Origin of the sequence: Candidatus Pelagibacter sp. HIMB1517, assembly GCF_052047895.1 — a bacterium.
Classification (GTDB): Bacteria; Pseudomonadota; Alphaproteobacteria; order Pelagibacterales; family Pelagibacteraceae; genus HIMB114.
The window spans coordinates 57672-109563 of sequence record NZ_JBNAIW010000002.1; the positions used below are offsets into that span (position 1 = coordinate 57672).

Consider the following 51892-nt stretch of genomic DNA (forward strand, 5'->3'; position numbering starts at 1 on the left):
AAACCCAGGCAAGATGTGTCCATTGTTTTCTAACAACATTTAAATTATTTGCTGGATCTGTTGATGTTAATTCGTATGCACCAATTCTAGGAGAGTATTTATGATCATAAGAATCGTTATTGATAACTTTTAAAACAACATCCCAGTATCTTCCATACTCCCAGGCATGCATATTATAATTCACATCATCCTTGTCATTGTAAACCCACATTTCAACAGTAAATTGATCTTCCGGAAAATCTTTGAACTTTCTGACATATGCTCCAGATCGAGATTCTCCTAAGCCATCTGATGCTCCGCCTGGACCAAATCCTCCAAAATATAATGACCGAATATTATCCGCATATCGTTGGATAAAGACTTCATATTGAATTCCTGCAAATTTAGAGTCGGTTCCTAAATTTCCTTTAATCCATTTTGTAAAATGAATATCTTTTGTGTTATCAGTATAACCATGACGATTTAAACATTGGTTGTTAGAATTATCAATGTGAGAGGTGTTTTGAATATCAAGCAAAGAAAATTGATCCTTATTCATTTCAGTCAGTAACCAATTTTTAGCCGCTTGAACTCCAGATTCTGATGCAAGTTTAACTTGCTGATAAACGCTATTTCTTGTCGTCGATTTTAACGCATTGTCATAATAAAAATTCATTGAAGCTGTCATTAAAGACAGCGCAGCGACAACAGCAATGACAAATACTAAAACAAAACCTTTTTCATTATTATTCATCAATAACTCACATTCCTCATAAACGCGGCAGCGTTATATTTTTCAATGATTTTGTCACCTGGATCTTCAAGTTCAATATCAAAATTTAAAATATTATTTTTCTTTTGTATTTTAAATTTTTTAAAGTGTTTAGCTACAGGTTCCCAAGATAATGGCATGGTATCATCATTATTTAATGTACAATTATCCGAGTCATAAATTCTTTTTTTTAATACTGTCTTTTCTGTATCACCTGATTGTTCAGTTCCAATTTCATATTCAACAATTTTTCTCTGAATGGTTCCATCATTATTTTCATGATCAAAACAAGCAGATACCCTATCTGCATCATTTCCATCCGTGACCGCATTGTTGGATGTATCGAATAATCTAATAGCATTTGCATCTGTTATTTCAGTTGAGGCATCAATATGTTTATATCCTGCAGTTTTTAAATCGAGTTGCAGTGAATGAATTGCAAACCTTACTTCTTGTTTGATGACACTGTGATTGAGTTGTCTGACAAACGTTTGTTGGAAGTTGTTGTAAATAAAATAAGCGGTTCCCATAACAATCGTAGAAATCACAACTGCCATCAATGCCTCGGCTAAGGACATACCACTTTGATATTTTTTACTTTTATTAAGAACCATTGGTAAAATGTCTCCTAAAAATTTCTGTAACCGTATCTTGTTTAATCGTGATGGTAACTTGGGTTTTAGTAACAGATGTAAATTGATCGACCCCACTAATCTGATCTGTGACCCCATCATTATTATCATCAACCGGAATATTAACGGTAACGTCATCAACTTCTAATAATCTTTTATCTCCACTCAGTGCACGACCAAGATGGTTGTTAAGTAAGTCACCCCACTTTTCTAAATTGGTCACAATATCAGATGATAAAGTCGCCTTGTAGGTGTTGTCTTGATATTTTAATAAATCCAAATCATCATAAGGTTCTAAAGATCCATTGGCATTTAAAGTAAAAGTTAGCTTTGCATTAGCTACCGCATTGGTAGCCAAGCTTAAATTTGGTAAAGTATTTGGAACATCTGATCGTTTTACTGTCAAAGTTGATCTTGTATTTGTAAGTGCAGTATTAGCTGTAATTTCATATGTTCCTGGAACTCCTGCAATTACAAAGCGATCACCCACCTCAGGCAATGATGTCAGTGCACTAATGACGATTGATTGAGTTGAACCTCCTGAAGGGTTGGTGTTTTGAAAAACAACGGGATCTCCATATTGATTTGGTTTTGGAGCATAAACTGCATTGAGTTCCTCAAATATTAAATCAACTGCATAAGCAGCTTTGTCAAATTTTCTAAGAAGAGTGAATCTTTTCTCTTGTTCTGACTGGAGCGTCATAAAAACTACAACTGAAATTGCAAGTATCGTTGAGGCGGTAATAGCCTCTACAATCGATAATCCTTTTTGTTTTTTAAATTTATTTTTAATCAATTCGACTCCCAATGTTAAAAAAGCCTGATGAGTAGACATTTAAAAAATCTGATTTTCCTCCAGCTCGATTTGAAGCTGTAATGGACCCTCTTGCATTCTCAGGCATAGTTGCGTTTGGTAAAATACAAAAATAATTATTTGCATCAGAAACAGCCGTACAATTTCCAGTAAGTGATGTGCATTTTTTAATTACAAAATGTTCTAATTCCTTTGTGAGATCATCAACTTTTGCACCGTTGTTACCAACACCTGAAAAACTAGAACAAGGTGGTGATGAGCTTTTGTGAAACTCAGTATTAAAACGGTTTAAACTCTCATCTTTATAAACTTCTAATTCTGCCGTGTTATCACTGTCATTATTTACAATTTTAATACGGTACGCATTTCCATCTTCCATAGCCATCTGACGTACTAAATTAAATTGTGATCTAACAATTGAAATATCACCTTGATAATTTTCACTCACACCAAAATTATTTATTGCTGGTAGACCTATTCCAACCACGATGGATGCCACTGCAATTACAACTAATAACTCGAGTATACTAAAACCATTGCGATTCATCTTCTTTATAGTAATGTATTTACAATGAATTGGCCGATTTTAAAAACTAAGTTTTTCTTGCGTGTTTATCTCATGGTCACCTTTTCTTGTATGGTCAATATGGTTTCTGGTAAGATCTTACTAATATCCATGAAGCATTTTATTATTGCTTCAAAAGTAGGTTTGGTATGCGCTGGAGGTTTTGCGTTAGTGACGCTTCTCACGTCAAAACTGATTCAAAATAAATATTTTTTAGCAGGATATGTTTTTTTAGCCACTGGAGTGATTGATTATTTTACTCATCCAACACATTTTGGAGCTCACTATACTGAAGCAGTTACAACTGGACTTGGAGCAGCTTTAATTTCAATTGTTGTATCTTTTATATTAGATAAAAATAAGTAAACATATACGATATGAGATTAAAATTATTATTGCTTATCATTTGTTTATCACTTTCAAAACTAAGCTATGCGGATAATCGTTACTTTGGAGAGTTAAGATACATAAACCCTATTTTTAGTACGGGTGATAATCAAGATAATCAGCCGTTAGCAGATGCTAGGTTTCCATCGGGATCAAAAATCTTTACTGAAGAAGAAGAAAATTATGGAATTGCCCTGGGTTTAGAATTTAATAAAAATCACTCATTAGCAATATCCTTTGAAGATAAAGATACGCAGTGGAGACAAAATAATTTTGCATCACCAGGTACACCACCCACAAATTATAATTATATTTTTAGGGATCTTGAGATTCAAAATCTTTTACTTGAATATAACTACATTATACCAGTAAAAAATTGGTTTAAAGTTAAAGGTATTTTAGGAGCAGGTTTATCTCATTTGGAAACCAATGATATTACCTATTATGATGCACCAGCTCCTGGACCTGGTGTAGGCACATCAACTGATACTCCTGGAGCGGGCGTTTATGATTTTTCACACAAATTCGGTTTTGGATTAGAAGCTAGGTTAACAGGCGAAAATTATATTAATCTTTCATGGGTCAGAACAAATTACGGAAAAGCTGAAGCTAACAAAGGTAATTTTAGACCAGCCACTGAAACTGAAATTATTGAAGAACAAGTTATTTTAGGGATAAAAAAATATTTTTAACCTACCGCTTGACCTACACTGAATATCGGTAAATATAAAGCGACCATCAACAATCCAATAATTGCACCAATAACAACAATCATTAAAGGCTCAATGATTGATGATAAGGCTGCAACAACACCGTCAAATTCTTCTTCATAATATACAGCAATAGATTTAAACATTTCTTCCATATTACCTGTTTTTTCACCAACTGCTGTTAATTGAGATAGTGCGAGTGGAAATACATGTGTTTCATTTTTTAAAAGCTCAGACAAGGTTTGTCCGGTTACAATTTTTTTTGAAATTCTCTCTATAGCATAAGCAAAAACTAAATTGGTTGTAACTGTTTGAGCAATTCTTAAAGTTTCTATAATGCTTACCCCAGCTCGTGTAAGGTTTTCCATAATCATACACATTCTTGAAACAGTAGACTTAATAATCAAGTCTCCAAACAAGGGAAATTTTAAAAAACGTTTATGCATCATATGCCTAAAACCTTCGATGTTATTGTATAAAAATTTGTAAATAAATCTGAAAACAAAAATAGTGATTGCTATTCTCATGATATTTCCACCATCTGCAATAAACCGACTTGCGTCTACAATAATCAGTGTTGGACCCGGTAATTTTACACCCATATTGGCATACATCTTCTCGAAGACAGGGACCACTTTCCATAGCATGAATATGGTAATGGTTGTTGCCACAGTTAAAAGCATAATAGGGTAAAACAGAGCGCTTTTAATTCCAGATTTTATTTTTTGATTTTTTTCTAACAATTCAACTAACTTGATTAAAAATTCATCTAATTTACCACTGGCTTCACCGGCAGAAATCATATTGATATAAATGTTATCAAATATTTTTGGATGTTTTTTAAATGCATCAGTTAAATTCATTCCTGAATTTAAGTCTTTCACAATATTATGTGCTGTCATCTTCATTTTCATATGAGCCGTTTGGTCTCTAATCATCATAATAGACTCTAAAATAGGAAGACCTGCTTTAATCATCGTTGACACTTTTTTTGTAAATTGAAGCAGTTCTTTTGCAGGAACTGTTGCCCAGGGTCCAAAGTTTAAATAAATCTGACCGCCTTTAAAAATAATGGGAGCGTTACTAACTGGAATGTCTTCAATTTGATTAACTTCTTTTTTTTGAGCTGAAGCTTTTTTAATTCCTGTAACGATAATTTTTTTTTGTCTAAGAGCTAAAGATGCTGCTTTTGGATCTGAGGCGTTAATTTCTCCATTAATCCTTTTTCCTGCTTGAACGCCTGAATATGCAAATGTAGCCATAAATTACGTAACCAATATTCTAGAATATTCATGGATATCTATAACACCGCTTTTAATAAAACCTCGACCAATATCTTGCATCGTTTTAAATCCACCTTTTTTTGCAACTTCTAGCAACTCGTCTCCTCTTGCATCTCTTAATATAGCCGACTCCAATTCAGGAGTTTTTTTTAAAACTTCATAAATACCTTGTCGTCCTTTATAACCTGTGTTGCCACACTCACCGCAGCCTCCGCCTTTTTTAGCTTTAAACGTAGATAGCTCTTCTTGTTTAAAACCAAGTTTTAGCAAACTAGGTTCCGTTGCTTGATCATCTTCGATAAGACAGCTCTGGCATGATTTACGTGCAAGACGTTGCGCAACAATTAAAGTTAAAGCTGAAGCCACCATAAAGTTTGGCACGCCCATATTTGTTAATCTAACAACTGTGGAAACAGCATCATTCGTGTGTAGCGTACTTAAAAGTAAGTGCCCTGTAAGTGCAGCCTTAATTGCAATGTTTACAGTATTTTTATCCCTGATCTCTCCAACGAGTATCACCTCGGGATCTTGTCTTAAAAAAGATTTTAATATGTTTTCAAAAGTTAAACCTATTTCTTCATTTGCTTGAACTTGACCCACACCTTTTAAATAAAATTCAACAGGATCTTCTGCGGTCATAATGTTTTTTCCTGGACTGTTAATTTTTTTTATACAGCCATAAAGAGTTGTACTTTTACCACTTCCTGTTGGGCCGGTTACCAAAACCATTCCTTGGGGCGCTGTTATTGCTGTGACTAAATTTTTGTAATCTTCAGGATCTAATCCAATTTGTTCTAATCCAAGGTCTGGGCCAGCTGCAAGCAAACGCATAACCACACGTTCACCCTCTTTAGCAGGTAAACATGAAAACCTGACATCAATATCTTCATCATCTGCACTTTTTGGTTTTGGATTTTTAAATTGCAATTTACCGTCTTGGGGTAAACGTCTTTCGGAAATATCACACCCCGCCATAATTTTTAAACGAGTAATAATAGCGTTATAATTTTCCATTAAAAAACTAGTAAATTGAGTTTGCTCTTGTAAAACACCATCTTTTCTAAAACGAAGTCTAGCTTCACCCCTTCGGTAAGGTTCAATATGAATATCAGATGTGCCAGAGTGAAATGCTTCTAATAGTATTGCATCAACAAATGAAACCACGTCACCTTCACCAGGTTTAGCCCCTTTAGCGCCTGGAATTTTAATTCCTTGAGCCATGGGCTTTGGCTTAGCTGCAGTTTGTTCCCCACCCCCTGATGATTTTAAAGCTTCAACAACTACTTTAAATTTTTTTGCGTTTTCAATGTTCGAGGGTTTAGCAACATAAATCTCAATATTACACCCTGTCATACTTTTCATTTTGCTTGCTAATGTTGATTTTGTTGGATCAAAAATTGCAACTTTTAATATTTTACCAACTAGATCAAAGGGAATGATTTCATTTTGTTGGATAAACTCCTTTGGAAGCTTTGCTAGAGCTTCTTTTTTTACCGTTTGCTCAGTTAAATGAATTTTTCTAAGGGCATAGTTTCTAGAAATGGCGGCAACAATATCATCCTCGGTAACTTTTTTGCCTTCGATTAAGTAATGCAAAATACCAAGTGGCGCTTTTCCATTACCATCATATTTTTTTTTTGCTTCAGCAATCATGGGTTCAGATAATTTTCCCATGGTTTTTAAAAGATTTGTTACTTTTAAACTAATCTCTGGTGAAATCGATGGCATAAACAGAATATAAAGGTTTGGCCAATTTATACAATATTTGCGGTCACAAATATTAACAGCTGAGACTTGGTATCGTTTTTAGTTTTAGTTTTAAAAAACTCACCTAAAATTGGTATTCTATGTAACAAAGGAACAAAAATAATATCGTCTTGCTTCGTATTTTTATATACCCCACCAAGAACCGCAACATCTCCAGAATTTAATACCACTGTAGAGGTTACGTTTTCAGTATTTTTTGGAGTATTTGAGTCTGTTCCACCTGATCCAAGCGAGTCATTAGCTAAAGTAATTTGCAATCTAACCTTGTCACCAATGATTGTAGGTGTAACCGCAAAGTTTAAAGTAAAATCTAATGTCTCAAATCCACCCGCATCTCCTCCGGATGCCGGAACAGATCTTACTTGTTGAGTACCTTGGCTAATTGTTGCTTGCTCTCCATCAATTGCAAAAATTTTAGGATTGGATATGGTTTCAGAGTTCGTATCAGAAACTGATGCAGCAATCGTTGCACCCAATCTTGCTCTACCAAGTCTTGCTAAAATAAAAACACCCCCTTGTAATGTTGGTGCTGTAATATCCGTATCAGCACCAGCGCTCGGTGTACCCACTTGAAGATTATTTCCCTGTGGATTTGCAGCTCCAACCATAGTTCCAATACCATCTTGACCACCAGCTCTCCAGTTACCACCAGCATCACTCACAGCCTCTAAATTAGCATCAAATTTTTGTGTAAAACCATCTTCTGCATTTACAATAAACGCTTCAATCATGACTGATTTTTTTTCAATATCAATTTTATCCAGTAGTTTTTCAGTTCGGTCTAATTGTTGTTTTGTTCCAGTAATAATGAGCTGGTTATTAATTTGATCATTAGTAACTGTCATTCCGTCAATAACAGCATTAATACTGGCCACTAAGTCATTAGATGTTTGGTTGAAAACTTTAAAAATTTCAGTTTTTGTTTCTTCTGCAACTTCACTCTGAGCATTGCCAGCATCTGTTGCTGTGTTTGCGGGAGCGGTTGATGCACTGTCATTTCCAAGTGACTGAAGGTTTTGATTAATTGTATTGGTATTATCAATTTTTTGTTTTTCTAATTCTATAAATTTCTTTTTAGTATGAACTCTAAGCATCCCAGATGATTGATCATGTAACATCACAAGGTTATTCATTTCTAAAATTGCATAAACCGCTGATCCCCATTTAATATCTTGAAAATCAACTGTAATGGTTCCAGTAACTTCATCACCTATAATTAAATTTCTTTTAACAATACTAGAAAACAATTTAAGCGCTGACCTTATATTTATAGAGTCAAATTTAAGTGTTATTGGTACAGTTTCTAAGGTTTGAATTGGCAAATTTAAATCAATGATATCTTTTGGGCCTAGCGATGCTTCAGTTGCAATAGGCTGATCCAAAGAAACTCTTCTTGAACTTTTTTTTGTTACCGATTTAAAGGATTTTGCATCTTTGGCAAATTGATCAGAATTTTTCTTTAATTCTGTAATTGATTTTTTAACATCAAAATTTTCTATATCTTGCTTAGTGACTTTGTCTTTACTTTTATAAGCCATGTCCGGTCTTTTCTTGCCACATGATGCTGTGAAAATTAAAAATAACGATAATGTTAAAACTAAAATTTTTTTCATTACTTAAATAAATCCTCTACATTTGTAATTGAATTTTCTTCACTTGATGCTTGCTCTTGAGCTACAGGTGTTTGGGCTGCAGGTGATCCTTCGCTTCCAGGTTCAGCAGGTATCCCACCGGCTGAGGGAGTTGCTGTACCTGCGGGTGATGGCGTGGTTGGTGCCTGAGGTATTGAAGCAACCTGTCTTACGATCGGCGCATTAATTTGAAAAGAAAACTCTTCATAATTTTCTAAAACTTTCATTTCACGGTTTGTAATTTTAACAATCTTGCCATCATTCTTTCCAAGCTTATCACCTTCTCTAACCATAAATTGTTTTCCTCGAATTTCGATAATAGCTAAATTTTTTGGGTTAATAGTGTAATTTAATAATCCCCTTTTTGTTTTCATCACCTCAACATTTAAAACAGGATTTACGAAAATTGGTATTTTCACATACTGATCTTTGTTTAATTTATCATTTCTAGAAAGATTATTTATTTTTAAAACTTCTTCTTTTGTTCTTCTAAATTTTTGTGCAATTTGTTCGATCGTTTCTTCTGTCGCTGTTCTATAAACATAGAAAGGAAGTAGCAATTTTTCACCAAGTTTAAGTTCATCACCTGGCATTAAATTATTAAAGCCGATTAAATCTTTTAAATCTAAGTTGTAAATTTCAGAAATCATTTCTAAAGATTGACCCTTCTGAACTTTATGCACTCTTGCTGGAAGGGTAATTCTTGTTCCCATAATTAATTTAGAACCAGGGATAATTGAATTTGCAATTTTCAACTCTTCAGGGGCATATCCGTACTGCCTTGCAATACTCTCGATTGTATCGTTTTGATTAACGATATGAGTTGTTTTAATATTACCGTAGTCAACTTTTTGAGCTGAGCCTTCACGGTTAAATGCAACCATATCTAAGTTGCCTGTTGTATTAAGCGCTGTTCCTTTGAGCGTATAATCAATAAGCTCATAAGCAATTAATGGGTCAGGTGCTAAAATATTTCCAATCGGATCAATTTTATCTGAGGACGTTTGCATTACAGGTTGTTGCATCTGCGGTTGAGGAGCTTGAACTTGAGTAACCGGATCATCTGTTTGGGGGTTTGTGTTTTCAGTTGTTCCAACGGTTTCTTTTGTTTCTTTTTCAACTTCTTTTACTAGTTCACTGCCATCACCAAGACTTCTGGTAAAAGGATCCTCAGTATTCGCAATTAAAGGTTTATTTGAAATCATGATAAACAAAGCAAATGTAAATAAAATTCTAGTCATTTTTTATCTTTTCTTTTTCATAATTTTGTCGAGCACTTTAAAATTATCAAATTTTTCACCTTCAATAGGCGCCATTGCGATAGTGGCATTGAACTTTTTTGTAATGTCCTCGTTTGGAAAAGTTTTTGGTGTAGGTTTTCCTTTTTCACTATAAAGTTGTTTTTTGTCTTGTTCAGTAAAATTTACTACATTGTTTAATTTTGCTTCCTTTACAATTTCAGCTTCGGAAAATTTATCAATCATTTGAATAATTGACTGATCATCTTTAGCTACTCCGTCTATCTCAACTTGTCTTTTGTCACTAATTTCAAACTTAGTTAATCTGACATTTTTTGGAACACTTGTTGCTAAAGAAGCAATAAGCTCGGCGGTTGTTTTTTTATTTTCCCCAAAGTAATTTGATGTTGTAACTTGTCCGCTAATTTTTCCAACTTTACCTTGATACGCTTGAATGAGCTGCTCTTTAGACTGAACATCTTTTGTAATACCTGCAAGTTTAGAAATTTCTGAAGAATTATCTAAAATTTTAAAAAGACTTCCAGCAACTAAATGGATGCCACCAAAAAAGAATATTAAAAAACTCATGAAAAAACAATATTTAGAAAATGAATTGGCTTTCCTATTAACTTTTAATTGTTCAGCGCGTGGCAACAAATTAAAATCATACATCTGATTTTCATTTGTTACATTGTATGCATTTAACTTTCTTAAACCTGCTCCAATGCAATTTATCGTTTTTGACTTATTTGGAAGTGCATCAAGATATTTTTTTTCATCATCTCCAAATGTAATACTCTCTTCTGGATCATAAGTTTTAATCACAACTTCACCAAGTTGTTTTTCTAGTCCTGTAAATAAATTTTTTGTTTTAGATTTATCAGTTACAACATTGATTAAAGATATTGGTTCACACTCATGCTGAGTTTCAAACTCAACTAAACCTTGTTTGATTTGTGATGCAAGGCGATCAAAAATCTCATCCCAAAATTCTGTTGTCACATCATCAACTTCTTCAATGGTATCTAAAAGAACTTGATCTGCTTCAACGATATTAATATCTGAAATGTTTAAACCTTTATTAGATGCAACCGTTAAATAACTATTATCTTTACTGTAATTAAATATAGCAACCGGGCTATCAAACCCTTCTTTTCCAAGTGAAGCATATAATGCATTTATTTGTGAAGCTGGATTAATATCAATGATAATTGGATTTAATCCTGCTAATCTAAAAATGTTAACATAAGCTTCGACTAGTTTTTTTTCAATTGTAACCAAAGTTACATTCATCACGCCTAACTCTTCATTAGATGAAATGATTTGATAACTAGTTTCAAGTTCTTCTAAACTTTCAGGTGTTTCATCAAACTGTTCCCAAAACCCACCAAGACTAACAGTTTCTGCTAAATCTTTTGGATCCATAAGTGGAATTTGAAGATTATAAATTGTTGAACTTAACCTGCCTAAAGTAATCGCAACATCTTTGGTCTTTGTATCAATAGAATCTAAACAGTTTTTAACTTGATCGCTTAAATAAGTTGATGCTGAATAAATATCTTGATCTTTTCCAATCCCAGCAATTTGTTGGTAAGTGTAGTCTTTAACTTGCCAAGTTTTTTTCTTATAAACAAGTTCGATTAATTGAATTTCGTTATCTTTAAACGCAACGCCTAAAATTTTTTCTCCATTTAAAGAGATTTTTCCTAATTTTTGAAAAATAGGTTCTAAATTCTTATTTAATAGTTCTGTTATGTTAGCCATCTCTATTTAAAAACAAATCAACTATGCGTTGTAAATGTAACATTAGTTAATTAGTGTTTATTTTCAATGCTTTTGTTGGTAATGCTAGATTCTTGAGACTCAAATTAATGTTGTTAATCAAAGGTTTTAGACTGTCATGTTAGAAGACTTACTTCGGGACTTACCTAAGCAATACGACTTATCGGATATTCACATCAGATCGAATCAACCCATTGCGATTAGAGAAAACGGTGAAATAAAAGTTTTTAATGAAAATGTAATTAGAAGAGAAGATTTAGAAAGTTATTGGAAAAAAGCGTTAGATAAATCTCAATTTGATTACTTGATCAACAATGGGGATTTGGATTTTGCAATTGTTGTTGATGGACAAAGATTTCGTGCCAACGGTTATTATTGTTCTTATGGACCAAGTATGGTGCTTAGAAAAATTGTAACTGAAATTCCTGATATCAATAAACTTGGATTACCAGAAGCGGCACACGTTGCCATTACTCATAAAACAGGTTTGGTTTTAGTTACCGGTCAAACTGGATCTGGTAAATCAACATCGCTTGCTGCAATGATTGATCAAATCAATTCAAACCGAGCAGAAAATATTATTACCATTGAAGATCCGATAGAATTTGTTCACCCTGCAAAAAAAAGTATTATTTCACAAAGGGAAGTTGGAAAAGATACTGGAAGCTTTGCACGAGCACTAAAGTCTGCACTAAGACAAGATCCTGATGTTATTCTTGTGGGTGAGATGAGGGATTTGGAAACTATTTCTCTAGCACTGACTGCTGCTGAAACAGGTCACTTAGTTTTTGGAACGCTTCACGCTAGTAATGCAGGATCAACCATTACAAGGATATTAGATGTATTTCCCGCTGCACAAAAAACACAAGCGCAAACAATGCTTGCAGGGTCTATTAGACTAGTAATGTCTCAACAGTTATTAAAAAGAAAAGGTGGTGGAAGAATTGGTTGTCATGAAATTATGACTGGGACACCTGCAATAAGAAATTTAATCCGTGAAGGAAAAGTTGAACAAATTCCATCAACACTTCAAACATCCGCTAAAGATGGAATGTTTACGATGGAAAAATGTTTAGAGGGCCTTAAACAAAAAGGCTTGGTTGAATAATTATTTTGGCAAATCAGGTTTTTCAACAAAACGTTGTTGAGGAAATTCAGCTGTAAAGGTTCCAGTTCCTTTGCATTGATTTTTTGTATTTTCTCCCCTGCCCCGATTATCTTTAGTTCCCTTTGGCAAAACTGTTCCGTTACAATCTAAGTCTAACTGAACATTGCCAATAATTTTTACTTTAATTTCTTTAAATGTTATTCCTTTGGCAACTGTTTCTGTGCTAAAGTTATTATAAATAAAACTTGCAAATAAAAATGCAAAAAAAGCTAATGCAAAAATTTTTAAATCTCTTTTGTTCATTAATTCTTATCTTAATAACAATACTTTTATTTAGCAATCAATCTTTTGCTAATATTTATGGAATAGATTGTTCAAATAAAAAAGGAACAACAAAATGGGTTTATTCCTTTAAGAGAAAAGCTATCGTTTTATATGAACAGGATAGCAAAAAAACTAAAGTTAAATTTGAAATTAAAAAAGAAACTCCAAGCTTTTTAGAAGCTAAAGGAACGTTAAATGACTTTAAAACAACAGTGACCTTTGATATTGGAAAAAAAGAAGTCACTGTTTTGCAATCAGCAATTCAAGGTAAAAACTATTTCATGCAGTGTTCTGAACCTAGGGTTTTAAAGCAAGAATAATTAAAACGTTAAGGTAAGCTTGGTTCCACCACCTTCATCCATATGTTGATAATCAACTTTTTCACAAATATTTCTAATAAAATGAACACCAAGTCCTCCTGGTTTTACATCATCGAGTTCTCTTGGTTGAATTTGTTCAATTGGAACCTGTTTACCGTAATCTCTAATTTGAATAATTAAATTTGGATCTTTAACCTCAAAAGTGACATCAATTTTTTTATCTTTTTCTAAATTATATGCATACCTCATAACGTTTTGAACGGCTTCATCCGTTGCAAGAATAACACTGTCCTGGTCTACTCTTTGAAATCCTTTTTCTTTAATAAAAGATTTAAGGTGATCCCTAACTATTTTTAAATTTGATGGATCTGATAAAATACTAAAATTCATATATTTTAATTAATAATACTTTAATCTATAACAATTCATAAAGAATAACCATGAATGAAAAAAAAATTATTCAAATTGCAGCAAACACAGAAAGTTTTGGTTTAGAAAATAAATTTCCTTTAAAAGCAAAGTCAAAAAATAAAGTTTGTGGTGATGAAATTGCAGTTGAGGTAAATAAAGATATCAATGAAATGAGATTTGAGACTCAATCTTGTATCTTTACTCAAGCCTCAGCAGCTATTCTTGCTAATCATTTAGCTAAAATGCATAAACTCGGGTTAGAAAAAGTTCTTGATGCAATCAAAAAAAAACTTAATGGTGAGACAGGAGATTTACCAATACAAATTAAAGATTTAGATTTTTTAACTCATAAAGATCACAAAACTAGAAAAGAGTGTATTGCACTACCCTTTAATGCTGTCATAAAAGCTATTCATGATTAAAGATTTAATTAAAGCAAAGGGTGATGAAATTTCTGTATTAGAAGGGACAGATCGACTTCAGTATTTAATTGATCTTGCTAAAGAAGCTGGCGCTTTGGAAGATAAATATAAAGTTGATCAAAATAAAATATTTGGATGCGCATCTAATCTTTGGGTTATAGGGAAAAAAGATAATGGAAATATGAAATATCAATTTGATGCAGATGCTTTTATTACAAAAGGGACAACTAAATTTGTAATTGATATTTTAAATAATCAATCCGCTGAAGAAATTTCAAAATTATCTAAAGAAGACTTTAAACCCCTTGGTATTATGGAGCTTCTGACTGCTCAACGCCAAAGTGGATTGAGTAATTTATTAGATTTCTTGATTAAACTGGCTAAATAATCAACATAATGTTGCCAGAAACAATATTCAAAAAATATTAATATGAAAAAAATTATTCTTTGTACAGGTGGTACTGGTGGGCATATCTTTCCAATGATTGCACTCTATGAAGAATTAAAAAAAAATCACAAAGTTAAAATTATTACAGATAGTAGAGCAATAAAATATTTAGATCAGATTGATGATTTAACAATTATACCAGCAGAAAGTCCTTACCGAAAAAAAGGCTTTATACATTTTATAAAATCAGCATTTATTATTTTTATTTCAATGATTAAAAGTTTTTTTATCATTCTTTTTTATAAACCAAATATCGTGGTTGGATCAGGTGGCTATGTTTCGTTTCCAGTATTAATGATCGCAAGATTTTTAAAAATTAAGTTTTTTCTTTATGAAACCAATTCTGTTTTAGGTAGAGTGAACCAATTATTTTTACCTCATTGTTATAAATTATTGACTGGATATGAGCTTATTTCCTCATTTCCAGAAAAGTTTAACGACAAAATGGTTTATGTAGGCCAGCTTGTTAGGTCACAATTTAATAAAATTAATGAAGAAGGATTATTTTACGGAAAAACATCAAAAGAAGATGAGGCATTAAATATATTAATATTAGGTGGTAGCCAGGGTGCAAAAGTATTTGGTGAAAAACTACCAGAAAAATTTCTTTCTTTGGCAAAGAAAAATGTGAAACTTTCTTTGAGTCAACAAGTTCAAGAAGATCAAATAAAAAAAGTTGGCAGTTATTATGAAAATAATATCAAAGCCTCTCAGATTAATGAAAAAAAACTCGGGTTTAGCTTTATGTTATTTACCTTTTCTAATCAGATTGAAGATTTTGTTAAAAAAGCAGATATTGTTATTTGTAGATCAGGTTCATCAACTTTGTCTGAACTTGCAAGTGTAAACAAACCTTTTATTGCTGTACCATTAAAAAATTCTTTAGATAATCATCAATATCACAATGCAAAGTATTATGCCGATCAGGATTGTTGTTGGTTAGTTGAAGATAATCAAGAGATGGGTTTTAAAATTGAAAGAATAATTGAAAATGTATTTCAAACAAGAGTTTTACTTAATCATAAAATTGAAAATTTAATTAAGTTAAAAAGAGGAAACCCAATAGATAATTTTATAAACCAAATTACAAAATAAATTAGGTCACCATTGGTGAGGTAAGCTCATATAATCTACTTTTAGTTCTTTTAAAAACAAACTCTAATGCACTGGCAGAACTGATATCTTCTAATGAAGTTTTTGAACTTACCATTAATTTTATTCTGTTTTCATAAAAGACGTCAATTAAAGTAATGAAACGTTGCTGTTGATTTGCAATTCCTTCATGAAAATTTGGAATGTTTTCAATGATGATAAATTTACAAAATTTTGCAATCTCAATATAGTCTTCTGCACCAAGGTTTTGATCACATAGTTCTTTAAAATCAAACCTTGCTACACCATCATAAAATTGTTCAAGTGGAAACTTTCTTCCTCTAATAATAATTTCTTTTTGTAGTTTCTTTCTATCCTTTGTAAGTTTTCTAAATAATTGATTAATACTTGATAAAGCTTTTTTATCATTTGGGTAAAAGAAACGGTTAATTTTTGTGACATCTTGTTTTCTAAAATCAACGTCGCCTTTAAGTTCATACTCGTGAATTTTTTCTTTAATCACTTTTAAAAAAGGTAAAAATTGTTCTCTTTGTAATCCATCTTTATAAAGATCATTAATTTTTATATTCGAAGTAATTAAGATAAATATTTTTTCATCAAATAAACTTTCAAATAACTTTCCTAAAATCATGGCGTCAACGATATTGGTGACTTGGAACTCGTCAAAATATAGAAAATCTATTTTTTCTTTTAATGCTCTTGCATATTGAGTGAGTAAATTTTCAGCTTTATCATTTTTTTGGTTTTGTTGAAGGTAATCATGCACTTCAATCATAAATTTATTAAAATGAGTTTTTTTCTTTTTAATATCTAAGTACTGGTAAAACTCATTACAGATCATGGTCTTACCCACTCCAACATCGCCATGGATATAATAACCAAGCTGAGCAGGTGCTTTTGAAAATAATTTTTTTAACAGTGTTTTATCTTGCTTTATAATGGCATCGAATTCTTCAAATTTTTCAACTAAATCAAGCTGTTCGTTGTTTTTTTTAATGCTGTTTTTTTTGCAAAAGCTTTCAAATGCCTGTTTAAATGATTTCATATTTTTAATTCGAATATGTTATAACAAATTTTGATACCAATAATGAAGTCAATAAATTTACATATAATTGCTGATAAAACTAAAAAAGCTGAAAAAGTCAGACAATCATTAATAAAATCTCATTCAAATTCTACTGCTGCTGCCTGTGACTATATTGTCGTCATTGGTGGAGATGGTTTTATGCTCCATAGCTTAAAGAAACTTCAAAAATACAATAAGCCCTTTTATGGAGTGAATACGGGTAACAGAGGTTTTCTTTTAAATAAACATGGCGCTGGAAATATTATTTCAAAAATAAAAAAAACATCGTCAATAAGTTTGTATCCACTGGAAGCAAAAATAAAAACTCAAAATTCAATTAAAAAAATAATAGCCATAAATGAAGTATCCATTTTTAGACACAGTAGGCAAACCACTAAATTAGAAATTCAACTTGATAAGAAAAAAAGAATTAAAGAGCTTGTTGGTGACGGTGTGTTAGTGGCAACGCCTGCAGGAAGTACGGCATATAATTTATCTGCAAAAGGGCCTATTTTAAATTTAGATAGTCAGTATTTAGCGGTCACACCTATTAGTCCTTTTAATCCAAGAGGTTGGAGGGGTGCAATTGTATCTAATCAGTCAAAAATTATTATTAAAAATCTAGATTCTAAAAAAAGACCAGTTAATGCAGTTGCTGATAATATTGAAGTTAAACATATAAAAACTGTAGAGATTAAACTGAATAAAAATAAAAAATTTATTTTGCTTTATAATAAAAAGTTTGGCTTAAAAGAAAGAAACTTAGCGGAACAATTTAAATTTTAAAAGACTCACCGCATCCACATCGTTCAGTTTCATTTGGATTATTAAACACAAATGATGATGTAAATTTATCGACTTTGTAATCCATTTCAGTACCAAGGAGATACATAATTGCTTTAGGATCAATAAAAACATTTACGCCTTCAACTTCAATTTTTTCATCCCCGTCAACAAGTTGTTCAACATAATTCATATCATAAGTCATTCCAGCACAACCTCCTGATTTAACTGATATACGTAAACCTAAAGCATTTTTATATTCATCAGAACTCATGATTTCTTTAAGTCTTGTTTTTGCTTGATCTGAAAATGTTAATATTGAACTCATAAGCCTAATTCCAATCTTGCAGCCTCTGACATTTTAGTTTTATCCCAAGGTGGTTCCCAAACAATTTTAACTTCTACTTCTTCAAGCTCATCAATTTCTTCAATAGTTCGTCTTACTTGCATTGGTAAAGTTTCAGCAACTGGACAATGCGGACTGGTTAATGTCATATCAAGTGAAGCTTTTTTTCCATCGATTTTAACATCATAAATTAAACCGAGCTCATAAATATCAACTGGAATTTCTGGATCATAAACTGTTTTTAATTTCTCAACAATTTTATCCATTAATTTTGTATCTTGCTCATTCATACTTTGACCTCTGTATTATAATTATCACGATTCAAAGCTGCATTAAAGGTAGACCAACTCATCGTTGCACATTTTGAGCGCATAGGAAATTTTTGTAATTCAGAAAAAGTCATTAATAATGTTTTTTCCTCATTATTTAATAAATCAAAATTAAACTCTTTATTTTCAACCATTTTAATAAAATTTTCTAAGATATTTTTTGAGTCTTGTACTGACTTTTTATTTAAAACTTTTGTTAGAATAGAAGCTGATGCAATTGAAATTGCACACCCCGCTCCTTGAAAACAAATTTCATCATTAATATCATTCTTAATATTTGTAAAAATTTCAACCTTGTCTCCACACAAAGGATTGTTACCGTTAGCTTGGTGGGTACAAGTTTTTAGAGATTTAAAATTAAGTGGATTTTTACTGTGTTCTAAAATGGTCTGCTGATAAATTCCAATCTCACTCATTTAACCAAAAATCTTCTGACATTTTTTAATAGCCTCATCTAAAACTAAAATGTCATCTTTATTATTATAAACTCCAAATGATACTCGAACTGATGAATTTACATCTAATCTATCATGTAAAATTTGACAGCAATGATGTCCTCCCCTAACTGCTACGCCCTCCTGATCAAATATAGTGGATACATCATGAGAGTGAATATTTTTAATATTAAATGAAAATACACTTCCTTGCTCTTTAGGAGAACCAACAAACTCTACTGCATTATTTTTTTTAAGTGTCTCTACAGCAAAATCCTTTAATTCATCTTCATATTTACAAATTTTTTCTTTTCCTATCTGATTAATAAAATTAATCGATTCCTTTAAAGCCACAACTTCAGCAGTTGGCATAGTTCCAGCTTCAAATTTCCAAACCCCTTTTGCGTAAGCAACATCATCTTTTGAAACAAAATCAATCATACCGCCACCTCCGATAAAAGGATCAAAAGCTTCTAACCATTTATATTTTACATAAAGCAAACCTAGTCCTGTTGGACCGTACATTTTATGAGCTGAAAAAGCGTAAAAATCACAACCCAGTTCTTGCATATCTGTTTTTAAATGAGCAGCACCTTGTGTTCCATCAACACAAACTGGAATGTTATGTTTATCTGCAATTTCTTTAATTTTTTTTATGTCAACAATTGTACCTGTTACATTTGACATGTGTGTTACAGCTATAATTTTTGTTTTATCAGTAATTAATTCTGGAAGTTTATCGATCAGTAAATTTCCATCATCATCAACTGGAATAAATTTAATCACAGCTTTTTTCTTTTTTCTAATAAAGTGCCAAGGAACATAATTTGCGTGATGTTCAAGTTCAGTGGATATAATTTCATCTCCTTCATTGATAAATTTTTCTCCAAAACAATGAGCGATTAAATTTAATGATTCTGTTGAGTTCTTTGTAAAAATAATTTCTCCATCATCTTTACAGTTAATAAATTTTTTTAATTCTTGCCTTGTCTCTTCATATTTCTCAGAAGCATTAGATGCTAACTGATAAATACCTCTTCCAACGTTTGCAAATTCAAATGAATAAAACTCATTCATTTTATCAATCACTGATTTTGGTTTTTGTGATGAGTTTGCGCTATCAAGGTAAGTTAAATTTTTACCTTTAATTTTTTTTTCAAAAATTGGAAACTGGTCTTTAACGTCTATCATTTCTAGGCGTTATTAATTTCATTTAATTTATTGTAAAAAATGTTTCTCACATCCTCATTTTTTACTTTATTTATCACTTCGGCTAAAAAACCCTCAATCATCATACGTTTTGCTTGTTGTTCATTAATACCTCTTGATCTTAAATAAAATATAGATTCTTGATCAATGCTTCCAGAAGATGAACCATGAGAACATTTTACATCATCAGCATATATTTCTAATTCAGGTTTAGATAAAAATTTTGATCTGTCTGATAATAATAATGCTCTTGATAATTGATACCCGTCAGTTTTTTGAGCTTTTGAATCGACAAAAATTTTACCTTGAAAAGCTGCAACAGAGTCATCATGAAGTGCAGATTTTACAAACTGAGAACTTCTCGTGTTTTCTTCATTATGATTAATTTCCCATTTAATTTCATGAAAACATTTTTGACTTAAATGCTGAATGTTATTCAATGATACGAATGCATTTGTTCCATTCAAATCTGCAATAATTTCATCACGGCAAGAACTCACATTATGAGAAAAGTTAAATTTTTCAAACTCAGAGTTTTGTTTTAACTTTGATCTTATAAAATTATAAATTGTTTTATTATTATTTGTGCTATTTAAATAATATTTTACTAAATTAGCATCTTGTTCTAATTCAATGTCTAAATTTTTAGTAAAGAATAAATCTTTTTCATCTTCAAAAATATTTTTTTCATAAATTTCAGTTTTTGAATTTTTATCCAGATAAATAAAATTTTTGTTGTTGATATTGTTTCCATCAAAGTCTTTTGAAAAATAATTATAAATGACTATAGGCTTTTTAATACTTACATTACTATCTACTTTAATTTCAAATCCAGGTGTAAAGAATGCATTATTAAAATCTAAGATTTGATTTTTTTTAATCTCATAAAATTGATCTTGTTTATATTTAGTAATTTCTAAACCTTCTTCTTTAATATCATCACTAATCAGTACTCCATCTTTTAACAAAACTTTATAATGATCAAATTTTTCAAAGTGAGTGTCATTAAAAGATTTGTCCTGATTTAAAGAAAACTTTAAATTTTGAAACTGAATAAGGTCTTTGGATAAAGGTGAATATTTCCAATGCTCTTGCTTTAAACTTGGAACTCCTTTTTGACAAAATCTTTCAAATGCATCAACACGTGATTGTACACTTTCAGAATTAATGAATTCTAAGTTTTTAAATCCTTCAAAATGATTTTTGAGTTTTTCTAAATCGTTCATTTAACTTACAAATTTAGCGTAACCATCGTTTTCTAACTCTAACGCTAATTTCCAATCACCACTCTCAACTATTTTTCCATCAGAGAACACATGGACAAAATCAGGCTTGATATAATTTAATAATCTTTGGTAATGCGTAATAATTAAAAAAGACCGTTCAGGTGATCTCATTGCATTAACACCATTTGATACGATTTTTAATGCATCAATATCAAGACCAGAGTCAGTTTCATCCATAATAATAAAGTTCGGCTCAAGTAATGACATTTGTAAAATTTCATTTCTCTTTTTTTCACCACCAGAAAATCCAACATTAAGTGGTCGAGATAACATTTCTTTATCAATTTTTAGTTTTTGAGATTTTTCTTTAACCAAATTTAAAAACTCAACTGCATTTAATTCTTTTTCTCCTTTTGCTTTTCTTACAGCGTTGAGTGAAATTCTTAAAAAATTATTTGTAAAAACTCCTGGAATTTCGATTGGGTATTGAAATGCTAGAAATATTCCTTTTTGGGCTCTTTCTTCAGTATTAAGTTCTAATATGTTCTCACCATTATAATTAATCTCTCCTTCTGCCTTGTACCCTTCTTTTCCTGATAAAGCGTAAGATAATGTGCTTTTTCCAGATCCATTTGGACCCATGATGGCATGAACTTCACCTTTGTTAATTTTAAGATTTAGCCCTTTAATAATATCTTTATCTTCAACACTTACTTTTAAATCTTTAATATCAATCATTAACCAACACTTCCTTCCAAACTAATTCCAACTAACTTTTGAGCTTCAACCGCAAACTCCATTGGCAATTGTTGTAATACTTCTTTACAAAAACCGTTTACAATTAAACTCACTGCCTCTTCTTGATTTAAACCTCTTTGTCTACAATAAAACAATTGATCATCGCTAATTTTTGAAGTTGTTGCTTCATGTTCAACTTCTGAAGAGGAGTTTTTATTTTCAATATAAGGTACGGTATGAGCTCCACATTTGTTTCCAACTAAAAGAGAGTCACACTGAGTAAAGTTTTTTGACCCTGTTGCTTTTGGATGAACTGAAACTAAACCTCTATAAGTATTATCAGCTTGACCAGCAGAAATTCCTTTTGAGATAATTTTACTTTTAGTATTTTTTCCAAGGTGTATCATTTTTGTACCTGTATCTGCTTTTTGAAAATTGTTTGTTATTGCAACAGAGTAAAATTCACCTTGAGAGTTATCACCTCTTAAAATACAACTTGGATACTTCCAAGTAATTGCAGATCCTGTTTCAACTTGTGTCCATGAGATTTTAGAATTTTTTCCTCTACAATCTCCTCTTTTTGTTACAAAATTATAAATTCCACCTTTTCCTTCTTTGTCTCCTGGATACCAATTTTGAACAGTCGAATATTTTATTTCTGCACCATCTAATGCAACCAGTTCCACGTTTGCAGCATGAAGTTGATTTTCATCTCTCATGGGTGCCGTACAACCTTCAAGGTAAGATACATAACTATCTTTATCTGCAATAATAAGTGTTCTTTCAAACTGACCTGTATTTTGAGCGTTAATTCTAAAATATGTTGAAAGCTCCATTGGACATCTCACACCAGGTGGAATGTAAACAAAAGATCCGTCTGTAAAGACTGCAGAATTTAATGTTGCAAAAAAATGATCTGTAACTGGAATAACTGAACCTAAATATTTTTTAACAAGTTCTGGATGTTCTCTTGTTGCTTCTGATATTGAACAAAATATAACACCAATTTCTCTTAACTTATCTTTAAAAGTTGTTGCGACAGAAACAGAGTCAAATACGGCATCAACAGCAACACCTGATAACCTTTTTTGTTCTTCTAATGGAATACCTAATTTGTCATAAGTTTTTTTAATTTCAGGATCAATTTCATCTAAAGATTTTGGTCCATCTTTAAAACTCTTTGGAGCAGAATAGTAATATAAATCTTGGTAGTTAATTTTTGGATACTTTGGTTTTTGCCAATCAGGCTCTTCCATTTTTTGTAGCCTGTTATAAGCATTCAATCTCCAGTCTAACATCCACTGGGGTTCTTTTTTTTGTTTGGAGATAAATCTTATCGTCTCTTCAGATAAACCTTTGGGAACTTCAATAGTATCAATATCAGTTACGAAGCCATGATCATATTCTGATCTGTCTTGATACTGTTGTATTATTTCATCGCTTGCGCTCATTTTAATCCCTAAATTTAGTTAATTCCCCTTCGAAAAAACTTTATTTTTAAAGGTTACTTATGATATAAGCCACCTTCTTTAATTTACAACTATAGTATGAAACTTAACAATTCTGAAATATTTATCAACGGCCCAGACGGGAAATTAGAAGCAAAATACGTTCAAAGTAAGAGAGAGAACGCACCTTTAGCAGTCATTTTACATCCTCACCCAGAGTATGGCGGCACGATGAATAACAAAGTAGTATATCACGCATATCATACATTCTTAAAAAATGGTTTTTCAGTTTGTAGATTTAATTTTAGAGGCGTTGGAAAAAGTGAAGGAAAGTTTGATAATGGTCTTGGTGAGTTATCAGATGCAGCAGCAGCACTAGATTTTATTCAAAGAAATAATGCAAACTCAAATGAAAGTTGGGTTGTTGGGTTTTCATTTGGAGCACTAATTTCAATGCAACTATTAATGAGAAGACCAGAAATTTTTAGATTTATTTCAATCTCACCTCAACCGAATATTTTTGATTTTAATTTTTTGGCACCATGCCCTACATCAGGTCTTGTCATTCATGGTGACCAAGATCAGCTTGTACCAAAAGATACAATGATTGTTCTAAAAGAAAAATTAGTTAGTCAAAAAAATATTACCGTTGATTTTAATGAAATCAAAGGCGCTAATCACTTTTTTACAGGTAAAGAAAAAGACTTAGTTGATTGTATTGACGGTTATATCAAAAAAGAATCTAGGCTTTTTTAATCTCACCACCACTCATCGGATTTGCAACTCCAGTTGTATCTGGGAAAGTAATTGGTAATTTATTTGCTGATCTTGCAGCTAAATATGCAAAAGCTTGAGACTCTATAAAATCTCCATCGTAATTAAATTCATCAATGTCAAATGCTCTATCCTTAAGATAATTCATAATAGCTTTATTTTTACGTCCACCACCAGAAATTAAAATTTTATTAATTTTTTTTTCATTTAAAAAAGTCAAAATTAAATTTGCGGTAATATAAGACAAGGTTGCAAGTCCAACATCTTTTTCTAGGCTTCTAAATTCTGAGATAGAAAAATCATTAAAATCATAAGATGTATTTTCATTAAAACTAAAGCGATCAATATAATTATTGGCAACAATTAAATCTGGTTTAGACGTTAATGATTTCTCGCCATCTTTGTCATAATCAATGTTAAAAAATATCTTACTCCATTCATCTAAAAGACAATTTCCGGGACCTATATCAGTTGCAAATAATTTATCATTTTGAATGTAGCTAATATTTGATATCCCTCCGATATTTACTACTGCATCAAGGTTTTTATTTTTTAATTGCTGTAAAATAAATTCATGAAAAACAGGAGCTAAGGGTGCGCCCTGTCCTCCATGTTTAAGATCATTTTGTCTAAAATTGTAAACGATAGGTATTTTAAGTTCTTTTGATAATTTTTCAGTATTTCCTAATTGATAAGTAAATTGTTTTTTTGCATCATGAAATAATGTGATCCCATGAAAGCCAATTAGATTAACTTCATTTTTACTCTTTAAAATTAATTCTTTTATTAGTTTAATGTGAAGATTGGTGACTTTGTCTTCTGTTTCTATAAATAATTTTGTTTTTTTAATTTCAATTAAATCTTCGGGATTTTTAATGCTATTTTTTAATTTTTTAAGATTATTCTTTAATTCATTATTAAACTTTTCATATAAATTATAATGATTATGAAAAACGTCTTCTCCATCAGTTGTGGCCAAAGAGACATCAATCCCATCAAATGATGTTCCTGACATAGTGCCTATAGAATTAAAGGTTTTGCTCATATTTATAACTTTAAAATAGTCATTAAATACTGTATTCAAAAAAAAATGACAGTGAATGCGCTAAATATATTTAAAAATCGTGGTTATTTTTTTCAATGTACGAATGAAGAGGCATTAAACAAATTACTGGGTAATAAGAAAATTCATTTTTATATTGGGTTTGACTGTACAGCGAAGTCTCTGCATGTTGGTAGTCTTCTCCAAATTATGTGCTTAAGACAATTGCAAAAGCTTGGGCATACTCCTGTAGTTTTATTAGGGGGTGGCACTACACTTATTGGTGATCCATCTGGAAAAGAAGAAAGTCGTAAGATTTTAACTGAGGATGTGATTGAGCAAAATGTAACTAGCATAAAAAAAGTGTTTTCAAGTTTTTTATCAAATGAAGGTGATAACAAAGTAGTTTATGTAAATAATAAAGATTGGTTAAAAAATTTAAATTATATCGAATTTTTAAGAGATTATGGAAAGCATTTTACTATTAATAAAATGCTTACTTTTGATAGCGTAAAACTTAGACTTGATCGTGAGCAATCTCTAAGTTTCTTAGAATTTAACTACATGATTTTTCAAGCTTATGATTTTATGAAGCTTTATGAGACACATGATTGTTTATTGCAAATAGGTGGTTCTGATCAATGGGGTAATATTGTAAATGGAGTTGAGCTTATCAGAAGAACAAAATCAAAAGAAGCTTATGGTCTTACCACACCTTTAATTACAACTTCCTCAGGAGCCAAAATGGGTAAAACTGAGAAAGGTGCAGTTTGGCTAGATAAAGAACTTTTATCTTCCTTTGATTATTGGCAGTTTTGGAGAAATACGGATGATAGAGATGTCATTAATTATTTAAAATTATTTACTGAACTTTCTGAAGAAGAAATTGAAAAATTGTCCAAATTAGATGGTGCAAATATCAATGAGGCTAAGATCATTTTAGCTAATGAGGCTACAAAAATGCTACACGGTAAAGAAGAGGCTGAAAAAGCATTGGAGACATCAAAGAAAACTTTTGATGATAAAAGTTTTGATGAAAATCTTCCAACTTTAGAGATCAAAAAGAATGAGCTAGAAAAAGGAATTTCTCTAAAAGAAATGTTGATTAAAATTGGTTTTGCAACATCCAATAGTGATTTTAAAAGAAACTTTCAAAATGCTGCTTATAAAATCAATAATGAAAATGTAACTGATGAAAACCAAGCATTGACTATTGATAACTTGGATGGAGATACAATAAAATTATCATTTGGTAAAAAAAAGCATCACTTAATAAAAGTGATATAATTATTTTTTAAATACAGCTAAAAATCTCTGTACAAATCTTGGTGTAATTGTTCTTATTGGATTAACTTCAGTTTTAAGTTCTTTTGTACCTTTGATTTTAAAACTTGCTCCAAAAATACCGTCTCCTTTTTTACCGGTTAAAACTTTTCCAATTATAGGTATGCCTCTTACAATATTATTAATTGTATTTGCTGGTGCAAGACTGCCTGATAAACTTGTAAAATTATCTGCGCCAACCCTTCCTTCAATAATAAATCCAAGTGAAGGACCAGTTCCATAACATTCTATAATTTTTAACTGGTTGTTTCTTAACTCATACTTTAAGTATGCTTCTTTAAAGAAAATTCCTTTTCCTTCCAAAACATCTAAGGCGCCAGTTAATGATGCAATGGATAAAATGTTTGTAAGTATTGGCATTTCTTTTAAATAAAAATTATTCACCTTTATTTCAGTTACAGAAAAATCCTTACTTAAAGTTTCTCTTCTGATATCAAGGGTTCCTTTTTCTAAACCTTTTAAGAATTCATAATTTGATAAAAACGGCTTTGCCTTATCACTTCTAATAATTAATTCTTTGTTACCTGCTTTATTATTTTTAACCTCATGAGAAAAGGTGGTTAGATCATCAAAATTAGCAAATGAATTAAGTTTTGTAATAGTTCCTTTTTTAACCAAACTGGTATTTTTATAATTGATTAAAGAAGCGCCAGGTAAAAAAATTTTTTTTAAATCTACTTTTAAAGACCCATCAATTATTGAATTAAATTCAACATCTTTATTTCTTTCTCTTTGATTTAAAACTCTTCTTAAATCTAATTTTTCACCTTTAATTAAATAATTTCTTTTCTTCTTAGTAACACGAAGTTTATTATTATCTCCTAAATTAATTTTAATATTATCAAAATCTTTTAGATTAAATTTTTCATCAAGATATATGGACTGAATATTTATTTGGTCATTTTTAGATATAAAATTTAATTTTGAAATTTTGATATTTTTATTATTTTTGTAAAAAACAAAATTTAATTTTGAATTAACACCTTTATTTTTAGTATAATTAAAAAGTGATAAATCAACCTCTGAATTACTTAAATCAAGTGAAGTTTCGATATTAAATTTATTAAAATCTTTTAGTTTTGTTTTGATATTATAATTTAGATCATCTTTAATTAAAAAATCATTTTTTTTAAAAAATGTCTCTTTTAAATTAACTTCACCATTTAATTTAATATTAAAAAAATCTTTTGAGCTTTTTCTGTTAACAGCAAAGTTATTTTTTTTATTATTTAGGATAAAATCACCATTAGCAACAAGCTGTCCTTTACGATCAAATTTAATTAAAGAATTAATATTTTTAAAATCAAACTCATATGGATCGCTATATTTAAAATTAAGATTAGTAGTATTTAGATTAAATTGGGTTTTGTCTTTTATAACTTTAAAATTATTATCAAATTGTATGTCGAGATTAGAATTCAAAGATAATTGACCACCAATGTCTTTGATTTTTTCTAAGTTTAAATTTAATAAACTAGTGGAAATTTTGTTCAAATTTAAAGAAGATTTTAACTGACCGTCTATATTAATGTTACCGCGTAATTCTCTATTATCAATTGAATAACTGACTTCATCAGATTTTATACCAAAAGTTCCAAAAACCCCAATTACATTAGATAATACTATTTTATTGTTTTCAAAATCAATATTACCGGTCAAATCTTTGACAAAAGGAATATCCTCATAGATATCAATTGAAACATTTTTTAATTCACCTGTAAAACTGGTTGATACTTTTTGTTTTTGAAACTGATCAATGACTAGATTACCTTTTGCAATACCGTCTAAAAACTTTGTTTGATCTAAAACAGGTACTTTTTTGATTAATGACGTTTTTTTTAAATCTAAAATTTTATTATCATCAAAATCTATTTCTATTTTTTGTAACAAATATTTTTCTTCAAAAGATGATTTTAAATCTGAAAAAATTGTAAAAGATTTTAAGTTTATACTTTGCTTATCAACTAATATTTCAGGTTTATTAATTTTTATTTTTAAACCTAGGGTAAAAATATCTAATGAAATATTAGCTTCTTTAAAATTAGCTTTTGAATTTAGAATACGTTTTTCTATCTGGGTAATAATTTTATTATTAAATTTATCAGTTGAAATTCCATAAGATAATACAACTAGTGCAATAAATATTATAAAAATTAAAGCTGATAGTATTTTAAAAAATAGTTTCATTAATTTATTTTAATTAAAGCTGATTCTAAAAATTCTCCAATTTCACCGTTTAGCACATCGTCTGGACTTGTGCTTTCGACATTTGTTCTATTATCTTTAACAAGTTGATAAGGTTGCAAAACATAAGATCTAATTTGATGCCCCCAACCTATATCAGTTTTACTATCTTCTGCAGATTGCGCTGACTCTTCTCTTTTTTTTAATTCAAGTTCATACAATCTTGATTTTAACATTTTCATAGCAGTGTCTTTGTTCTTATGTTGCGATCTTTCATTTTGACATTGAACAACAATCTTAGTTGGTAAATGTGTTATTCTAACGGCACTATCAGTTGTATTAACGTGTTGTCCACCTGCGCCACTTGAGCGATATGTATCAACTCTCAAATCTTTTTCTTTTATTTCAATTTCAATCTTATCATCAATTACAGGGTAAACCCAAACACTTGCAAAACTTGTGTGCCTCCTTTGATTTGAATCAAAAGGTGATATTCTAACTAATCGATGAACTCCACTTTCGTTTTTTAAATAACCAAAAGAATTTAGTCCACCAATTTTAATTGTAGAAGATTTAATCCCTGCTTCTTCACCTTTACTTTCACTAATTAATTCACATGATCGGTCAGTTTTTTCTGACCACTTTAAATACATTTTTCTGATCATATCAGCCCAATCTTGACTTTCTGTACCTCCTGCTCCCGCGTGGACTTCTAAATAACAATCAAATTTATCAGCATCACCTGATAAATAACAATTTGCCTCTAGAGATTTAATTTTTTTAGTTAATTCTTTTAAAGATTTTTTTAATTCAGAATAAAGTTCTTCATCAAATTCTTTTTCTAAGGATATGATAAACTCATTTAAGTCGTTGTAGATTTGATTTTGGTTTTTAAATTCAGTTACAATTTTTTCAATTGTGTTTTTTTCTTTTAATATCTCTTGTGCTTTTTGATTGTCATCCCAAAAATTTTCTTCAATAGACTTTGCTTCTAATACTTTTAATTTTTCTTCAAGTGAATTTTGGTCAAAGATACCCCCGGATATTTTTTAATGAATTATCCAACTTTGACAGCGTATTTTTTTCTTCCAACATTAATATTCTCTTAAAATTTGATTAGAATTATAGCTATCGATATTTGTATCTAATTTAAAGCTTTCGTTAATAGAATTTCTTTGATCTTTAGACAACTTTCTTCCAGTTTTTGAACTTATCTTTGCAAATTTAACCGTCTCTGGTGGTTTAAAAAAAGGTATAAAATTATTTGGTTTTAACTCTTTCATTATATCGTAAAAAATAGGGAGCGCTGCCTTTGATCCTGTTTCTTTTTTTCCAAGAGTTGAGGGTTCATCAAAACCTACATAAACTCCAACTAAAAGTTCGGGGGTAAATCCAATAAACCAAGCATCTAAATTGTCATTTGTTGTACCTGTTTTGCCAGCAAGCTCTAATTTGAGTTTTTTTAATTTTTTTCCAGTTCCTCTTTCAACAACTCCTTTTAGAATATTTACCATCTGATAAGAAACATCTTCATTAAATACCCTTTCGTATCTATCTTCTACTGAAGGAGGTTTTTCATTTGCAAAACTATCGTTGCACCCTAAACAAAATAATTTTTCATTTTTATAAATAGTTTTTCCTTCTCGGTCCTGAATTAAATCAATTAATGTTGGCTCTAATTTTTTTCCCCCATTAACAAAAGAGCCATACGCTGAGGTAATTTGTAAAAGTGTAGTTTCTCCAGATCCTAAAGACGAAGATAAAATATTTGCCGTATTTTTATAAATGCCAAGCTGCTTTGCTTTATTATTTATTTTATTTAATCCAATGTCGTTTGCTATTCTAACAGTCATTAGATTATTTGATTTTTCTATTCCATATCTAAAAAGTTGTTTTCCATTAAAACGTCCAGAATAGTTTTTAGGTTTCCATTTGTATTCATCTTTATTTTGATAAATAACAAAAGGTGCATCAAGAACTACGGAGTTTGGTTTGTAATTATTTTCTAAAGCTACTGCATAAACAAAAGGTTTAAATGCTGAACCTGGTTGTCTTTCGGCTTGCGTAACTCGATTAAATTGATTTAAGTTAAAATCAAAACCTCCAGATAATGCAAGAACTCTGCCACTCCATGGGTTCATTACAACTGCAGCTCCATTTGCTTTTGGAATTTGTTCTAGCGACCATAGATTAGTTTTTTTTAATTTTTTAACATAAATAACATCACCAACATTAAAAATATCTTCCATATTTTTTGGGAAACCTTCGTGTAGATCTTGGGTTATTCTTTTTTTTGCCCATTTAGTATTTTCAAATAAAATAATTCCTTCTTTATCTGTATCAGTAAAAATTTTAGCTTTATTTTGATCGATATTTTCTACTAAGGCTAAATTAAAATCTCTTGATTTAAGCTTTTCATTTTTTTTGATTTGGTTAAATTTTTCTCTAGTATAGTTTTTATATAAAGGTCCAGTCCACCCGTGTCTTTTAGAATATAAAATAATATTTTTTTTAAGTGCTGAGCTTGTAACTTCTTGAATTTTTTTATTTAATGAAGTTTTTACAAACAAACCTTGTCTATAAAGTTTTTTATCTCCATACTGATCTATTAAATTTTTTCTCACTTCTTCAACAAAAAATGCAGGCGAAGTATCTATATTTAGATCTCTTTTTTTTAATTTAATTTTATAATTTAAAGATTTTTGCAACTCTTCCTTGGATATAAAACCATTATCTTGCATACGTTTTAAAACCCAATCTTTTCTACCCTTAACTGTATTAAAATTTCTGTATGGATTATATTTACTTGGGGCTTTCGGAAGTGATGCCAATAAAGCAGCTTCAGCATTATTAATATCTTTAATTGATTTATCAAAGTATGTCATGCTAGCAGATGCTATTCCATAGGATCTTTCTCCTAGGTAAATCTCATTTAAGTATAATTCTAATATTCTTTTTTTTGATAATACCTTTTCAATTCTAAAAGCTAAAATTGCTTCTTTTACTTTTCTTGCAAGTGATACATCAGAGGTTAGTAAAAAATTTTTTGCAACTTGTTGGGTAATAGTGGAAGCGCCCTCTAACCTATTTCCTGAAATTATGTTTTGAACATTTTTTATTACCGCTCTTGTAATACCTATTGCATCTATACCAGGGTGTTCATAAAAATTTTTATCTTCTGCTGATAAAAATGCATTGATCACTCTTTTCGGAACTTGATCAATTTTTACAAAGGATCTTCGCTCTCTAGAAAAATCTGCGATCACATCTCCGTCAATATCATAAACTTTCGTAGATACTGGTGGCTTATAAGTTTTTAAAAAACCAAAATCTGGTAGATCATTTGAAAAATACCAAAACAGGGAAAAAATTAAAAAAAGACCTAAAAATGAAAAGATTAGAAATAGAGCAATAATCTTATTTAAGTAATTTCCCATAAATTTCTTTAAATAATATTTAAATGATATAAATATGGCAATTATTACTATGTTCAAAAATTTTATCAAAAAAACAATGCAAACAAATTTAAAATTTAAGAAAGATTTATTATGGATAAAAAGATTCTTATTGATGCTTCGCAAGAGAAGCAAACAAGGGTTGCAATCACAAATAACGGTAATGTTGATGGCTATGAGTTTGAAAACATCAATAAAAAGCAACTAAAAGGAAATATTTACTTAGGAAAAGTAAGTCGAATAGAACCATCTTTGCAAGCAGCTTTTGTTGACTTTGGCAATGAGCGTCATGGGTTTCTAGCATTTAATGATATCCAGTCTGAATATTATCAGCTTCCGCAGTCTGACAAGGATGCTTTAAAGCAGGAAGAAGAGGAAATCAGAGAAGAATTAAACAAAGCAACAGAAAATATTGAAGAAAACCAGAATGAAGATCAAGAAGCATTAGATGAAAATGCACAATCAGATATCCAAGCTAATACTGACGAAGAAAATCAAGCAAGCAATGAAATTTCCGAAGCAGAAAATATCGAAAACAACAATGCTCTAAATGAGAACCAACTCGATAAAAAAATCGAAAAAATCAGAAGTAAAAGGAAAAAAAGATATAGAATTCAAGAAGTCATTAAACCTGGGCAAGTAATTTTAATTCAAATTGTAAAAGAAGAGAGAGGAAAAAAAGGAGCTGCTCTTACAACTTATATTTCGCTTGCGGGAAAATATATTGTTTTGATGCCAAATACTGCAAAAGGTGGTGGTATATCTAGAAAGATTTTTAACTCGCAAGATAGAAGACATATAAGAGAAATCATTAACTCACTAGAAATTCCAAAATCTATGGGTTTAATTGTAAGAACTGCTGGAGCTAAAAAAACTCAAAACGATATAAAAAATGACCTAGAAGTTTTGATTGGTATTTGGGATAAAATTAAAGATAAAACTTTAAAATCAAATGCACCAAATTTAATTCATGAAGAAGGAGATTTAATCTATAGATCTATAAGAGATTTTTTAACCTACGATACTGAAGAAATAATCATTGACGGTGATGATGCTTATGAAAAAGCAAAAAATTATGCGGATATAATCGCCAAAGATTCTTTGCAAAAAATAAAAAAACATAAAAATAAAATTCCACTTTTTCATTCAACAGGGATAGAAAAATATTTAAATAAAATTTATGACTCTAGAGTAACTCTTAAATCTGGGGGTTATTTAATTATCAGTCCAACAGAGGCTTTAGTTTCAGTTGATGTTAACTCGGGTAAAGCAACAAAAGAGAGAAATATTGAAAAAACTGCACTTGCCACAAACATTGAAGCTGCCGAAGAAGTAGCTCGACAAGCAAAACTAAGGGATCTTGCTGGTTTAATAGTTATCGATTTTATTGATATGGAAAATTACTCCAACAGAAGATTAGTGGAAAGAAAAATGAAAGAATCTTTAAGATCAGATAAAGCTAGGACGCAAGTTGGAAGAATAAGTAATTTTGGCTTACTTGAAATGACAAGGCAGAGATTAAGAGAAAGCTATATTAAATGGGAAACTGTACTATCAAAAGAGTCTTTTTGTGAAAAAATCCTTAGAAAAGTAGAAGAGAAAATATTTGATATTCCAAAAGTCAAAAAAGTAGAAGTTGAATTGTCACCAAAAACCATTCTTTACATGAAAGAAAATATGAATGATGAGATTAATTTTTTTGAAAAAAAATTCAAATTCAAAACTACTTTTGCAAAAAATGAAAATCTTCTTTCAAGAGAGTTTAAGGTAAATTTCTTAAATAATAAAAATAAAATATTAGATACGTATTCAGAGATTTCAATTAAATTACAAGAGCCTGAGGATTTAAAAGATACTAAAAAAAATAAGAAATTTAGAGGTAGTAAAAAATATAAGAATACAAAAAAGAAAAAAACAAAAAAATAATTTTTATCACTTAATTTTTCTTTTATGAGTTGTTGAGTTTTTAGCTAAGAAAGACTTTTCCATAATTCCAGATAAATAAGACAATCTCCCAGCTTCAACTGCTAATTTCATAGCCTCTGCCATTAAAATTGGTTTGCTTGCTTTGGCTATTGCAGAATTTACTAATACCCCGTCACAACCGAGTTCCATTGCAATATTAGCATCAGATGCACAACCAATTCCTGCATCAACTATTACTGGAATTTTAGAGCGTTTTTTAATTAGTTTGATATTATTTTTATTTGGAATACCGTGCCCAGAACCAATTAAAGATCCAAGGGGCATTACTGCTACTACTCCTATTTCTTCAAGCTGTTTGCAAGCAATGGGGTCATCTGAACAATAAACCATCACATCAAATTTTTCTTTTACTAAAATTTTAGCGCACTTTAATGTTTCTTCCATATTAGGGTATAAAGTTTCTTGATCTCCTAAAACCTCAAGTTTAACTAAATTCCAACCCCCACTATCTCTTGCCAACCTCAAAACTCTTAAAGCGTCTTCAGAATTAAAACATCCCGCTGTATTTGGAAGGTATCTAATTTTTTTTGGATTAATGTAATCCATTAATAGCGGCTCTTTTTTATTTGTAATGTTAACTCTTCTTACGGCAACTGTAACCATGTCAGCGCCAGAAGCTTTAATAGCCTTTGCTGTTTCGGAAAAATTTTTGTATTTTCCCGTTCCAACAATTAATCTAGATTTAAATTTGTATTTACCTACTCTAAATAAATCTTTCATTAACCGCCTCCAATAAAAGTAACAACTTCAACTTTATCATTTTTTTTAAACTTAAAATCTCTATATTTTTCCTTTGGAATAACAACTTTATTTACTTCAATGGCAACTTTTGATGACTTAATATCAATTTTCTTTAAAAGAATGTTAATTGTATCTTTTTCATTGATTGAAAATTTTTTGCCATTTAAAACAATATGCATTATTAAAGCTTAATATTTTTCAATTAATAAAATGTCAAAAAAAATAGAAATTATTAACGGACCAAATATAAATCTTTTGGGTAAAAGAGAACCGGAGATTTATGGTAATCTTACATTGGAAGATATAAATAACCAAATTAAAGACTATGCAAAAAAACTAGAGCTAGATGTATCTTTTTTTCAGTCTAATGTAGAAGGTGAAATTGTGAATAAAATTCAAGAATGTGATAAATCAGATGGATTAATAATAAATGCTGCTGCTTTTACTCATACCTCAGTGGCAATTCATGATGCTTTAAAAAGTTTAAATATACCTAAAATAGAAGTTCATATTTCTAATATTTATAAACGAGAGGAATTTAGGCATAAATCATTAATCAGTAATGTGGTTGATGGAATAATTTGCGGTCTTGGAATTAATAGCTATAAATTAGCTCTGCAAGGTGTAAAAAATATCTTAAATGAAAATTAATAAAGATAAAATCAAAGAATTAGTTAAAATTTTAGATGAACTTAATCTAACTGAATTAAGTTACTCTGATGGAAAAGAAAGTATCAAAGTAGGAAAAGGTACATTATCGGCACCAAGTGTAGTTTCATCAAACAATTTAGTTTCTGCTCCAACAAAGTCTTCTGGAAAATTTAATGGAGTAAAAAGTCCAATGGTGGGAACAGCTTATCTTGCACCTGAGCCTGGGGCAAAACCTTTTGTTACTGTTGGATCAAAAGTAAAAAAAGGAGATACAATTCTAATTATTGAAGCTATGAAAACAATGAACCATATACCTTCAACACAAGATGGGATTGTGGAAGAGATTTGTGTTAATGATGGTGAGTCTGTTGAGTTTGATCAAGAATTAATCAAAATTAAATGATAAAAAAAATACTCATCGCAAATCGCGGTGAAATTGCTGTAAGAGTAATAAGAGCTTGCAAAGAACTTGGTATTAAAAGTGTAGCTGTACATTCATCAGCAGATAAAAATGCAATGCATGTTCAACTGGCTGATGAGAGTGTTTGTATTGGACCACCAAGAGCAAGTGATAGTTACCTTAGTATTCCAAATTTATTATCCGCTTATGAATTAACAGGTTCTGATTCAATTCATCCTGGGTACGGTTTTTTATCTGAAAACTATGAGTTTGCTAAAATCCTAGAAGATCACAAAATTAATTTTATCGGTCCATCTTCAAGTTTAATAAAAAAAATGGGTGATAAAATTGAAGCAAAAAAAATTGCCAAAGAATTAGGTCTGCCAACAATTAAAGGTTCGGATAAAGGTATTACGGACATTAACGAAGCTAAAAAAATGGCAGAAGAAATTGGTTACCCTGTACTAATTAAAGCTGCTGGTGGCGGTGGTGGAAAGGGTATGAAAATTGTTTATGAAAGTAAGAATTTAGAAAAAAATGTAATTGATGCGAAAAGTGAGGCTAAAAAATTTTTTAACAATGATGAAGTCTTTATTGAAAAATTCTTTCAAAATCCAAGGCATATTGAAGTTCAAATTTTGTCAGATGGAAAAAAAGTTGTTCATCTAGGTGAGAGAGATTGTACTGTCCAGAGAAGATATCAAAAACTAGTTGAGGAAAGTCCAAGTCCTGTTTTAACAAATGAGGAGAGGAATAAACTTTTAGAAAATTCTGTAAATAGTATTTCAAAACTTGGGTATAAAGGTGCAGGTACTTTAGAGTTTATTTATGAAAATGGTGAATTCTTCTTTTTAGAAATGAATACCAGACTTCAAGTTGAGCATCCAGTTTCAGAAGCAGTAACAGGAGTAGATTTGGTAAAAAGACAAATTGAAATAGCATCAACTGGCAATTTAGAGCTAGATCAATCACAAATAAGTTTTAGTGGTCATGCTATTGAGTGCAGAATAAATGCAGAAAATTATAAAAAAGATTTTCAACCTAGTGCTGGAAAAATAACATCTTGCCATATCCCGTCAGGACCAGGAACCAGAGTGGATTCTGCGATTTATCAAGGATATGTTGTGCAACCATTTTATGACAGTATGATTGCAAAGCTAATTTCTCACGGAAGAGACAGAGAGTCAGCGTTGGCAAGATCACTTAGAGCTTTAGATGAATTTGTAATTTCTGGTATCGATACCACAATTGACTTGCATCAAGAAATTTTAAAACATAAAGATTTTTTAAGCTTCAATTATGATGTCAATTGGTTGGCGAAATCAGATATCTTAAATAAAAATTAGTTACAACTTTTTAATGAAATATCGTAATTTGGATGCTCTATTTCATTAATTGATGAATTTGAGGCAAACATCCAATTATTAAATAAAAAAACCCTGTCTTTAGTTCGATTTTTAACATCTTTAATTTGCACCAAAGCAGAAGTTTCTAAAAATCCTTTCCTGGTATCAAGAACACACTTATCAATAAAAATTTCAAAATCTTTAATATTTTTTAAAGTTTTTAAATTAATTTTTTCAGTGGTTAATCTTGAAGTTATTTTATCAATAATTTTTATCTCAGCATAATTATTATCATTGTTTAAAACTTTTACTAATTCATTTCCAAATGATGAATAGCTAAAAATAAATAAATAAATAAATATAATTATTTTGGTTGCCATCTTTTGTAGGGCAATTTTTTTTCATGCAGAGGAACATAAGCTTGACTTGTACCAGTGAGGTTTTTTTTATGTTCTTTCTGCCAATTAAAATTATTAAATTTTACTTGATCTGGTGTAGTTTTAATTATTTTATGCAACCAAGAATGCCACTCAGGGGGTATTGATGAGGCGTCAACAGTACCATTGTAAATGACCCATCTTTTTGTATCATCTTTATTTTGATAATATTTATTTCCATAATAATCTTTTCCGACCATGTTTCCATAAACTAAAGTTTGTAAGAATGTTCCAAATGTTTGTCCATTCCACCAAGAAAAAATAATTTTAAATAAATTCATTAACACAATTGAAAGTTGTTTTTTTTTAAATGGACTTATAACAAAGAGTCACTTAGAAAACTATTTTAATATTAACGATTCTTAAAGGAAAATATGAGTAAATTTGTAGCTGAAAGTTTTTATACGTGTCTTTTTAAAATAAGTCATAAACTAAATGAAATAAGTAACGAGTCTCTTAAAGAAATAGACAAAAGGGATGATGGAAAATTTGAAATTATTGATGTTAAATTTAATAAAAGAAAAACCAAAGCTATAGGGGATGTTAAAAATACTTCAAAACAGGCTCAAACTGAAGACCTTAAAGATTTAATTCAAAACAGTGTAAATGAAGCTCCAAAAAGTTCAGGTGTAGAAAATAATTTAAACGACAAGAATTTTAACTTCAGAAGAAGAATGCCTGATAGAAGAAAGGCATATATTCAAAAGGCAACAATTGATGACAATAAAGTCTACTTGCATATTGGAGAGTATGAAGACGGTAAGATTGGAGAAATTTTCATTGATACTAATAAAGAAGGCGAACTTGTAAAATCAATGATGAATAATTTTGCTATAGCAATATCACTAGGGCTGCAATACGGAGTTCCTTTAGAAGAATATGTTGATGCATTTATTGATACCAAGTTCGAGCCATCTGGAAAAGTGCATGGTAATGACCGTATTTTAAGTGCAACTTCTATATTGGATTATATCTTTAGGGAATTAGCAATCTCTTACTTGGGTAGAGAAGATTTGGCACACACTCCATCAATTAAAAAGGCTGAATCTGCGGAAGCTTCAAGCCCAGAAGAAGCCAAATTTCTTGATGTGCTTAAAAATGTTACAAGTAAGGGATTTGTAAGAAATCAATATAAAGAAAAGTTAGTAGATCTTACTAATGTGAGATTGAATATTAAAAGTAAAAAAGCCTAATCTTTTTTTATTGTTTTAATATTAAGATCTTTTAGTTGGCTTTCCTTAACTGATGATGGCGCGTTCATCATTAAATCTTGTGCATTTTGATTCATAGGAAACATAGTAACTTCTCTGATATTTTTCTCATCAGCAAGTAACATGATAATTCTATCAATGCCAGGGGCTATACCTCCATGTGGTGGTGCTCCATAACTAAAAGCATTTATCATACCTGAAAATTCTGTATCTACTTCTTCTTTTGAGTAACCAGCAACTGAAAAAAGTTTATACATTAAATCAGGTTTATGATTTCTAATTGCACCAGAAGATAATTCTATTCCATTACAAACAATATCATATTGATAAGCTTTAATATTAAGTGGATTATTAAAATCTAAATTTTCAATGTCACCTTGTGGCATAGAAAATGGATTATGACTGAAAGTTATTTTTTTCGTTTTTTCATCGACTTCATACATTGGATAATCAACAATCCAACAAAAGGCAAACTCGTCTTTATTAATCAAATTTAAATCTTCGGCAATTTTTGTTCTGGCAAGCGATAAGATTCTTTCAACTTCGCTTTGAGAACCGCATGCAAAAAATATACTATCTCCAATTTCAGCATCTGTAATCTTCATGATTTCTTTTAATGAATCCTCTGAAAACAATTTGCCAATTGTGCCTTTGCCAGAAATTTCACCATCACTTTCCTCAAAAGAAAAATAGGCCAAACCAGAAGCACCTTCACTTCTTGCCCATTTATCAATTCCATCAAAAAAACTTCTAGGTTTTTCTACTGTTTGTTTGGTTACAATTGATCTTACAATATTTCCTTTAGAGACTAGTTTTTTAAATATTTCAAATTTAACATCTTCACGCTTAAATATCTCACTTACATCTGAAATTACCAATGGGTTCCTCAAATCTGGTTTATCAGTTCCATACTTTAACATTGATTGTTCATAAGGAATTCTTGGAAAAACTTTATTAATTATTTTTTTATTAGAAAATTTTTCAAAAACACTTGAAAGTAATTTTTCTAAAATATCAAAAACCTGATTTTGATTAACAAAGGACATCTCGATATCCAATTGATAAAACTCCCCTGGGCTTCTGTCAGCTCTTGCATCTTCGTCCCTAAAACATGGTGCAATTTGAAAATATTTATCAAAACCAGCAACCATTATAAGTTGCTTAAATTGCTGTGGAGCCTGTGGTAATGCATAAAATTTTCCAGGGTTTAATCTGCTTGGAACTAAAAAATCTCTTGCCCCTTCTGGACTTGATGAAGTTAAAATTGGAGTTTGAAATTCTAAAAAACCAAATTTTTGCATTTCATCTCTTATGAATGAAATCACCTCTGATCTTAAGATAATGTTTTTATGAATTCTTTTTCTTCTTAAATCTAAATACCTATACTTTAACCTAATATCCTCGGAATAATCTTCATCTAAAAATACCGGTAATGGTAATTCTTTCGCTGATCCAAGTATTTCAAAATTATTTATCGATATTTCAATTTCACCAGTTTTTAAATCTTTATTAATTGTTTCACTTGATCTTCCCAAAACTAAGCCTTCAATCTTAACAACTGTCTCTAACGAGGTTTTTTCAATATTTGAAAAACTTTTATGACCCTTTTCAATCACGCACTGACTGATGCCATAATTATCTCTCAAATCTATAAAAAGTAAATTCCCATGATCTCTTTTTTTATGTATCCATCCAGATAAGATAACTTCTTTATCTTTATGAGATTTATTTAATTCTCCACAAGTATGTGTTCTATAAGTTATCATTTAGGATAAATCCTAATATATACAAAAAGTGCAAAAAACAAGAAAATATAATGATTGTAAATAATCAAAAAAAATTAGAATTATTCAAAAAATATTTTAACAAAAAAAATTATTTATGTGTTGATACTGAATTTGAAAGAAAAAAAACTTATTATTCAAAGCTATCAATAATTACGATTTCTGATGGACAAAAGATTTTCATTTTTGATTTATTAAAATTTCCAGATCAAATTAAGACTATTAGAGAAATCTTTAAATCAAAGAAAAAGATCAAAATAATACATGGGGGAATGCAAGATATAGAAATTTTTCTTAATCATAATGTGAATATTGAACCATTTTTCGATACTCAAATAGCAAGTGGATTTTTAGGATTGGATAAAAATATTTCGTACGCAAACTTAGTAAAAAAATATTTTAAAAAAATTTTGGATAAAAAACATCAAAATGAAGATTGGTTGAAAAGACCGCTGCTAAATTCTCAAATAAAATATTTAGAACGTGATGTGAAATATTTAAAAAAAATGTACTTAATACAAAGCAAATTGCTAAAAAAAGAAAAAAAACTTAATTTTGCTAGAGAAGAATTTTCTCTAATATTGAAAAAAATAAAAAATAATAATGGAATTAATTCAAAATTTAAAAAGAAATTAAGTATTCAATTATATAATAATAAAAATTTTATAAATCTCATTAAAATAAGAGATGATTTAAGTAAGAAAAAAAACTTACCAAAAAACTGGATATTAAAAGATGAGGAAATCATTACAATAATTAAAAATAAATCTTTTCATACAATTAAAAAAAATAAAATTTTTTCTCAAAATCAAATTAAAGATATTACTAATTTACTAAAAAAACTTTCAAAAATAAGGATTAAAAAAGAAAATAACGAAATTCAAATTAAGAGTTTAGAATTTTTTAGATTTTTAGTTTCAAAAAAATATTCAATTGATCAGAATTTGATTGCATCTAAATTTGATATTGCTGAATACAAAAGTATTAAAAAAAATTCCAAATGGAGAAATAAAATTTTTTATGATTTATATGAAAAAATTATTACAGGTAAAAAGAAATTCCTTATCAAAGATTTCAAACCGTTTCATTAAAAACTTCATTTATTAATTTATAATCTATTTTTTTTTTCTTAATTATACTCTGATCGTTTAATTTGATTAAAAATTTTTCAATACTTGAATATGACCTATCTATTTTTTTTACAATATATTCTACTAAATCTTTTTTTATAACAATTTGATTATCAGAAAAGTATTTTAAGATTAAAGAATATATAAGATCATCACTTGGATTTTGTATTTCAATCAATAAAAACTCTTTCAATCTTGATTTCAAATCTAGCAATTTGATTTCTAACATAGTCAAAGGTTCTCTTGATGATATAATTAAATATTTCTTATGAAGTATAAAATGATTTATTAATGAAAAAAACTTATCTTCATTAATTTGAAAACCATCTAAAATAAGTTTATCAACAAGAAAAAGCTCATCATATTTCTTTTCAAAATCTTCTATGTTGCTTATGTAATTAAATTGTTTTTTTTTTCTAAATAATTGTAAAATAAATGATTTTCCAGATTTTTTTTCACCGACAATATTAATTAATTTGGTTTCCCAATTTGGAAATTTATCTAGGAAATTTAATACATTACTGTTTGATGTATCTCTAATTAAGTTCTCTTCAAAAAAATTTTTAGTATTATTAAAATTAAATATACGTTGTTCAGTCATTTTTTTTTAAATTTATATTTCCATTTTTATTTTCAACAATTAAATTAAATTCTGCCAATGATTCTATGAAATTGACCTTGGAACCTGAAAAAACTAAATTTCCTGAGTATTTACTATTTGTCACCTCAATATCATTCAACGAAATAGTATTTTTATTTTTTTCTAAAATTTTTTTAATTTCAATATAATCAGATAATTTTTTTAAAGTATAATGAAATACAAAACTATTATTTTTTAATGGTGATAAGATTTGAATTTCTTTCCATGAATTATTTAATTCTATAATTAGTTTATCAAATAATTCATCAATGTTTGTTTGGTTAAATTCTTTAAGTTTAAATTTATTCGAAAATTTTAATTCATTAAATTGGTATTTGACAAAAACATTTTCTTTTTCTTTATCTAAATCCTGGTCTAAAACTATAAATATAAAATCTCTAACACCATAGTTTACTGTTAATCGGTCAACTCTGGTAATTTGATAGGATTTTAACTCTATTTCTTTTAAAAAATTAATATCAGTCAAATCCCCATTTGGAGGAAACGCATTAATAAGATTATTTGATTTTTTACTCCAGTTTTTTTCAAAACTGTCATTTAACCAATAATTTATTTCATTATTTTTCTTTTCAACAACTATGGTTAGAACAGGATCGCTTTTAAAATTTATATATTTAATATTTTGTGATTTTAATAAATCATCAATTTTAAATTTATCAAATTCAATTTTGCAGATAACTTCATAGACTTTGTCTGTTTTCAATTCATCTTTGACAATAAAATATTTAAAATAATTTTGATAATTATTAATTTTTTTAATATTCTTATAATCTGAGTGAATTGTAATTGATTTTAAAAAGTCATTTAATGATTTTTTCTTTATATCCTCAATAACTTTATTTCTATTATTTTTTATTTTTTTTAGTGATGTTTTAAAAGAATAATTATCAACAATATAAATACTAGAGTTTGCCTTAACAGAGAATAACATTACAAACATCATTGTTAAAAATATTTTAAATAAATGCATAAAAAGACCTTAACATACAAGCAAAGTGGAGTTGATACATCAAATACTAATAAATTGGTAAAATATATATCAAACCTATCTAATAAAACAAAAATTAAAGGGTCAAGAATATCTGGTTTTAAAAATATTGGAGGCTTTGGCTCCTTATTTGATTTAAAACCTCACAAAATTAAAAATCCTGTTTTAGTTTCAGCTACTGACGGCGTTGGTACTAAATTAGAGTTGGCAAATAAATTAAATAAATTTGATACAATTGGAATAGATCTGGTAGCGATGTGCGTTAATGATCTGATCGTTCAAGGTGCAAGACCGTTGTTTTTTTTAGATTACATCGCAATAGAAAAAGTTGAAAAAAATAAATACAAAAAGTTATTAAAAGGAATTGCTAAAGGCTGTGAAATTTCAAAATGTTATTTAGCCGGAGGAGAAACAGCTGAAATGCCAGGCATATATTCAAATAATAAGTTTGATATGGCAGGTTTTTCAGTTGGAATAGTGGACAAATCTAAAATTTTGGACGGAAAAAAAATACAAAAAAATAATTTAATTTTAGCTATTCCATCATCTGGATTACACTCAAATGGTTTTTCGCTTGTTAGACATGTATTAAAATTAAAAAAAATTAAAAATAAAAATATTTTAAAAAAATTATTAGAACCTACAAAAATTTATACAAATGAAGTCTTGAAACTCCACTCAAAAAATCTGTTAAATGGATGCTGCAATATTACAGGTGGTGGTATCACTGAAAATTTACCAAGAGTGTTGCCAAAAAGTAAAGGTGCTGTGATAGATTTAGATAAAATTAAAACCTTAAAAATATTTAAATTTTTAAAACAAAGTAATATCTCTGATAATGAAATGTTAAAAACATTTAATTGTGGTGTAGGATTTTGTCTTATAATAAATAAAAAAAATCTAAAAAAAGTACAAAGTTTTTTTAAAAATAAATACAAACCTTATCCAATTGGTAAAATTATAAATTCAAGTAATAAAAAAATTATTTTTAATGGTAACATTAAATTCTAAATCAAAAGTAGCGGTATTTATTTCTGGAAGGGGTTCAAATTTAAAGGCTTTAATCAAAAATTCTAAACTTAAAAGAAGTAAATATAAAATTAGCCTTGTTCTATCTAATAAATCAAATGCAAAAGGATTAGATTTTGCAAAAAAAAATAAGATTAAAAATTATTTCATTGAAAAAAAACTGTCTAATTTTGAAAATAGAGCGTTAAAACTAATTAAGATAAATAAGATAAAAATAATATGCTTAGCTGGGTTTATGAGAATACTATCTCCAAATTTTATTAAAAAAGCCGCTATACCAATAATAAATATTCACCCCTCTCTCCTGCCAAAACTAAAAGGTCTAAATACTCACGAAAGAGCTATTAAGGCAAAATATAAGTTTTCTGGATGCACAGTCCATTATGTAAATGAAAAACTAGATTCTGGTAAAATAATAATTCAAAAAAGAGTAAGGGTATTTAAATCAGATAATCCAAAAAGCTTAGCAAAAAAAATCTTAAAATTAGAGCACAAGGCCTATGCCGAAGCACTTCAAAAAATAATTTAATCTTTAAAAAATAAATCTATTTCAATTTTAGCATTTTCAACAGAATCTGATCCATGAACTGAGTTTTTATCTATCGAAATTGCATATAAATTCCTAATTGTACCAGGTTTTGCATCTTTTGGATTTGTTGCTCCCATTAAATCTCTATTTTTTTGAACTGCATTGTCTCCCTTTAAAACCATAGCCACTAATGGGCCAGAACTTATGTAACTACACAAATCATTAAAAAAAGGTTTATCAGAATGGACAGAGTAAAACTTTTTTGCAAAATTCATATCAACGTGAACTTTTTTCATTTTTTCAACAATCAAATTATTTTCTTCAAAAATTTGAATTATTTTACCAATCAAATTTCTTTCAACTGCATCTGGTTTAATTAATGACAATGTTTGCTCACTCATAATGCTCCTCCACTAATCTATTTAAAAGTTTTACCCCATATCCCGTTGCACCAGCAGGAATAGTTTTTGTACTTGTCTTTGTCCATGACATACCAGCAATATCTAAATGAGCCCATGGAGTTTTATCTAGCACAAATCTTTGGAGAAACTGTGCTGCAGTTATAGAACCTGCACCTCCAGAATAATTAATATTTTGCACATCTGCAATTTGAGAGTCGATCAATCGGTCAAAGTTTTTATTCAATGGTAGTCTCCATGCTTTTTCGTTATCTTTATAGCTAGTTTTATTAATTCTTTCTGCTAGTTGATCATTATTCGAAAATAATCCTGCGTACTCATTGCCCAATGAAATTATAATTGCCCCAGTTAAAGTTGCTAAGTTAATCATAAATTTTGGTTTGAACCGTTTTTCTGTATAAGACAATAAGTCAGCAAGTACTAATCTACCTTCTGCATCTGTATTAAATATTTCAATAGTTTTTCCACTGTAAGATTTTACAACATCCCCAGGTCTTTGAGCATTTCCATCTGGCATATTTTCAACCAGTCCAACGATTCCTACTGCGTTCACTTTTGCTTTCCTCAATGCCAATGTTTGCATCAGGCCAACTACTGTGCCTGCACCAGCCATATCGTATTTCATTTCTTCCATAAATCTAGCTGGCTTTAATGAAATACCACCTGTATCAAAACAAACTCCTTTGCCGATAAAACTTAATGGCTTGGCTGATCTTTTTCCACCATTCCATTTCATTATTGCAACATAACTATTATTAGAACTTCCTTGCCCTACTCCAAGAAGTGCATTCATACCAATTTTATTCAATTTTTTTTCATCCAATATTTCAATTTTCAAACCATGTTTTGATAGTTTTTTAATCTCATTTACAAATTGTTTTGGATTGAGAATATTTGCTGGCATACTAACCAAATTCCTAGTTTGAGTAACTCCAAAATTTATATTTGATGCATTATGTAATGATTTTTTTAGTAGGGATTGATTTGATGAAACTAAGATAATTTTTTGAATATTTTTATCATTTTGATCAACTTTATAATTTTTAAATTTGTAAGATTTTGACAGCATCCCAGTGATTATATTCTGGATTATTTTTTCTTTTAATAAATTTTTTGGTAATGTGTCTACAAGTAGTTCAATCTTATTTTTTTTTAAAATTAATGCTTCGTTAACAATTGATCCGCCTAAATTTTGATATTCAAATTCTTCTGATTTTTCAGTAACATTGAAAAAATATAAATTTTCAAATTTAGAGTTTTTGACTCCAGAGATAAATGTAAACCCTTTTCTATTTTTTGAAGCTTTTTCTTTTAGAAATTTTGCAATTTTTGCATCGACTATTTTTGCAATACTGTTCAACTTTGAGTTTTTGTTCGTCAGAACGGCTCTAAAATCACAACTTTTGGTGTATTTGGTTGAAATACTTATCATTTAAAATAAAAGGTTAATACACATTAAATGGTTAAAAACAAGATTTACAAATATTTTTTTGTAGAGTTTTTTAAAATTTTCTTACTTATATCCTTATCTTTATCATTATTAATATGGATGACTCAAGCAGCGCGACTCTTAGAACTTGTAACAGAATATGGAAATTCACTAAGTATTTACTTGAAATATTTGATCTTTATTTATCCAAAAATTTTTGACAATATTTTTTTATTAAGCTTCTTGGTTTCAATATTGTTTTTAATAAACAAACTTGAAGAATCCAAAGAATTGAGCATTTATTGGTTATCTGGAATAGATAAAAAAAAAATTGTAAATCTTGTAATATACATCTCAATTATAACGATTTTTTTAAATATTTTGCTATCTGCAATTATAGCTCCCTGGAGTTCATTGAAAGGCAGAGAATTGCTTGCAAATTCAAAATTTACTTTAGTCAATTCTTTAGTAAAGGAAAATAATTTTAATACACCTCTTAAAGGTTTGACAGTTTATGTAGAAGAAAATGATTTAAAAGGAAATTTAAAAAATATTTTTATATATGAAGAAACTAGAACAATAATTGCAAAAAAAGGACAGGTTTTATCAGATGATCAAAATAATTATCTAAAACTTTATGACGGTACAGTACAAGAAAAAACAAATGATAATATTAATATAATTAACTTTAATACTACAATATTTGACTTTTCAAAGTTTAAATTACAAAACACAATTTATCCAAAATATAGTGAAAGAAATATATTTTGGTTAATCAGAAATTACAATAATGATAAAATCAAATCAAAAGAGGTCAGAGAAGAAATAAACAAAAGAACAATCAAGCCATTTTTGATGTTAATGCTAGGTGTTTTGTCTTGCTTTTTAATTTATGAAAATAAAAAAAAACAAATTAAATATTATAAGTTAATAATTTATATCTTATCTTTTTTTCTAATAATTTTAAATCAAATTGCATTGAGCATAAGTGGTAAAAGTTTAATTTATTCTGCATCATACTTTTGCATAATTATTCTTTGCTTCTCTATAATATTTATACTTTTAAATAAAAAATTAGAATTTGAATTTAAATAATGAAAAGAAATATACCAAAAAAAATTATAAGATATCTTTTAAAAGAATTAAATTTTTCTATCATAATTTTTTTTTCTATTTTTTTAACACTAACACTCCTTTCTAATTTCATCGAAGAGATGATCTTTTTTCGAAACAAAAATTTAGATAACGAATTAATCACCCAAACAATTATATTATCAGCAATTAAAACCCCAACAATTATAATAAATATGATGCCCTTCATTATTCTATTCTCCTGCATATTTTTTTACGTAAAATTATTAAGGATAAATGAAATTATGCCTATGAGTTTATCTGGTATTTCAAAAAATACTATAATTCTTATCCCGGCAATATATAATTTATTTATAGGTATATTAATAATACTAATTTTGACACCTGTATCTTCAGAACTAATAAAATATTATGAAAGTGTTAAACAAAAATTTTCCAATAATGAAAACTTAATTATCATTAGTAATACAGGGCTATGGATTAGAGAAGTTAAAGATAATTCTATTTATATTTTAAGATCAGATAATATAGAAATGCAAAACTTTAAAAAGTTAAAAAACTTAACAATTTATCATTTTGATAAAAATTCAAATTTTATACAAAGGATAGATGGGCAAAGTGCAAAAATCAATAATAATAAAATTAAAATATTAAAAGCCAAAATTATTGATAAAAATAAAAACAAAGTGATAAAAGAATATGACTACAAATCAAACTTAGTTTTTGAAAATTTAAAAAGTTTTTTTTCAAATTCCGACTCTTATTCATTTTGGAATATACTAAACCATCTTAAATATCGTGAAAATATTGGGTACATCGATCAAGAATTGATAATAAAATTTCATAAATATTTATCTTTACCTATAATGTTATTTTTAATGTCATTGATATCTACAATGTTTACAATAGGGCTTAACTTTCAGTTCAATAATTTTATTTATGCATTTTTCGGTATTTTAGCTGGAATTTTAATTTATTTTTTAGGAGATCTCTCAATTGCAATGGGTAAAAGCGGAAAAATACCCTTAATTTTATCAGTATGGGCTCCATTACTTTTGATAATAGTGTTATATATCTTTAGCGCTATAAGAAATCATGATTAAAAAAAATAATTTTTTAAAAATTTTTGTAATTTTTATTATATCTTTAAATTATGTTGCTGAATTAAAATCTGAAAATTTCTACGATATCAAAGCTGAGAAGCTAATATATCAAGATAATACAAATAAAGTTATAGCAGAAGGAGACGCGGTTGCTACATCAGATAATAAAATAATCTCAGCAAAAAAAATTATCTACGACAAAAAAAAAAATATATTAGAAACTTTTGGTTTATCAAAATACACAGATGGCAAGAATACACTTGAGGCAAAAAAATTTATTTATTCCATTAACTTAAAAAAAATAGAAGCTAAAAAAAATGTAATTTTTATAGATACAAATAAAAATAAATATTTTTTTGACACTTTTGTTTATTTTAATGAAAAAGGGATTGGTAGTGGCGATAATATTGAAACTATTTTTTTTGACGGATCTCATTTGAAATCAAAATCAGGTAAATTTGATCAAAAAAAAAGTTTAACTTTACTTAATAATGCCACATACACAACTTGCTCTAAAGTTTATAATAAAGAAAATAAGTATTGTCCTACTTGGTCACTAAAAAGTAGATCAATTGCTCATGATAAAAATAAAAAAAAAATAATTCATAGAAATTCAACACTAAGAATAAAAAATATACCGATTTTATATAGCCCATTTTTTTCACATCCAGATCCAACCGTTGATAGGTTATCTGGTTTCTTGCCACCGTCTATTAAAACTTTGTCAAATATTGGTAGAACTGTAAGAGTTCCATACTATTGGGCAATATCGAAAGATAAAGATTTACTGTTTACCCCAGTGTTTTATTTCAAAGAAAATCATTTATATAACATAAATTATCGTCAAGCCTTGAAGCATGGAAATCTTAAGCTAGATACAAGTTATACTAAAGGATATAAAAGATTTAAAAATAATCAAAATAGAACAAAAGGTTCAAGAAATTATTTATTTGCGGAATATACTGGTCAACATAAGAATATTATTTTTAAAAATAATGAATTAAATTTTAAGATTCAAAGGGTATCTCAAAAAAACTATTTGAGAATAAATAAGCTGAGTAGTAATCTTTTTAAGGAAGATATAAGAGAATTGGAAAATTCTTTAAAAATTTCTTCATACGAAAAAAATAAACGCCTTGATATTAAATTTGGTATTTTTGAAAACTTGGATGTAGCAACAAATGATAAATACACATACTTTTATCCAGATGCAAAATTTTCATATAACACAAAATTATTTAATAATTATAATATAAATACAAATAATTTTTTAAATCTTCAAAAATTTTCAGACGATAAAAAAAAGAATAAATTTTTAAATGAAATTCAAATTCAAAAAAAACCAAATATCATTAAACCAATTGGATTAAAATCTATTTTAAAATTTGGAGGATATAATAAAAATTTAATATACAACAATTATGATAATAAAAAACAAAATATTAAAATAAATAATAATTTTACAATAGCATTAGACAACACAATTCCATTAGCAAAGTTTTCAGAAAAAAATTCTCAATTACTAACACCCAGGGTATTTTTAAAAACTACATCAGGTAATATGCAAAGTTCCTCAAATTCAAACAAAATTCTAAATTTTCATGATTCATTTGCAATGAATAGAACAAATAGTTTAGAAAATATTGAGACAGGTAACTCTGCTGGTTATGGTTTTGACTATCTTTACAAAAAAAATGATCAAAATAAAAATAAAACGCAATATAGCTTTGGTACTGGTATCAGCCAAGTGGTGAGGGATAAAATAGAAAAAAAAATGCCGAATAGATCATCTTTAAATAATAAAACTTCAGATTTTGCTGGACATTTGAAATTTGATTTTTTTTCTGATAATGAAAATTTAAATCTAACAGAAAACGAAGTAAAAAAAATTAGTTTTTTAAATACTTTTAAAGACAATAAAATTTCAATAAATTATAACTATAATTTGAGTAATGATTTTTCTAAAATTCACAGAAATAGTCTAATTACAAGTTATTCATATAATAATTTTTTTAATAGCATAAGATTTGAAGAAAAAAATGAACACGTTGGAAATGAAAAAAATATAAACTTTAATTTAAAAAAATTATTCACAAATAATTTATATTTTAATATTGAAACTAAGAAAAATTTAAATACTGACTCATCAGAGTTTCATAAATTTGGAGTAATCTTTGAAAATGATTGCATATTAGCTTCACTATCACTCTCAAAAAATTTTTACTATGATGATGATTTAAAAAGTTCAAAAAATCTAATTTTTGGAATAGTTATAAAGCCATTTTCAGATAGTATAGCTCCTGACCTAACGAGTTTTATTGATTAATGAACAAATTAAAAATTTTATTATTTCTAATTTTATTTTTAACGACAAATAATCAATTAAAAGCAAATCAAATAAAAATTTTAGCGATTATTGATGATGATATAATTACAAATTTAGATTTCTATAATGAAAAAAAAACTTTAGAATTTCTAAATAAGACAAAAATAAATGACATTAATAATTTAGCAATAATTAACTTAATGATTGAAGATAAATTAAAGGAAATTGAAATTAATTTAAAAAAAATTAGTATTAGTGAAAACGATATTAACAAAAAACTTAATTCAATTTTAAGTCAAAATAATAATTTAGAAATAAATAAAAATATTAAAAAAAATTTAAAAAGAAAAATCAAAGTAAATTCAGGTTGGGAAAAGTTAATTTTTTTAAAATATCGCAGACAACTAGAAGTTAATATGGACGAAATTAATGAAATAATTAAAATAAAAAAAATTCCAGCTGAAAGAAAAGATATAATTGTAAATAGTGACAAAAAAAAAAAAATTAATATTTTTTCAAAAATTTATTTAAATGAATTAAAAAAAA

Annotated in this window: 54 protein-coding genes (1 of these 54 running past the window's edge); 22 read left to right on the top strand and 32 right to left on the bottom strand. The window is 28.8% G+C overall.

The features are described from left to right. The 4 genes in view from ACTTAT_RS01860 to ACTTAT_RS01875 are tightly spaced (each overlapping or abutting the next) and all read right to left on the bottom strand, a layout consistent with a single transcriptional unit that may run on beyond the window. Window positions 1–733 carry the 5' portion of a LamG-like jellyroll fold domain-containing protein gene (locus ACTTAT_RS01860; protein WP_440679361.1) on the bottom strand. 1133 nt of this gene lie to the left of the window's left edge, so the window shows 733 of its 1866 coding nt (coding positions 1–733); it begins with the start codon at window positions 731–733; its stop codon lies off the left edge, out of view. Then, the gene (locus ACTTAT_RS01865; protein ID WP_440679362.1) at window positions 733–1365 is read right to left on the bottom strand and encodes a PilW family protein; all 633 of its coding nucleotides are present in this window, start codon (window positions 1363–1365) and stop codon (window positions 733–735) included. The genes ACTTAT_RS01860 and ACTTAT_RS01865 overlap by 1 nt, the downstream gene beginning before the upstream one ends. Then, on the bottom strand, window positions 1355–2218 hold the full coding sequence (locus tag ACTTAT_RS01870) for a type IV pilus modification PilV family protein (RefSeq protein ID WP_440679363.1): 864 nt from the start codon (window positions 2216–2218) through the stop codon (window positions 1355–1357). Before ACTTAT_RS01870 ends, ACTTAT_RS01865 begins: the two co-directional genes overlap by 11 nt. Continuing rightward, window positions 2172–2744 carry a prepilin-type N-terminal cleavage/methylation domain-containing protein gene (locus ACTTAT_RS01875; protein WP_440679364.1) on the bottom strand — a complete coding sequence of 191 codons (573 nt, stop codon included), beginning with the start codon at window positions 2742–2744 and terminating at the stop codon, window positions 2172–2174. The genes ACTTAT_RS01870 and ACTTAT_RS01875 overlap by 47 nt, the downstream gene beginning before the upstream one ends. Before the next feature lie 129 nt (window positions 2745–2873). Between ACTTAT_RS01875 and ACTTAT_RS01880 the strand changes: the two genes are divergently transcribed. Together ACTTAT_RS01880 and ACTTAT_RS01885 are read left to right on the top strand one after the other, a co-directional pair. Further along, window positions 2874–3128 carry a hypothetical protein gene (locus tag ACTTAT_RS01880; protein ID WP_440679365.1) on the top strand — a complete coding sequence of 85 codons (255 nt, stop codon included), beginning with the start codon at window positions 2874–2876 and terminating at the stop codon, window positions 3126–3128. 11 nt (window positions 3129–3139) lie between these two features. Beyond that, window positions 3140–3841, top strand: a complete 702-nt coding sequence (locus ACTTAT_RS01885) for a hypothetical protein (protein WP_440679366.1) — start codon at window positions 3140–3142, stop codon at window positions 3839–3841. Here the strand turns inward: ACTTAT_RS01885 and ACTTAT_RS01890 are convergent. From ACTTAT_RS01890 to pilM, 5 genes are read right to left on the bottom strand one after another with little or no spacing between them, the layout of a single operon-like run. Then, window positions 3838–5121, bottom strand: a complete 1284-nt coding sequence (locus ACTTAT_RS01890; RefSeq protein ID WP_440679367.1) for a type II secretion system F family protein — start codon at window positions 5119–5121, stop codon at window positions 3838–3840. The two genes, ACTTAT_RS01885 and ACTTAT_RS01890, sit on opposite strands and share 4 nt — an antisense overlap. Before the next feature lie 3 nt (window positions 5122–5124). Next, window positions 5125–6870 carry a GspE/PulE family protein gene (locus ACTTAT_RS01895; RefSeq protein ID WP_440679368.1) on the bottom strand — a complete coding sequence of 582 codons (1746 nt, stop codon included), beginning with the start codon at window positions 6868–6870 and terminating at the stop codon, window positions 5125–5127. 26 nt (window positions 6871–6896) lie between these two features. Continuing rightward, on the bottom strand, window positions 6897–8522 hold the full coding sequence (locus ACTTAT_RS01900) for a hypothetical protein (RefSeq protein WP_440679369.1): 1626 nt from the start codon (window positions 8520–8522) through the stop codon (window positions 6897–6899). Next, entirely contained in the window at window positions 8522–9781 is a 1260-nt protein-coding gene (locus ACTTAT_RS01905) for a LysM peptidoglycan-binding domain-containing protein (protein ID WP_440679370.1), read from the bottom strand. Before ACTTAT_RS01905 ends, ACTTAT_RS01900 begins: the two co-directional genes overlap by 1 nt. A gap of 3 nt (window positions 9782–9784) precedes the next feature. Further along, entirely contained in the window at window positions 9785–11542 is a 1758-nt protein-coding gene (pilM, locus tag ACTTAT_RS01910; protein WP_440679371.1) for a pilus assembly protein PilM, read from the bottom strand. A 136-nt stretch (window positions 11543–11678) separates the two neighbouring features. On the opposite strand from pilM, the gene ACTTAT_RS01915 reads away from it, so the two are divergent. Then, on the top strand, window positions 11679–12668 hold the full coding sequence (locus tag ACTTAT_RS01915) for a type IV pilus twitching motility protein PilT (RefSeq protein WP_009360353.1): 990 nt from the start codon (window positions 11679–11681) through the stop codon (window positions 12666–12668). Here the strand turns inward: ACTTAT_RS01915 and ACTTAT_RS01920 are convergent, their stop codons facing one another. Continuing rightward, window positions 12669–12971, bottom strand: coding sequence for a hypothetical protein (locus ACTTAT_RS01920; RefSeq protein ID WP_440679372.1), 303 nt, complete (start codon window positions 12969–12971; stop codon window positions 12669–12671). Between ACTTAT_RS01920 and ACTTAT_RS01925 the strand changes: the two genes are divergently transcribed. Beyond that, entirely contained in the window at window positions 12941–13312 is a 372-nt protein-coding gene (locus ACTTAT_RS01925) for a hypothetical protein (protein ID WP_440679373.1), read from the top strand. The two genes, ACTTAT_RS01920 and ACTTAT_RS01925, sit on opposite strands and share 31 nt — an antisense overlap. Here the strand turns inward: ACTTAT_RS01925 and ACTTAT_RS01930 are convergent, their stop codons facing one another. Further along, a complete protein-coding gene (locus tag ACTTAT_RS01930) occupies window positions 13313–13702 on the bottom strand; it encodes an ATP-binding protein (RefSeq protein ID WP_440679374.1) in 390 nt (129 codons plus the stop codon). 50 nt (window positions 13703–13752) lie between these two features. On the opposite strand from ACTTAT_RS01930, the gene ACTTAT_RS01935 reads away from it, so the two are divergent. The 3 genes from ACTTAT_RS01935 to ACTTAT_RS01945 are packed head-to-tail and all read left to right on the top strand — an operon-like array spanning window position 13753 to window position 15688. Then, window positions 13753–14145 (top strand): iron-sulfur cluster assembly scaffold protein, encoded by a 393-nt coding sequence (locus tag ACTTAT_RS01935; RefSeq protein WP_440679375.1) that lies wholly within the window; start codon window positions 13753–13755, stop codon window positions 14143–14145. Then, the gene (locus tag ACTTAT_RS01940; protein ID WP_440679376.1) at window positions 14138–14533 is read left to right on the top strand and encodes a SufE family protein; all 396 of its coding nucleotides are present in this window, start codon (window positions 14138–14140) and stop codon (window positions 14531–14533) included. The genes ACTTAT_RS01935 and ACTTAT_RS01940 overlap by 8 nt, the downstream gene beginning before the upstream one ends. Before the next feature lie 42 nt (window positions 14534–14575). Further along, on the top strand, window positions 14576–15688 hold the full coding sequence (locus ACTTAT_RS01945) for a UDP-N-acetylglucosamine--N-acetylmuramyl-(pentapeptide) pyrophosphoryl-undecaprenol N-acetylglucosamine transferase (RefSeq protein ID WP_440679377.1): 1113 nt from the start codon (window positions 14576–14578) through the stop codon (window positions 15686–15688). Between the two features lies 1 nt (window position 15689). On the opposite strand, the gene zapE is transcribed toward ACTTAT_RS01945, so the two are convergent. Continuing rightward, window positions 15690–16751 carry a cell division protein ZapE gene (gene zapE / locus ACTTAT_RS01950; RefSeq protein WP_009360360.1) on the bottom strand — a complete coding sequence of 354 codons (1062 nt, stop codon included), beginning with the start codon at window positions 16749–16751 and terminating at the stop codon, window positions 15690–15692. Between the two features lie 42 nt (window positions 16752–16793). Between zapE and ACTTAT_RS01955 the strand changes: the two genes are divergently transcribed. Beyond that, on the top strand, window positions 16794–17558 hold the full coding sequence (locus tag ACTTAT_RS01955; RefSeq protein ID WP_440679378.1) for an NAD kinase: 765 nt from the start codon (window positions 16794–16796) through the stop codon (window positions 17556–17558). Here the strand turns inward: ACTTAT_RS01955 and ACTTAT_RS01960 are convergent. From ACTTAT_RS01960 to sufB, 7 genes are read right to left on the bottom strand one after another with little or no spacing between them, the layout of a single operon-like run. Further along, on the bottom strand, window positions 17548–17883 hold the full coding sequence (locus tag ACTTAT_RS01960; protein WP_440679379.1) for a HesB/IscA family protein: 336 nt from the start codon (window positions 17881–17883) through the stop codon (window positions 17548–17550). The genes ACTTAT_RS01955 and ACTTAT_RS01960 overlap by 11 nt on opposite strands. Further along, window positions 17880–18191, bottom strand: a complete 312-nt coding sequence (locus tag ACTTAT_RS01965) for an iron-sulfur cluster assembly protein (protein ID WP_440679381.1) — start codon at window positions 18189–18191, stop codon at window positions 17880–17882. The genes ACTTAT_RS01960 and ACTTAT_RS01965 overlap by 4 nt, the downstream gene beginning before the upstream one ends. After that, complete coding sequence (sufU, locus tag ACTTAT_RS01970) at window positions 18188–18646, bottom strand: Fe-S cluster assembly sulfur transfer protein SufU (protein WP_440679382.1); 459 nt, start codon at window positions 18644–18646, stop codon at window positions 18188–18190. The genes ACTTAT_RS01965 and sufU overlap by 4 nt, the downstream gene beginning before the upstream one ends. After that, a complete protein-coding gene (locus ACTTAT_RS01975) occupies window positions 18647–19855 on the bottom strand; it encodes an aminotransferase class V-fold PLP-dependent enzyme (RefSeq protein ID WP_440679383.1) in 1209 nt (402 codons plus the stop codon). A 2-nt stretch (window positions 19856–19857) separates the two neighbouring features. After that, window positions 19858–21099: a SufB/SufD family protein gene (locus tag ACTTAT_RS01980; RefSeq protein ID WP_440679384.1), complete on the bottom strand. Its 1242-nt coding sequence runs from the start codon at window positions 21097–21099 to the stop codon at window positions 19858–19860. Beyond that, entirely contained in the window at window positions 21100–21837 is a 738-nt protein-coding gene (gene sufC / locus ACTTAT_RS01985) for a Fe-S cluster assembly ATPase SufC (protein ID WP_440679385.1), read from the bottom strand. Then, window positions 21837–23288: a Fe-S cluster assembly protein SufB gene (gene sufB, locus ACTTAT_RS01990; RefSeq protein ID WP_440679386.1), complete on the bottom strand. Its 1452-nt coding sequence runs from the start codon at window positions 23286–23288 to the stop codon at window positions 21837–21839. Before sufB ends, sufC begins: the two co-directional genes overlap by 1 nt. A gap of 96 nt (window positions 23289–23384) precedes the next feature. Here sufB and ACTTAT_RS01995 point away from each other — a divergent pair, with 96 nt between their 5' ends. Beyond that, window positions 23385–24041 (top strand): alpha/beta hydrolase, encoded by a 657-nt coding sequence (locus tag ACTTAT_RS01995; RefSeq protein WP_440679387.1) that lies wholly within the window; start codon window positions 23385–23387, stop codon window positions 24039–24041. Here ACTTAT_RS01995 and ACTTAT_RS02000 read toward each other — a convergent pair. Continuing rightward, window positions 24028–25104 carry an anhydro-N-acetylmuramic acid kinase gene (locus ACTTAT_RS02000; protein WP_440679388.1) on the bottom strand — a complete coding sequence of 359 codons (1077 nt, stop codon included), beginning with the start codon at window positions 25102–25104 and terminating at the stop codon, window positions 24028–24030. The two genes, ACTTAT_RS01995 and ACTTAT_RS02000, sit on opposite strands and share 14 nt — an antisense overlap. A gap of 45 nt (window positions 25105–25149) precedes the next feature. On the opposite strand from ACTTAT_RS02000, the gene tyrS reads away from it, so the two are divergent. After that, window positions 25150–26388 carry a tyrosine--tRNA ligase gene (gene tyrS / locus ACTTAT_RS02005; RefSeq protein WP_440679389.1) on the top strand — a complete coding sequence of 413 codons (1239 nt, stop codon included), beginning with the start codon at window positions 25150–25152 and terminating at the stop codon, window positions 26386–26388. On the opposite strand, the gene ACTTAT_RS02010 is transcribed toward tyrS, so the two are convergent. From ACTTAT_RS02010 to ACTTAT_RS02020, 3 genes are all read right to left on the bottom strand, one after another. Beyond that, entirely contained in the window at window positions 26389–28632 is a 2244-nt protein-coding gene (locus ACTTAT_RS02010; protein WP_440679391.1) for a hypothetical protein, read from the bottom strand. Beyond that, window positions 28632–29724 (bottom strand): peptide chain release factor 2 gene (prfB, locus tag ACTTAT_RS02015; protein WP_440679393.1). Its coding sequence is split into 2 segments (ribosomal slippage): window positions 28632–29666 and window positions 29668–29724, totalling 1092 coding nucleotides; the frame shifts between segments, so codons are not numbered across the junction. Before prfB ends, ACTTAT_RS02010 begins: the two co-directional genes overlap by 1 nt. Next, entirely contained in the window at window positions 29724–32066 is a 2343-nt protein-coding gene (locus ACTTAT_RS02020; protein ID WP_440679394.1) for a penicillin-binding protein 1A, read from the bottom strand. The genes prfB and ACTTAT_RS02020 overlap by 1 nt, the downstream gene beginning before the upstream one ends. A gap of 111 nt (window positions 32067–32177) precedes the next feature. Between ACTTAT_RS02020 and ACTTAT_RS02025 the strand changes: the two genes are divergently transcribed. Then, window positions 32178–34010 (top strand): Rne/Rng family ribonuclease, encoded by a 1833-nt coding sequence (locus tag ACTTAT_RS02025; protein WP_440679395.1) that lies wholly within the window; start codon window positions 32178–32180, stop codon window positions 34008–34010. A gap of 6 nt (window positions 34011–34016) precedes the next feature. Here ACTTAT_RS02025 and ACTTAT_RS02030 read toward each other — a convergent pair whose 3' ends face one another. Then, window positions 34017–34790: a thiazole synthase gene (locus ACTTAT_RS02030; protein WP_440679396.1), complete on the bottom strand. Its 774-nt coding sequence runs from the start codon at window positions 34788–34790 to the stop codon at window positions 34017–34019. Then, the gene (gene thiS / locus ACTTAT_RS02035) at window positions 34790–34990 is read right to left on the bottom strand and encodes a sulfur carrier protein ThiS (protein ID WP_440679397.1); all 201 of its coding nucleotides are present in this window, start codon (window positions 34988–34990) and stop codon (window positions 34790–34792) included. Before thiS ends, ACTTAT_RS02030 begins: the two co-directional genes overlap by 1 nt. A 31-nt stretch (window positions 34991–35021) precedes the next feature. On the opposite strand from thiS, the gene aroQ reads away from it, so the two are divergent. Genes aroQ through accC form a run of 3 tightly spaced genes read left to right on the top strand, consistent with a single transcriptional unit; the run spans window position 35022 to window position 37208 of the window. Next, complete coding sequence (gene aroQ, locus ACTTAT_RS02040; protein ID WP_440679398.1) at window positions 35022–35462, top strand: type II 3-dehydroquinate dehydratase; 441 nt, start codon at window positions 35022–35024, stop codon at window positions 35460–35462. Beyond that, on the top strand, window positions 35452–35865 hold the full coding sequence (locus tag ACTTAT_RS02045; RefSeq protein ID WP_440679399.1) for an acetyl-CoA carboxylase biotin carboxyl carrier protein: 414 nt from the start codon (window positions 35452–35454) through the stop codon (window positions 35863–35865). The genes aroQ and ACTTAT_RS02045 overlap by 11 nt, the downstream gene beginning before the upstream one ends. Then, on the top strand, window positions 35862–37208 hold the full coding sequence (accC, locus tag ACTTAT_RS02050) for an acetyl-CoA carboxylase biotin carboxylase subunit (protein WP_440679400.1): 1347 nt from the start codon (window positions 35862–35864) through the stop codon (window positions 37206–37208). The genes ACTTAT_RS02045 and accC overlap by 4 nt, the downstream gene beginning before the upstream one ends. On the opposite strand, the gene ACTTAT_RS02055 is transcribed toward accC, so the two are convergent. Both ACTTAT_RS02055 and ACTTAT_RS02060 read right to left on the bottom strand, forming a co-directional pair. After that, the gene (locus tag ACTTAT_RS02055; RefSeq protein WP_440679401.1) at window positions 37205–37588 is read right to left on the bottom strand and encodes a DUF2155 domain-containing protein; all 384 of its coding nucleotides are present in this window, start codon (window positions 37586–37588) and stop codon (window positions 37205–37207) included. The genes accC and ACTTAT_RS02055 overlap by 4 nt on opposite strands. Next, window positions 37573–37926: an NADH-ubiquinone oxidoreductase subunit NDUFA12 family protein gene (locus ACTTAT_RS02060; RefSeq protein WP_440679402.1), complete on the bottom strand. Its 354-nt coding sequence runs from the start codon at window positions 37924–37926 to the stop codon at window positions 37573–37575. Before ACTTAT_RS02060 ends, ACTTAT_RS02055 begins: the two co-directional genes overlap by 16 nt. Window positions 37927–38019: 93 nt before the next feature. Here ACTTAT_RS02060 and ACTTAT_RS02065 point away from each other — a divergent pair, with 93 nt between their 5' ends. Beyond that, entirely contained in the window at window positions 38020–38838 is an 819-nt protein-coding gene (locus ACTTAT_RS02065; protein ID WP_440679404.1) for a TSCPD domain-containing protein, read from the top strand. Here ACTTAT_RS02065 and aspS read toward each other — a convergent pair. Then, entirely contained in the window at window positions 38835–40622 is a 1788-nt protein-coding gene (aspS, locus tag ACTTAT_RS02070; RefSeq protein ID WP_440679405.1) for an aspartate--tRNA ligase, read from the bottom strand. The genes ACTTAT_RS02065 and aspS overlap by 4 nt on opposite strands. A gap of 50 nt (window positions 40623–40672) precedes the next feature. Here aspS and ACTTAT_RS02075 point away from each other — a divergent pair, with 50 nt between their 5' ends. Continuing rightward, window positions 40673–41731 (top strand): hypothetical protein, encoded by a 1059-nt coding sequence (locus tag ACTTAT_RS02075; protein ID WP_440679407.1) that lies wholly within the window; start codon window positions 40673–40675, stop codon window positions 41729–41731. Here ACTTAT_RS02075 and ACTTAT_RS02080 read toward each other — a convergent pair. Both ACTTAT_RS02080 and ACTTAT_RS02085 read right to left on the bottom strand, forming a co-directional pair. After that, window positions 41715–42371 (bottom strand): hypothetical protein, encoded by a 657-nt coding sequence (locus ACTTAT_RS02080; protein WP_440679408.1) that lies wholly within the window; start codon window positions 42369–42371, stop codon window positions 41715–41717. The genes ACTTAT_RS02075 and ACTTAT_RS02080 overlap by 17 nt on opposite strands. Beyond that, a complete protein-coding gene (locus ACTTAT_RS02085; RefSeq protein WP_440679409.1) occupies window positions 42364–43401 on the bottom strand; it encodes a hypothetical protein in 1038 nt (345 codons plus the stop codon). Before ACTTAT_RS02085 ends, ACTTAT_RS02080 begins: the two co-directional genes overlap by 8 nt. Between ACTTAT_RS02085 and purM the strand changes: the two genes are divergently transcribed. Next, the gene (gene purM / locus ACTTAT_RS02090) at window positions 43396–44430 is read left to right on the top strand and encodes a phosphoribosylformylglycinamidine cyclo-ligase (RefSeq protein ID WP_440679410.1); all 1035 of its coding nucleotides are present in this window, start codon (window positions 43396–43398) and stop codon (window positions 44428–44430) included. The two genes, ACTTAT_RS02085 and purM, sit on opposite strands and share 6 nt — an antisense overlap. Then, on the top strand, window positions 44411–44977 hold the full coding sequence (gene purN / locus ACTTAT_RS02095) for a phosphoribosylglycinamide formyltransferase (protein ID WP_440679411.1): 567 nt from the start codon (window positions 44411–44413) through the stop codon (window positions 44975–44977). The genes purM and purN overlap by 20 nt, the downstream gene beginning before the upstream one ends. On the opposite strand, the gene ndk is transcribed toward purN, so the two are convergent. Both ndk and ACTTAT_RS02105 read right to left on the bottom strand, forming a co-directional pair. Further along, complete coding sequence (gene ndk, locus ACTTAT_RS02100; protein ID WP_440679412.1) at window positions 44974–45378, bottom strand: nucleoside-diphosphate kinase; 405 nt, start codon at window positions 45376–45378, stop codon at window positions 44974–44976. The two genes, purN and ndk, sit on opposite strands and share 4 nt — an antisense overlap. Then, window positions 45371–46828, bottom strand: coding sequence for a leucyl aminopeptidase (locus ACTTAT_RS02105; RefSeq protein ID WP_440679413.1), 1458 nt, complete (start codon window positions 46826–46828; stop codon window positions 45371–45373). Before ACTTAT_RS02105 ends, ndk begins: the two co-directional genes overlap by 8 nt. 27 nt (window positions 46829–46855) lie before the next feature. Between ACTTAT_RS02105 and ACTTAT_RS02110 the strand changes: the two genes are divergently transcribed. The 4 genes from ACTTAT_RS02110 to ACTTAT_RS02125 all read left to right on the top strand — a co-directional run. Continuing rightward, window positions 46856–47920, top strand: a complete 1065-nt coding sequence (locus tag ACTTAT_RS02110; protein ID WP_440679414.1) for an LptF/LptG family permease — start codon at window positions 46856–46858, stop codon at window positions 47918–47920. Further along, entirely contained in the window at window positions 47920–49020 is a 1101-nt protein-coding gene (locus ACTTAT_RS02115; RefSeq protein ID WP_440679415.1) for an LptF/LptG family permease, read from the top strand. Before ACTTAT_RS02110 ends, ACTTAT_RS02115 begins: the two co-directional genes overlap by 1 nt. After that, window positions 49013–51346: an LPS-assembly protein LptD gene (locus tag ACTTAT_RS02120; RefSeq protein ID WP_440679416.1), complete on the top strand. Its 2334-nt coding sequence runs from the start codon at window positions 49013–49015 to the stop codon at window positions 51344–51346. The genes ACTTAT_RS02115 and ACTTAT_RS02120 overlap by 8 nt, the downstream gene beginning before the upstream one ends. Continuing rightward, the coding region (locus ACTTAT_RS02125; protein WP_440679417.1) for a hypothetical protein at window positions 51346–51892 on the top strand (547 nt) is incomplete at its 3' end. The genes ACTTAT_RS02120 and ACTTAT_RS02125, both read left to right, overlap by 1 nt.

Excerpts from the sequence above, each read along its gene's own strand:
- ACTTAT_RS01915 (WP_009360353.1), top strand. The coding sequence starts at position 11,679 with ATGTTAGAAGACTTACTTCGGGACTTACCTAAGCAATACGACTTATCG.
- ACTTAT_RS01875 (WP_440679364.1), bottom strand. The coding sequence starts at position 2,744 with ATGAATCGCAATGGTTTTAGTATACTCGAGTTATTAGTTGTAATTGCA.
- ACTTAT_RS01940 (WP_440679376.1), top strand. The coding sequence starts at position 14,138 with ATGATTAAAGATTTAATTAAAGCAAAGGGTGATGAAATTTCTGTATTA.
- ACTTAT_RS01965 (WP_440679381.1), bottom strand. The coding sequence starts at position 18,191 with ATGAATGAGCAAGATACAAAATTAATGGATAAAATTGTTGAGAAATTA.
- ACTTAT_RS01955 (WP_440679378.1), top strand. The coding sequence starts at position 16,794 with ATGAAGTCAATAAATTTACATATAATTGCTGATAAAACTAAAAAAGCT.
- ACTTAT_RS01890 (WP_440679367.1), bottom strand. The coding sequence starts at position 5,121 with ATGGCTACATTTGCATATTCAGGCGTTCAAGCAGGAAAAAGGATTAAT.
- ACTTAT_RS01865 (WP_440679362.1), bottom strand. The coding sequence starts at position 1,365 with ATGGTTCTTAATAAAAGTAAAAAATATCAAAGTGGTATGTCCTTAGCC.
- ACTTAT_RS01900 (WP_440679369.1), bottom strand. The coding sequence starts at position 8,522 with ATGAAAAAAATTTTAGTTTTAACATTATCGTTATTTTTAATTTTCACA.
- pilM (WP_440679371.1), bottom strand. The coding sequence starts at position 11,542 with ATGGCTAACATAACAGAACTATTAAATAAGAATTTAGAACCTATTTTT.
- ACTTAT_RS02025 (WP_440679395.1), top strand. The coding sequence starts at position 32,178 with ATGGATAAAAAGATTCTTATTGATGCTTCGCAAGAGAAGCAAACAAGG.
- ACTTAT_RS02030 (WP_440679396.1), bottom strand. The coding sequence starts at position 34,790 with ATGAAAGATTTATTTAGAGTAGGTAAATACAAATTTAAATCTAGATTA.
- ACTTAT_RS01980 (WP_440679384.1), bottom strand. The coding sequence starts at position 21,099 with ATGAACGATTTAGAAAAACTCAAAAATCATTTTGAAGGATTTAAAAAC.
- ACTTAT_RS02075 (WP_440679407.1), top strand. The coding sequence starts at position 40,673 with ATGATTGTAAATAATCAAAAAAAATTAGAATTATTCAAAAAATATTTT.
- tyrS (WP_440679389.1), top strand. The coding sequence starts at position 25,150 with ATGACAGTGAATGCGCTAAATATATTTAAAAATCGTGGTTATTTTTTT.
- ACTTAT_RS02045 (WP_440679399.1), top strand. The coding sequence starts at position 35,452 with ATGAAAATTAATAAAGATAAAATCAAAGAATTAGTTAAAATTTTAGAT.
- ACTTAT_RS02085 (WP_440679409.1), bottom strand. The coding sequence starts at position 43,401 with ATGCATTTATTTAAAATATTTTTAACAATGATGTTTGTAATGTTATTC.
- ACTTAT_RS01975 (WP_440679383.1), bottom strand. The coding sequence starts at position 19,855 with ATGATAGACGTTAAAGACCAGTTTCCAATTTTTGAAAAAAAAATTAAA.
- ACTTAT_RS01905 (WP_440679370.1), bottom strand. The coding sequence starts at position 9,781 with ATGACTAGAATTTTATTTACATTTGCTTTGTTTATCATGATTTCAAAT.
- ACTTAT_RS01960 (WP_440679379.1), bottom strand. The coding sequence starts at position 17,883 with ATGAGTTCAATATTAACATTTTCAGATCAAGCAAAAACAAGACTTAAA.
- ACTTAT_RS02060 (WP_440679402.1), bottom strand. The coding sequence starts at position 37,926 with ATGAATTTATTTAAAATTATTTTTTCTTGGTGGAATGGACAAACATTT.
- sufB (WP_440679386.1), bottom strand. The coding sequence starts at position 23,288 with ATGAGCGCAAGCGATGAAATAATACAACAGTATCAAGACAGATCAGAA.
- purN (WP_440679411.1), top strand. The coding sequence starts at position 44,411 with ATGGTAACATTAAATTCTAAATCAAAAGTAGCGGTATTTATTTCTGGA.
- purM (WP_440679410.1), top strand. The coding sequence starts at position 43,396 with ATGCATAAAAAGACCTTAACATACAAGCAAAGTGGAGTTGATACATCA.
- ACTTAT_RS01935 (WP_440679375.1), top strand. The coding sequence starts at position 13,753 with ATGAATGAAAAAAAAATTATTCAAATTGCAGCAAACACAGAAAGTTTT.
- ACTTAT_RS01930 (WP_440679374.1), bottom strand. The coding sequence starts at position 13,702 with ATGAATTTTAGTATTTTATCAGATCCATCAAATTTAAAAATAGTTAGG.
- ndk (WP_440679412.1), bottom strand. The coding sequence starts at position 45,378 with ATGAGTGAGCAAACATTGTCATTAATTAAACCAGATGCAGTTGAAAGA.
- ACTTAT_RS02010 (WP_440679391.1), bottom strand. The coding sequence starts at position 28,632 with ATGAAACTATTTTTTAAAATACTATCAGCTTTAATTTTTATAATATTT.
- sufC (WP_440679385.1), bottom strand. The coding sequence starts at position 21,837 with ATGATTGATATTAAAGATTTAAAAGTAAGTGTTGAAGATAAAGATATT.
- sufU (WP_440679382.1), bottom strand. The coding sequence starts at position 18,646 with ATGAGTGAGATTGGAATTTATCAGCAGACCATTTTAGAACACAGTAAA.
- ACTTAT_RS01920 (WP_440679372.1), bottom strand. The coding sequence starts at position 12,971 with ATGAACAAAAGAGATTTAAAAATTTTTGCATTAGCTTTTTTTGCATTT.
- ACTTAT_RS01995 (WP_440679387.1), top strand. The coding sequence starts at position 23,385 with ATGAAACTTAACAATTCTGAAATATTTATCAACGGCCCAGACGGGAAA.
- aspS (WP_440679405.1), bottom strand. The coding sequence starts at position 40,622 with ATGATAACTTATAGAACACATACTTGTGGAGAATTAAATAAATCTCAT.
- aroQ (WP_440679398.1), top strand. The coding sequence starts at position 35,022 with ATGTCAAAAAAAATAGAAATTATTAACGGACCAAATATAAATCTTTTG.
- ACTTAT_RS01880 (WP_440679365.1), top strand. The coding sequence starts at position 2,874 with ATGAAGCATTTTATTATTGCTTCAAAAGTAGGTTTGGTATGCGCTGGA.
- ACTTAT_RS01925 (WP_440679373.1), top strand. The coding sequence starts at position 12,941 with ATGCAAAAATTTTTAAATCTCTTTTGTTCATTAATTCTTATCTTAATA.
- ACTTAT_RS02000 (WP_440679388.1), bottom strand. The coding sequence starts at position 25,104 with ATGAGCAAAACCTTTAATTCTATAGGCACTATGTCAGGAACATCATTT.
- ACTTAT_RS02080 (WP_440679408.1), bottom strand. The coding sequence starts at position 42,371 with ATGACTGAACAACGTATATTTAATTTTAATAATACTAAAAATTTTTTT.
- zapE (WP_009360360.1), bottom strand. The coding sequence starts at position 16,751 with ATGAAATCATTTAAACAGGCATTTGAAAGCTTTTGCAAAAAAAACAGC.
- thiS (WP_440679397.1), bottom strand. The coding sequence starts at position 34,990 with ATGCATATTGTTTTAAATGGCAAAAAATTTTCAATCAATGAAAAAGAT.
- ACTTAT_RS01945 (WP_440679377.1), top strand. The coding sequence starts at position 14,576 with ATGAAAAAAATTATTCTTTGTACAGGTGGTACTGGTGGGCATATCTTT.
- ACTTAT_RS02065 (WP_440679404.1), top strand. The coding sequence starts at position 38,020 with ATGAGTAAATTTGTAGCTGAAAGTTTTTATACGTGTCTTTTTAAAATA.
- accC (WP_440679400.1), top strand. The coding sequence starts at position 35,862 with ATGATAAAAAAAATACTCATCGCAAATCGCGGTGAAATTGCTGTAAGA.
- ACTTAT_RS02020 (WP_440679394.1), bottom strand. The coding sequence starts at position 32,066 with ATGGGAAATTACTTAAATAAGATTATTGCTCTATTTCTAATCTTTTCA.
- ACTTAT_RS01895 (WP_440679368.1), bottom strand. The coding sequence starts at position 6,870 with ATGCCATCGATTTCACCAGAGATTAGTTTAAAAGTAACAAATCTTTTA.
- ACTTAT_RS02055 (WP_440679401.1), bottom strand. The coding sequence starts at position 37,588 with ATGGCAACCAAAATAATTATATTTATTTATTTATTTATTTTTAGCTAT.
- ACTTAT_RS02115 (WP_440679415.1), top strand. The coding sequence starts at position 47,920 with ATGAAAAGAAATATACCAAAAAAAATTATAAGATATCTTTTAAAAGAA.
- ACTTAT_RS01870 (WP_440679363.1), bottom strand. The coding sequence starts at position 2,218 with ATGTCTACTCATCAGGCTTTTTTAACATTGGGAGTCGAATTGATTAAA.
- ACTTAT_RS02110 (WP_440679414.1), top strand. The coding sequence starts at position 46,856 with ATGGTTAAAAACAAGATTTACAAATATTTTTTTGTAGAGTTTTTTAAA.
- ACTTAT_RS02105 (WP_440679413.1), bottom strand. The coding sequence starts at position 46,828 with ATGATAAGTATTTCAACCAAATACACCAAAAGTTGTGATTTTAGAGCC.
- ACTTAT_RS02120 (WP_440679416.1), top strand. The coding sequence starts at position 49,013 with ATGATTAAAAAAAATAATTTTTTAAAAATTTTTGTAATTTTTATTATA.
- ACTTAT_RS01885 (WP_440679366.1), top strand. The coding sequence starts at position 3,140 with ATGAGATTAAAATTATTATTGCTTATCATTTGTTTATCACTTTCAAAA.